At 38.5% G+C, this 57671-nt stretch carries 48 protein-coding genes (2 of these 48 only partly in view); 28 read left to right on the top strand and 20 right to left on the bottom strand.

The features are described 5' to 3' along the window. Positions 1-484: the 3' end of a DUF6600 domain-containing protein gene (locus tag H9L23_RS19860; protein WP_187591972.1), read on the top strand. The gene continues 1229 nt to the left of window position 1, outside the view; 484 of the gene's 1713 nt are visible here — the last part of the coding sequence; the start codon falls outside the window, past its left edge; its stop codon occupies positions 482-484. 239 nt (positions 485-723) lie between these two features. Here H9L23_RS19860 and H9L23_RS19855 read toward each other — a convergent pair whose 3' ends face one another. Beyond that, the gene (locus H9L23_RS19855; protein ID WP_187591971.1) at positions 724-1350 is read right to left on the bottom strand and encodes an HAD family hydrolase; all 627 of its coding nucleotides are present in this window, start codon (positions 1348-1350) and stop codon (positions 724-726) included. 79 nt (positions 1351-1429) lie between these two features. Between H9L23_RS19855 and H9L23_RS19850 the strand changes: the two genes are divergently transcribed. From H9L23_RS19850 to H9L23_RS19835, 4 genes are all read left to right on the top strand, one after another. Beyond that, positions 1430-1657 carry a YtxH domain-containing protein gene (locus H9L23_RS19850; protein ID WP_187591970.1) on the top strand — a complete coding sequence of 76 codons (228 nt, stop codon included), beginning with the start codon at positions 1430-1432 and terminating at the stop codon, positions 1655-1657. 63 nt (positions 1658-1720) lie between these two features. Beyond that, positions 1721-3121 (top strand): MBL fold metallo-hydrolase RNA specificity domain-containing protein, encoded by a 1401-nt coding sequence (locus tag H9L23_RS19845; protein ID WP_187591969.1) that lies wholly within the window; start codon positions 1721-1723, stop codon positions 3119-3121. Positions 3122-3488: 367 nt separating this feature from the next. Then, a complete protein-coding gene (locus H9L23_RS19840) occupies positions 3489-4172 on the top strand; it encodes a class I SAM-dependent methyltransferase (RefSeq protein WP_187591968.1) in 684 nt (227 codons plus the stop codon). Between the two features lie 73 nt (positions 4173-4245). Next, entirely contained in the window at positions 4246-5250 is a 1005-nt protein-coding gene (locus H9L23_RS19835) for an LLM class flavin-dependent oxidoreductase (protein ID WP_187591967.1), read from the top strand. 92 nt (positions 5251-5342) lie between these two features. Here H9L23_RS19835 and H9L23_RS19830 read toward each other — a convergent pair whose 3' ends face one another. The 9 genes from H9L23_RS19830 to H9L23_RS19790 all read right to left on the bottom strand — a co-directional run bounded on the left by H9L23_RS19830 (position 5343) and on the right by H9L23_RS19790 (position 20084). Next, a complete protein-coding gene (locus tag H9L23_RS19830; RefSeq protein WP_187591966.1) occupies positions 5343-8117 on the bottom strand; it encodes an outer membrane beta-barrel protein in 2775 nt (924 codons plus the stop codon). Positions 8118-8393: 276 nt separating this feature from the next. Beyond that, on the bottom strand, positions 8394-9473 hold the full coding sequence (locus tag H9L23_RS19825) for a DUF5694 domain-containing protein (RefSeq protein WP_187591965.1): 1080 nt from the start codon (positions 9471-9473) through the stop codon (positions 8394-8396). Between the two features lie 169 nt (positions 9474-9642). Further along, entirely contained in the window at positions 9643-10782 is a 1140-nt protein-coding gene (locus H9L23_RS19820) for a M28 family metallopeptidase (RefSeq protein WP_187591964.1), read from the bottom strand. A 430-nt stretch (positions 10783-11212) separates the two neighbouring features. Continuing rightward, positions 11213-12142, bottom strand: coding sequence for a DUF6607 family protein (locus tag H9L23_RS19815; protein WP_187591963.1), 930 nt, complete (start codon positions 12140-12142; stop codon positions 11213-11215). Between the two features lie 32 nt (positions 12143-12174). Further along, positions 12175-13377, bottom strand: a complete 1203-nt coding sequence (locus tag H9L23_RS19810) for a PepSY-associated TM helix domain-containing protein (RefSeq protein WP_187591962.1) — start codon at positions 13375-13377, stop codon at positions 12175-12177. Between the two features lie 73 nt (positions 13378-13450). Beyond that, positions 13451-14161, bottom strand: coding sequence for a DUF4198 domain-containing protein (locus H9L23_RS19805; protein ID WP_187591961.1), 711 nt, complete (start codon positions 14159-14161; stop codon positions 13451-13453). Between the two features lie 58 nt (positions 14162-14219). After that, entirely contained in the window at positions 14220-16649 is a 2430-nt protein-coding gene (locus H9L23_RS19800; RefSeq protein ID WP_187591960.1) for a TonB-dependent receptor, read from the bottom strand. A 23-nt stretch (positions 16650-16672) separates the two neighbouring features. Beyond that, a complete protein-coding gene (locus H9L23_RS19795) occupies positions 16673-19132 on the bottom strand; it encodes a TonB-dependent receptor (RefSeq protein ID WP_187591959.1) in 2460 nt (819 codons plus the stop codon). Between the two features lie 250 nt (positions 19133-19382). Beyond that, the gene (locus H9L23_RS19790; RefSeq protein WP_187591958.1) at positions 19383-20084 is read right to left on the bottom strand and encodes a DUF4397 domain-containing protein; all 702 of its coding nucleotides are present in this window, start codon (positions 20082-20084) and stop codon (positions 19383-19385) included. Positions 20085-20668: 584 nt separating this feature from the next. Between H9L23_RS19790 and H9L23_RS19785 the strand changes: the two genes are divergently transcribed. From H9L23_RS19785 to H9L23_RS19720, 15 genes are all read left to right on the top strand, one after another. Then, positions 20669-21367, top strand: coding sequence for a GNAT family N-acetyltransferase (locus H9L23_RS19785; RefSeq protein ID WP_124560644.1), 699 nt, complete (start codon positions 20669-20671; stop codon positions 21365-21367). Between the two features lies 1 nt (position 21368). Further along, on the top strand, positions 21369-22562 hold the full coding sequence (gene argG / locus H9L23_RS19780; protein ID WP_187591957.1) for an argininosuccinate synthase: 1194 nt from the start codon (positions 21369-21371) through the stop codon (positions 22560-22562). A 54-nt stretch (positions 22563-22616) separates the two neighbouring features. Beyond that, on the top strand, positions 22617-22967 hold the full coding sequence (locus H9L23_RS19775) for a cupin domain-containing protein (RefSeq protein ID WP_187591956.1): 351 nt from the start codon (positions 22617-22619) through the stop codon (positions 22965-22967). Continuing rightward, positions 22945-23430, top strand: coding sequence for a GNAT family N-acetyltransferase (locus tag H9L23_RS19770; protein ID WP_187591955.1), 486 nt, complete (start codon positions 22945-22947; stop codon positions 23428-23430). Before H9L23_RS19775 ends, H9L23_RS19770 begins: the two co-directional genes overlap by 23 nt. 2 nt (positions 23431-23432) lie before the next feature. After that, positions 23433-24416, top strand: a complete 984-nt coding sequence (argC, locus tag H9L23_RS19765; RefSeq protein ID WP_187591954.1) for an N-acetyl-gamma-glutamyl-phosphate reductase — start codon at positions 23433-23435, stop codon at positions 24414-24416. Between the two features lie 60 nt (positions 24417-24476). Continuing rightward, positions 24477-24836 carry a four helix bundle protein gene (locus H9L23_RS19760; protein WP_187591953.1) on the top strand — a complete coding sequence of 120 codons (360 nt, stop codon included), beginning with the start codon at positions 24477-24479 and terminating at the stop codon, positions 24834-24836. A 51-nt stretch (positions 24837-24887) separates the two neighbouring features. Further along, on the top strand, positions 24888-26036 hold the full coding sequence (locus tag H9L23_RS19755) for an aspartate aminotransferase family protein (RefSeq protein WP_187591952.1): 1149 nt from the start codon (positions 24888-24890) through the stop codon (positions 26034-26036). A 4-nt stretch (positions 26037-26040) separates the two neighbouring features. Next, on the top strand, positions 26041-26415 hold the full coding sequence (locus H9L23_RS19750; RefSeq protein WP_187591951.1) for a four helix bundle protein: 375 nt from the start codon (positions 26041-26043) through the stop codon (positions 26413-26415). 30 nt (positions 26416-26445) lie between these two features. Beyond that, positions 26446-27417, top strand: a complete 972-nt coding sequence (locus H9L23_RS19745; RefSeq protein ID WP_187591950.1) for a Rossmann-fold NAD(P)-binding domain-containing protein — start codon at positions 26446-26448, stop codon at positions 27415-27417. 15 nt (positions 27418-27432) lie between these two features. Continuing rightward, positions 27433-28215, top strand: a complete 783-nt coding sequence (locus tag H9L23_RS19740) for a PDDEXK nuclease domain-containing protein (RefSeq protein ID WP_246474747.1) — start codon at positions 27433-27435, stop codon at positions 28213-28215. Between the two features lies 1 nt (position 28216). Beyond that, on the top strand, positions 28217-28486 hold the full coding sequence (locus H9L23_RS26715; RefSeq protein WP_246474746.1) for a PDDEXK nuclease domain-containing protein: 270 nt from the start codon (positions 28217-28219) through the stop codon (positions 28484-28486). Then, positions 28476-29312 (top strand): acetylglutamate kinase, encoded by an 837-nt coding sequence (argB, locus tag H9L23_RS19735; RefSeq protein ID WP_187591949.1) that lies wholly within the window; start codon positions 28476-28478, stop codon positions 29310-29312. The genes H9L23_RS26715 and argB overlap by 11 nt, the downstream gene beginning before the upstream one ends. 345 nt (positions 29313-29657) lie before the next feature. Continuing rightward, a complete protein-coding gene (gene proC, locus H9L23_RS19730) occupies positions 29658-30470 on the top strand; it encodes a pyrroline-5-carboxylate reductase (protein ID WP_187591948.1) in 813 nt (270 codons plus the stop codon). A 126-nt stretch (positions 30471-30596) separates the two neighbouring features. After that, positions 30597-31667, top strand: coding sequence for a M20 family metallo-hydrolase (locus tag H9L23_RS19725; protein ID WP_187591947.1), 1071 nt, complete (start codon positions 30597-30599; stop codon positions 31665-31667). Positions 31668-31689: 22 nt separating this feature from the next. Continuing rightward, a complete protein-coding gene (locus H9L23_RS19720) occupies positions 31690-32253 on the top strand; it encodes a hypothetical protein (RefSeq protein WP_187591946.1) in 564 nt (187 codons plus the stop codon). A 56-nt stretch (positions 32254-32309) separates the two neighbouring features. On the opposite strand, the gene H9L23_RS19715 is transcribed toward H9L23_RS19720, so the two are convergent. After that, positions 32310-35153 carry an alpha/beta hydrolase family protein gene (locus tag H9L23_RS19715; RefSeq protein WP_187591945.1) on the bottom strand — a complete coding sequence of 948 codons (2844 nt, stop codon included), beginning with the start codon at positions 35151-35153 and terminating at the stop codon, positions 32310-32312. Positions 35154-35341: 188 nt separating this feature from the next. Here H9L23_RS19715 and argH point away from each other — a divergent pair, with 188 nt between their 5' ends. The 4 genes from argH to H9L23_RS19695 are packed head-to-tail and all read left to right on the top strand — an operon-like array spanning position 35342 to position 38498. Next, positions 35342-36673, top strand: coding sequence for an argininosuccinate lyase (argH, locus tag H9L23_RS19710; protein WP_187591944.1), 1332 nt, complete (start codon positions 35342-35344; stop codon positions 36671-36673). Positions 36674-36693: 20 nt separating this feature from the next. Continuing rightward, positions 36694-36882 carry a hypothetical protein gene (locus tag H9L23_RS19705; protein ID WP_057931806.1) on the top strand — a complete coding sequence of 63 codons (189 nt, stop codon included), beginning with the start codon at positions 36694-36696 and terminating at the stop codon, positions 36880-36882. Beyond that, entirely contained in the window at positions 36882-37214 is a 333-nt protein-coding gene (locus tag H9L23_RS19700; RefSeq protein ID WP_187591943.1) for a type II toxin-antitoxin system RelE/ParE family toxin, read from the top strand. Before H9L23_RS19705 ends, H9L23_RS19700 begins: the two co-directional genes overlap by 1 nt. Positions 37215-37244: 30 nt before the next feature. Beyond that, entirely contained in the window at positions 37245-38498 is a 1254-nt protein-coding gene (locus tag H9L23_RS19695) for a pyridoxal phosphate-dependent aminotransferase (RefSeq protein ID WP_187591942.1), read from the top strand. A 218-nt stretch (positions 38499-38716) separates the two neighbouring features. Here the strand turns inward: H9L23_RS19695 and H9L23_RS19690 are convergent, their stop codons facing one another. The 4 genes from H9L23_RS19690 to H9L23_RS19675 all read right to left on the bottom strand — a co-directional run bounded on the left by H9L23_RS19690 (position 38717) and on the right by H9L23_RS19675 (position 44301). After that, positions 38717-40141, bottom strand: a complete 1425-nt coding sequence (locus tag H9L23_RS19690; RefSeq protein WP_187591941.1) for an RtcB family protein — start codon at positions 40139-40141, stop codon at positions 38717-38719. 11 nt (positions 40142-40152) lie between these two features. Further along, positions 40153-41214, bottom strand: a complete 1062-nt coding sequence (locus tag H9L23_RS19685) for a DNA polymerase beta superfamily protein (protein ID WP_187591940.1) — start codon at positions 41212-41214, stop codon at positions 40153-40155. After that, positions 41204-41965 (bottom strand): nucleotidyltransferase domain-containing protein, encoded by a 762-nt coding sequence (locus tag H9L23_RS19680; protein ID WP_187591939.1) that lies wholly within the window; start codon positions 41963-41965, stop codon positions 41204-41206. Before H9L23_RS19680 ends, H9L23_RS19685 begins: the two co-directional genes overlap by 11 nt. An 818-nt stretch (positions 41966-42783) precedes the next feature. Then, entirely contained in the window at positions 42784-44301 is a 1518-nt protein-coding gene (locus H9L23_RS19675) for a TROVE domain-containing protein (RefSeq protein WP_187591938.1), read from the bottom strand. A gap of 288 nt (positions 44302-44589) precedes the next feature. Between H9L23_RS19675 and H9L23_RS19670 the strand changes: the two genes are divergently transcribed. Beyond that, on the top strand, positions 44590-45609 hold the full coding sequence (locus H9L23_RS19670) for a helix-turn-helix transcriptional regulator (protein ID WP_187591937.1): 1020 nt from the start codon (positions 44590-44592) through the stop codon (positions 45607-45609). 96 nt (positions 45610-45705) lie between these two features. Here H9L23_RS19670 and H9L23_RS19665 read toward each other — a convergent pair whose 3' ends face one another. Further along, positions 45706-47289, bottom strand: a complete 1584-nt coding sequence (locus H9L23_RS19665) for a peptide chain release factor 3 (RefSeq protein ID WP_187591936.1) — start codon at positions 47287-47289, stop codon at positions 45706-45708. Positions 47290-47635: 346 nt separating this feature from the next. Between H9L23_RS19665 and H9L23_RS19660 the strand changes: the two genes are divergently transcribed. From H9L23_RS19660 to H9L23_RS19650, 3 genes are all read left to right on the top strand, one after another. Then, on the top strand, positions 47636-49903 hold the full coding sequence (locus H9L23_RS19660; RefSeq protein WP_187591935.1) for a helix-turn-helix domain-containing protein: 2268 nt from the start codon (positions 47636-47638) through the stop codon (positions 49901-49903). A gap of 79 nt (positions 49904-49982) precedes the next feature. Continuing rightward, positions 49983-50360, top strand: a complete 378-nt coding sequence (locus H9L23_RS19655; RefSeq protein WP_187591934.1) for a GxxExxY protein — start codon at positions 49983-49985, stop codon at positions 50358-50360. 125 nt (positions 50361-50485) lie between these two features. After that, the gene (locus H9L23_RS19650) at positions 50486-51094 is read left to right on the top strand and encodes a SprT-like domain-containing protein (protein ID WP_187591933.1); all 609 of its coding nucleotides are present in this window, start codon (positions 50486-50488) and stop codon (positions 51092-51094) included. Positions 51095-51217: 123 nt separating this feature from the next. On the opposite strand, the gene ade is transcribed toward H9L23_RS19650, so the two are convergent. The 4 genes from ade to H9L23_RS19630 form a co-directional block, all read right to left on the bottom strand. Then, entirely contained in the window at positions 51218-52855 is a 1638-nt protein-coding gene (gene ade / locus H9L23_RS19645) for an adenine deaminase (RefSeq protein ID WP_187591932.1), read from the bottom strand. A 95-nt stretch (positions 52856-52950) separates the two neighbouring features. Then, complete coding sequence (locus H9L23_RS19640) at positions 52951-54927, bottom strand: alpha-ketoacid dehydrogenase subunit alpha/beta (RefSeq protein ID WP_187591931.1); 1977 nt, start codon at positions 54925-54927, stop codon at positions 52951-52953. A 31-nt stretch (positions 54928-54958) separates the two neighbouring features. Then, positions 54959-56344 carry a LutB/LldF family L-lactate oxidation iron-sulfur protein gene (locus tag H9L23_RS19635; RefSeq protein WP_394355222.1) on the bottom strand — a complete coding sequence of 462 codons (1386 nt, stop codon included), beginning with the start codon at positions 56342-56344 and terminating at the stop codon, positions 54959-54961. A 153-nt stretch (positions 56345-56497) separates the two neighbouring features. Continuing rightward, positions 56498-57671, bottom strand: partial view of a M28 family peptidase gene (locus H9L23_RS19630; protein ID WP_187591929.1) — the 3' portion only. The gene runs 461 nt beyond the window's last position; 1174 of the gene's 1635 nt are visible here — the last part of the coding sequence; its start codon lies off the right edge, out of view — the gene reads right to left on this strand; it ends in the stop codon at positions 56498-56500.

Below are 57671 nucleotides of genomic sequence, written 5' to 3'. Positions count from 1 at the left end.
GGCACAACGTAACGAACAAATGCAACAACAGCGTTCGCAACAAGCCCAGCAGCAACAGCAAGAAAGGACTCAGCGAGATGCTCAGGCTCAGCAACAACGTAATGAGCAAATGCAACAACAACGTTCACAACAGGTGCAACAGCAGCAGCAAGAAAGGACACAACGCGATGCACAAGCTCAGCAACAACGTAATGAGCAAATGCAACAGCAACGTTCGCAACAAGCGCAGCAACAACAGCAGGAAAGGGCACAACGCGATGCACAAGCTCAACAACAACGTAATGAGCAGATGCAGCAGCAACGTGCACAACAAGCCCAGCAACAACAGCAGGAGCGTGCACAGCGTGATGCTCAGGCTCAGCAACAGAGAGCCCAGCAACAACAACAGCAGCAACAGAGACAAGAACAAAGAAGATCGGAAGCTCCACCACAACAAAGAGGTGGTGGTGAAAGTGGAAGACCATCAAGAGGTGGCAGAGGATAAAATGGAAAGTCCGATGAAAATTGGGACTTTTTTATTGATGAGTATTTCTAAGGTGGTTATAACAAAAAGCCGTCTTAGTATTTTTTAACCATTTCATTTTATATTGACCACCTGAGTCACCTTATAACATTTAGGTACGATCTTCATCCTTAGAGTACAGCGCAATGGAGGGATTTATATAAGTTAGTTTCGATATCTAGATTTCTCGGCTACGTTGCACTCCGCTCGAAATGACGTAACTAAGCTTGCCCCGCTGCTGCATGCAAATTACTCAAATCATTCCCTCTAAAAGTGCTTTCGGCATTTGGATGTAGGTTATCGGGATCGAGTAAAAAAGTGCTGATCCCCAGTTCCAGTCCGAATTTAATTTCCGATTCGGCATCATCGCCAATAATTAAAATATCTGCTTTGTTAAGGTGATGCTGATCGATCAACATCTCAAAAGTTTTCTTCTTATTGGTAGTAGAAACGTCAACAACATGTACTTCCTCAAAATCATCGGCAATGCCCAGCATTTTTACTTTTGATTGCTGCTGTTTTGGAAAACCTGCAGTTACAATAAATTTCCGGCCGGTCAGGCTTTTTATATAGTGATAATCTTCGCTTGGTTTTAAAGGTTTGGTCACTTCCCTGTTATGGAGGTAGGAAATCACTTCGGGCATCACCTCTTCCTTAAAACCATATTTTTTCGCCACTTTTAGAAAAGGCGTTTTTAACATATCCTGTTTGGCAAGTTGAAAATCTTCTTTGCTAATCCCTAAATCCAGACTTTCTAAGAAACGGTATAATTCGCCCATCAACTGTTCTTCGTTCGGTTTGGTAAAATAAATGGTATTATCCAGATCTATAAAAAATATGCGTTTCATTGTGGATTGGTTTTTGTAAGATGAAAAAAATAAAAACACCTGTGGGTTAAATATGTTTAATAAGTAAATCACTAAGATCATGAAAAAAGAGACAAAAATTATAGTAGGCGTATTAGCCGGAGCAGCACTTGGTGCAACCATCGCATTGGCATTATCATCAGATTCTACCAGCGATCTGAAAAGCAAGGTATCAGATTTTTTTGCTGATCTTTTAGATGCTTCGAAAGATAAATTAGCAGGTTTGGCAGACAAAGCCACAAGCGTTGCAGAAAAGGTTAAAGATAAAGTAGCAGAAATAAACGCTTAAAGAATTGGAAGTGCCGGAAATATCCGGCATTTTTATTCTAAATATTTTCTAACCACCATCTTGATGAACATTGCTTTTCATGGTGCCGCCCGTACCGTTACCGGGAGTAAGCACCTTATTACCTTAAAAAACGGTACCCAGATATTATTAGATTGTGGCTTATTTCAAGGAATGGGCCATGTTACCGATAAATTAAACGATTACTTTGGTTTCGACGCCAAAAAAGTTACCTACCTGGTTTTATCACACGCCCATATTGATCATTGCGGTTTATTGCCCAAATTGGTTGCCGAAGGTTTTGCAGGCAAAATTTTCTGTACATCGGCAACTATGGATCTTGCCCGCATACTGATGATGGATTCTGCAAAGATTCAGATGCAGGATACTGAATATGCGAACCGCCACCTCCGCCATGGCGAAGAAATGGAAGAAGCACTTTACACAGAAGAAGATGTTACCAAAACACTTAGTCTGATGAAAATCGTGGAGTATGAAGAAGATTTTGAAATTGAACATGGAATACGCCTGAAATTTACCGATGCCGGTCATATTTTGGGTAGTGCTGCCGTCCACCTTACGATTACTGAAAATGGCAAACCGAGCCGGATTACTTTTTCGGGCGATGTTGGCCGTTATGGTGATCTGCTTTTAAAAAGTCCCCAGCAATTTGATCAGGCCGATTATATTTTAATGGAATCTACCTATGGTGATTCGTTGCATAAAGACCTCGATCCGATCGAAAACATGCTCTTGGAGATCATCAACAATACCTGTAAAGTAAAAAAAGGTAAAGTAATAATCCCTGCATTCGCCGTAGGTCGTACACAGGAACTGCTTTATGCTTTAAACGGATTGGAACTGAAAGGTAAATTACCTGATGTTCCTTATTATGTAGATAGCCCTTTATCATCAAAAGCGACCGAAATCCTTAAAAATCATCCTGAAGTATATAATAATGGGGTTAAAGAAACCTTAAAGATAGATCGTGATGTGTTCGGATTTAAGGGCCTGCGTTTTATTGAGAGTGTAGAAGAATCGAAAGCCTTAAATGAAGATCCAAGGCCATGTGTGATTATTTCGGCATCGGGCATGGCAGAGGCTGGTCGCGTAAAACATCATATCCGGAATAATATCAGTAACCAGAAAAATACCATTTTAATGGTGGGGTATTGTGAGCCAAATTCGCTTGGTGGCAGGTTAATCGCCGGACAAAAAGTAGTAGAAATTTTCCGTGATCAATACGAAGTGAAAGCTGAAGTACAATCGATTAAATCGATGAGTGCGCATGGCGATTACGAAGATTTGTTGCACTTTTTATCTTGCCAGGATCCGGCGAAAGTAAAACAATTGTTTCTGGTTCATGGGGAATATGAAGTACAACAACATTTTGCTAGTAGATTAAAAAATAACGGTTTTAAACATGTAGCCATACCAGAATACCACCAGGTATTTGAGCTGGAGTAGTTATAATGTTGGTACGGATTTGTAATCCGGGCCTGTGTTCTTCAGATTTCAATCTTATTTTAAAAGGATTACAAATCCTTAGCTTTTTAGACGGGATTACAAATCCCGATGAACAGGGATGGTATCGAAGTATCGGCATTTCGATCTCGAAGATTCGGGAAGAAATCTTTTAAATTTGATTTCAATAACATATTACAAAGATCTCTCCACTTCGCGTTGCTTCGGTCGAGATGACGACTATTCTATTGGAGTCTGCAGATGCTTCGTGCCTCAGCATGACAACTTAATTTTTGCCTCAGGATGACAATCATATCATCCCATTTCCCATCTTACCTCATCCATCTTCCATTTTCCCTATCTTTGCCCCATGGATGTTTTTGGTAAAGCGCTAACAGATATTTACAGAACGGGCGAGGCAGATGCCCTTTGGTTGCATAATTCTTATGGAGAAGCTGAAGAAATGCCTTTAGAATTTTTCTTCCGTGATGATGAAGATATGCCGGTGTTAGAACTTCAGGCTTTGCATTTATGCAGTGGAAAAGTGTTAGACATTGGTGCAGGGGTGGGTAGTCATGCCTTACTTTTACAGGCTTTTAATATTGATGTTACCGCCATTGATATTTCGGAAGCTGCGGTAAACATTATGAAAGACCGTGGCGTAAAAAAAGCATTTGTACAGGATGTTTTTACCTATCAGGAAAAATTCGATACCATTATCATGCTGATGAATGGTATTGGCTTAACCGGGACTTTGCCCGGCTTTAAAAATTTCCTGATCAAATTAAAAGACCTCATCAATCCCAACGGACAGGTAATTTTCGATTCTTCGGATATCGCTTATTTATACGAAGATATGCCAAAACCTGAAAATCATTATTACGGTGAAGTATCTTACCAGTACGAATATAAAGGCGAAAAAGGCAACTGGTTCAACTGGATTTATATAGATGAAGAAACCATCAAACGTACTGCAAAGGAAACAGGATGGGATGCTGAACTGATTTTTGATGATGGAGAAGATCAGTATTTAGTCAAATTGACTTTAACGTAATAATATAAAAGTCATAAAACTTTTTGTAGCACCGATTTAAATCAACAGGCTCATACATTTGTTTTATACGAATATGAGCAATACGAAAATTAAACTCAGCGTTTTAGATCAGTCGCCGGTGCGCAAAGGTGTTACTGCCCGCCGCGCCATTGAAGAAACCACTATACTTGCACAAGAAGCTGAAAGATTAGGTTATCACCGTTTCTGGGTTTCCGAGCATCATAATACCACCAGTTTGGCTGGTTCTACTCCTGAAATTTTAATTGCTCATTTGGCAAATCACACTAAAACCTTGAGGATAGGTTCTGGAGGTATTATGCTTCCCAACCACAGCTCATTAAAAGTTGCGGAGAGTTTTCGTTTATTGGAGGTAATGCATCCCAACCGCATTGATCTGGGAATGGGGCGTGCACCCGGTACCGACCGTATTACGGCTTCGATGCTAAATCCATCAAATAACTGGAGCGAACAGGATTTTGTAGAGCAGTTGCGCGAATTACAACATTACCTGCATGATACTTCTGATGGTGGCATCCAGGCAAAAATAAAGGCTATTCCGATTTCAGAGACCGTTCCACAACAATGGTTGTTAAGCAGCAGCGGACAAAGTGCATTATTTTCGGCCCATTTTGGAATGGGATTTTCTTTTGCACATTTCATTAATCCCATTGGCGGTGCGCAGGCTGTTCAATATTACAGGGAGCATTTTAAGCCTTCGGCAGATCTGGCAATGCCTGTTGAAAATGTGGCACTTCATGTTTTCTGTTCAGAAGATGAAGAAAAAGTGAAACAACAGGAAGCTTTAATGAGTTACAGGTTTTTACAGTTGGCAAAAGGTAAAGGATTGCCTGCCGTTGGCTGGGATGATATTAAAGGGGTAAGTTATACCGAGGCGGAATTGGAGCAGATTAAAGCCAATAAACAACGGATGATTTACGGTACACCAACTGTAATTAAAGAACAGCTTACCAAACTAGCTGCTGATTATGATGTAGATGAATTAATGGCTGTTACCATTACCGAGCATTTTGAAGATCGAATAAGATCCTACGAGTTGCTCGCGGATATTTTTCAATAAGAAGTTCCTGGTCTGTCTCCCCATGGTTTGTGTCCTCACAAATTATTTATTAAACTCTAATTGCGGTCTGTGAGGACACAAACCGCAGTAAATTAAAAATTAAAAAACGTTTGTCTTCCGCCCACTTTCTGTCCAAAATTTTGGATATTATAAGTAAGGGTAAGCATGCCGTATCTGCCCAGGTTATTGCTTTGCGTATCGATAACGCTATTGCCCGTGATCTGGATGTTTCTGCGTACGTTGCTCTGTAAAATATCGTTTACCGAAAATTTTAATTGTGCCCTGTCATTTTTCATAAATAGGTAAGTAAGCGCGGCATTCCAGAATTTAATATTATTGTTATATCCTGCAATTTTTTGGTCATTAAGGGTTAAAGAATAGCTGGTTTCGAAAACCAGTTTTTTTGGATAACGGACAATCAGTTCAGATGTACTTTGATAGGTGTTGTAGCTAATATTGGTATAAAAACTATCGTCGTATTTACTGCGGTTTAAATTGATTGAATACGATTGATTGATTTCTACTTTATCGTTCAGGTTTAACCTTAGGCTGCCATTTGGTCCAACATAGAAAACATCGGCATTGCTACGTATACTGTTAACAATAACGGGTGTATGATCGAAATTGGCCCAAAAACCTAAACCCACTTTCAAACTGATTTTATCTTTTTTGAAGTCTTTCGAAATATTGGCGCCGCCATTAAAGTTATAAAGGCCGCTCATATTTATTGGATTGACCGTTTGAACGCCATTGTTTATTGTTATGGCATTTACGATACCATTTTTTGTAATATTGCCATATCCATATAAATTATAGTTGATCATACTTTTAGGGTCGTATTTATACATATTCATACTGAAGCCTTGCGTTCGGGCAGGCAACAAGTTTGGATTTCCGTTCCTGATGTAAAATGCATTGGTATTGTCTGCCACAGGCTGAAGATAACTCACATTAGGCTCTGTAAACCTTGCAGAATAGTTGAACGAGAAAATTTTGTATTTAAACTGGAATGTTGGCCAGATAAAGTTATACCGCTGATCGATATCTGCCGCATTTGTAAAACGGTTATTGAGCGAGATGTAATTGTGTACCATACCAGGTTGAATGTAGAGATCTTTGGTTATTTTATACCTCACACTTATATTGGTATTGGTTTTAAATCCTGCCTGTTTAACTGTTTGCGATAAATCAGGCACCACAATATCATACAGTTGATTGGCCGGATTGCGGTAAAAAGTATTTAATGCGTTTTCGTTGTTGATAATGTTTCCACTTACATCTACTTTAAAGTTAAGTTTTTTGCCAATGGGTTCAGTATAGTTGGTATAAATATAAGCCCTGAAATTATTGATTGTATTGTCCCTTAACTGGTCAATTTCTGATGTAGAAGGAGTAAGGTAAAAAATACTGTTGCTTCTATTGTAATTAACAGTCGGATTTGGGCTTGCAGAAATATCGGTGCCGAGATTAAATGATCTTCCTGTTTTCTTAAAATCTTTACTAAGATCGGCCCTTAACTGATATTTATTACCGGAACTGTTTCTATCATTCAAATTTTCGAGCGTATTAATCAACTGGTTATTTGCATTGTTGTTGTCCGAATAAACTTTACTTATCGAATTATTGGAGTTTAATACAATTGCAGGCTCGATGGTGAGCTGTGTTAAAGAGTCGATCTGCCAGTCTAATTTCCCACCAATATTGTGCTTTAGAATAAGAGAAGTGGTATTTTCATTAGCGTTGGTAATTAATCGGTCTGTGCCCAGGGTTTGGTTGGTGTTGGAAAGTTTTTCCAAAAGGTTGTTGGACTTTCCGAAGAAATACTGCGTATTAAATTTGATTCCTTTTTTGTTGATCGTATTAAAATTAAAACCACCGCCCGATGAAGTTTGAACGCCATTATAACTTCCGCCAAAACTAATTCCGTTGAACTCGAAATAACCTCCGGAGGTCATCATCATGGAGTTTACACCGCTTCGGTTAAATCCACCGATACGCTGTACATCATTGGGGTTAAAACCGGGCTGATTGATGTTGTTGCCATAAGCCAATACACTTACCTGCGTGGTATCCCTGAAAAAGTTCATCAATCCACCGGCCTGATAAAGTTCTTTTAAACCTCCACCAGCATATAATTTGCCAAAAGCACCTTTTTTAATGGCTTTTTTCAGTTTTAAATTGATAATCTGAGGGATTTCTGCTGCAGTAAGATCCGGATCTCGTCTTTTAGCCTGTTTATCATCTACTACCTGCACTTTATCGATAATATTGGCAGGCAGGTTTTTGGTTGCAATCTGTTGGTCGCCGCCAAAAAATTCTTTCCCATCCACCAGGATTTTACTTACCGATTTTCCATTAACTTGTATAGAACCATCGGCAGCGATAGAAACGCCGGGTAATTTTTTCAAAAGATCTTCTACCACTGCTGATGGCAGGGTTTTAAATGATTCTGCATTAAATTCAATGGTATCTTTACGTACAATTACGGGCGGGCGCTCTGCTGAAATTACCACTTCATTTAAATCGTTCGCTTTTGTAGAAAGGTAAAGTGTGCCGAGGTTTAAAGCCGGGTTGGCTGCGCTTAGCTCTACTTCTTTTCTAAAAGTTCCATATTGCCATGCCGTTACCACTATGCGGTATTTTACACCCGTGGCAAGGCCATTGATTTTAAAAACACCTTTATCGTCTGACAGCTTATAGGTTGTTAATACGCTGTCGCCAACTTTGTAAACTGAAACAGTCGAATAATTTAAAGTGGTTTTGTGGTTAGCGCTATCAGCTAATATCCCGGTAATGCTTCCATTTTTTTGGGCAAACAGGCTGAATATAATTAGGCTAAAGGCAAGTGAAAGTAGGAGTTTCTTCATGTAGGTATTAAATAAGGAACCTAAAATTATCGGCTATTTTTTTATGGAATCAATAAATGTGACGAACTGGACTAAAAATGTGATGGATTAGATGTTTGTTTAAAAGGCTGACGCAAAATTCCTATGTATGTTGCATGCAAAGCTAAATAACTAATATTTTAGTTTAAAAATAGACCGATTATCCTGCATTTGCAAATAACAACGTAAAAATTACAAGCTTAAAAAGAAAAAAGCCTCCATTGCATTGCAAGGAGGCCAGTTGAGCATATTGTTAATTTAGTGCAGATCGTTATAATTAATAATTTTTACCGCTGGGTTTTTAGCCAGAATTTCTTCCATCCACTTGCGGTGCGAGGCGCCAACTCCCACAATAACCCTTTTAGCTTTTTTCGCTTTTGCCTGTTCAATGATGTTTTTGCACATGCCTTCGTTTCTTAAGGTCCATTGGGCAATCATCGCTTTTACCGATTCGGTAGGAAAACCCGCATAACCATAAAAATGAGTACCTCCGTAAAAGTTCCAGGCTTCATCCAGCAACCCATATTTCACCGTGTTCATGCCGGCATACGGATCGGCATTAAAAACTTTCGATTCGTCTTCGCTATAACTCCAATAGGTTTCTATGGCTTTAACGGTTGCTGCTTCAGCCGAAGTGCTATCAGCCTTGGCTTTATTGATCATGATTTTGTATAAAGAATCGGTTTTAGCCCAGGCCTCACTCCATGGTTTATCATAAGTTTGGCAATCCATTTTATAAATCTGATTTTGACCCAATTGATAAATAAGCGGGAAATATATTTTGCTGTATTCGCTCCCTGTTCTATATAAACCTACTTTTTTTAAAGAATCTACGCTGCCGAACATTTTTGCATACTCAGCCTGTTCTTCTTTACCGAAACTATTTTTCATGTAATTTTGGAGGATAAAAATCTGATATTCTGCATTTGCCCTGTCCCAGTTTTTAGCATAGTTTACTACCAGGTTCATCCGGGTTTTATGATAGTAAGCAAAAGATGAAAGTGCTTTCTGGTCTTTTTTAATCTGAGAAGTAATATTTTTTGGCGTTTCCGGATTTAGTTTTTCGATGTAATCATGACCTTTTTTAAAAACTTTCATCGCCCAATTGCTTTCTTCAAGTTTAGCGTAATCTGCCTCTGGTAAATATTCGCCAAAAACCATATCAGGTTTAAAGTTTTTCAACTTATGGATGATGGTCTGAAAATTTTGTGTCGATTTAGAATTATCGTGGCCAGAGCCAACAATTACAATTTCGATTTGATTTTGAGCACTCGATTTAAACGCAATTGCGGTTAACAGTAAAAATGCAAGGCTAAGTTTTTGTATAGTTTTCATCATTGTTTCGTTTTTGTTGATTCAAAGATGAGCATACGCACCTGCCCGCTATATTTAATTATCCCAAAGGCGGATTATATTATCCCAATTTGGTAAAATGGAAATTAAGGTGTTGATGGCTTAATATCAAATGTTGGGATAGCGGTTTAAGCTTTTCGTCCTGTAAATGGGGTTATTCCATGAGTTTTTGGTTAAAACCAACAATCAGTTTAAAGAGATCTTTATACTCGGTAAGGGGCAAGGTTTCTGCTTTATCAAATACATCGTGGTAGGCTGAAGGACCGCCCTGGGTGTAGATAAAAAATGCGGGAACTCCTTTTTCGGTAAAGAAATAATGATCACTATTGGCCGCTTTACCCCTCGAATTGATTTTGGAAATGTAATGATGTTCATTATTAATGGCATTGAGCTGCGCAAAGGCCTTGGGGTAAACAGAGGCATTAACTACAGTCATTCCGGCTTCACCTGTTCCAACCAGATCGAGGTTAAGGAGGAATTTAATGTTGCTTAAGGGAACCAGCGGATTTTCTACAAAATACCTTGACCCCAAAAGGCCTGCTTCTTCAGCTGCAAAACAGATGAAACCAATGGAGTAGGGCTGGGGATGGGCAGCATAATATTTGGCTAAACTCAATAGAGTAGCCACGCCTGCGGCATTATCATTTGCCCCGGGGAAAAAGGTTTCAGCACCCATTCCACCCAAATGATCGTAATGTGCGGTAATGATTAAAAGTGAATCGGGATATTTAGTTCCTTTAACCAGTCCACAAATATTTGCTGCGTGGAAATCGGGGATAAATTTGTTTTCGATTTCAACGCTGATTTCTTTTGGAATAGCGGTAAAATATTTTTTATTAACCTGGATGTTTGTTACTTCGCCAACTTCAGTAGCTACCGACCAGGTAAGTTTGTCTTTTAATGAAATAGTTAATGATGGTATTGCCTGGTAATTCAGGCTATCAATTTGAGTTAAATTGGCTTTTTGTTTAATACCCGGACTTTCGTTATTGATGATAAAATCTTTACCGGGAACAAGTTTTTTCCCATTAATGCTTACCATCATTTTTCCAGGGAAGGTGTTTACAGGGAAAGCAAAATCTTGTTTGTAATGAGTACCCATTGGTGATAAGCCGATTTTCTGATAAGCATCAGCAATATAATCGGCAGCTTTTTTCATACCCTCTTTGGTGTAACCCCTGCCCCAAAATGTTTTTGATGTAAGTGTGTTTACTACATTACGGGTATAGGTAGAATCTTGTGCAAAACTGTTGACGGCACAAAACAGAAAGATGAAGAAACTGAATTTTTTCATGCCGGAATTTAGTAAAATAAAATAATTATTGGTGGGATTTGTAATACTTGCCTAGAGGTATCGTCATTTCGGCTGAAGCTCTCCGATTTTTCATCGGTAGCGGAATGGAGAAATCTTTAAACTTTTAGGTAACCATAATTCAAAGATCTCTCCTCCGAAGGAGTTCGTTTGGAACACTTCGCGTTGCTCCGGTCGAGATGACGATCTTTCTATTAATATCGGTCAATGTTACTAGTTAGAATTTTTCAAATACATCGGAGAGTTGATGACAGATTTGTAGCTTTATCAGTATTTTGTATCCACAAGATCGGACTTTTCTGGAAACTCAAATTGACAAATGCGGATAGAATTTATAACTAATAAAAAAATGGTTGATGTTTAACAGCTCTTGCCATTAATCCACCAACCATTATCTATAAATTAATCTTTTTTACTTTACCAGATAAGGCTGCAAAGCTGTTTTAATTTTTTCTTTGTTCTGCGCTGCCGTCCATTTTTCTTTGATAGACTGATCGCCTAAGCTAAAAAGCGTTTCGTAAAGTAATTTGCCGTTTGCCATGGTTTGTACTTTAAAGGTGTTTTGAGATCCGATAATATCGGCCCATACGCCACGAACATCTGCCCAGTAAGATTTTTGGCTTGCCCACCATTTTTGTGCATTGGCAAAGGTTTTAGGGTCTATTTTGGTAAATTCCTCATAACCTTTTTCAACTGCCAATAACTTATCGCCACTGGCCGAGCGTACAATTTTTTTATTGTCCTGCTCGAACATCCAGCCATCTTTGGTAATGGTAATCCTGCTGCCACGGTTTAGTACATTGTAATCTTTACGCACGGTCGATTCTCTTCTTGGTAAGGGAGAATCGGTTTCGCTCTGCCAGGCGTCATGACCGCCAACGTGGCTCCAGGTGCCATAACCCTGGTAACGTGGACTATCATCTACCTGATACACTTTTTGGGTCCATTTGCCTTTTACATCGGCTGATGTTAAATTTCCTTTTTTCCATGCATTACCTTCGGTATAAAGCATGATGTCGGTATCTTCATAAGTCCAATCCTGGCGCCAGTGTTTAATTACTGTAGTATCATTAATGGCCAGCATGTGCTGAATCACGATTCGTTTAGGCTCATCAACAATAATTTCGGCCCATTCGTTACCATGACTTTCGTAAGGTTTACTGAATTTGTAATTAGGATCAGGAGCGGTTACTTCGCCATAGTTGAAATTAACTTCATAAAAACCCGCTAAAGATTTAATGGCTTTTCTATCTTTTTCCAATTTTTCTTCCGGAGAATCTACTTTTGTTTGTGCGCTAGTATTAAGGGTGATTAAACCGGTTAACACTAAAATTAGGTTCAAAAACTTCATTTTTATGATTAATTAGGTTGTGATTAATTTTCCGCTGCTGCGGGATTTTTCTTCTTTTTCTTTTTGCCCCACCAGATGATAAAACCGGTAATGGGTAAACTTGCTGCAATAAGGCTTGCAAAAAATGCCATAATTTTTCCGGGAAGACCTAAAATGGCGCCAACATGGATATCGTAATTCATGCCGATAAGCGCTTCACCTGCATTTTTATCGTTTTGGTTTTTTCGCGCCAGCAATTTACCCGTATATTGATCGAAGAGCAAAACATCAAAATTCCAATAGGTTTCTTTGCCTTTGTAGCCGGTTGCATAAATGGTTGCTGTACCACCTTCGGCTGGCGACATCCCGATGCGATCTGCATTTTTAAACGTCTTTTGTGCGGTTTCGAAAGCTACATCAAAAGGAATGGCCTTAATGGTTTTGGTTGAGTCTGATTTGGCAACCATTTCTTTGGGAGGCGAAGTACTACCCGAAGCCACTACATACACCGTATTCTGGAACCATTGAAAGGCCCACACCAGGCCGGTTAGCGCCAGCATCAGGCAAATAATCATTACATAAAAGCCCAGTACATTGTGCATATCGTAATTGATGCGCTTAAATTTGGCTTTCCATTTGATTTTGAAACTTTTATCGAAGTTTGATTTTTTGAGGTTTTTAGGCCACCACATCACCATACCGGAGATTAACAGAAAAACAAAAATGATGGTGCTCCAGCCGATAATCTGCTGCCCGATGGGGTGGTTAATAAGAAAACTCCAGTGCAGCATTTTAATAATGCCGAAAAACTCGTATTTATAATCGGATACCAGGGTTACCTTGCCCGTATATGGGTTGATGAGTACGAGATCGTAATAATCTATCGAATCGAAATACCAGAATGCTTTAGGATTGCCAGGCTTATAAGTGCCAAACTCCCAGGCGCGATCGGCCTGGGCATAACTCGACATGAAAGTAACTTTTTTCTTTCCACCCAAAGCTTTTTCTGCATTTGCTTTTAATATGCTCAGAGGAATTGTTTTTTTATTCGCAGGTACTTCAACAAAAAACTCTTTTCGATGGATAAACTCGGTGATTTCTTTCTGAAAGGTAAAAATACAGCCGGTAATGCCCAAATGAAAAACCACAAGACCTGATGCTATGCCTAGCCACAGGTGCAGCCAATCGCTGATTCTTCTTATCCGCGATTTCTTTGTTTTTTTCTGTAAAGGTTTTGTTGGCGACATTAAGCTTTATTTAATAAAAGAACCAATTAACCGTTTTTGCGGCCAATTGGTTGAAAATTTTGAGTTAATCCGGTTATTTAACTTCGGTAGTGTAAGTTACCAGATGCCAGGTTTTTTCGTAATCCTGTCCGTTTAATTTGCCTGGTGTTTTATCTTCGGTAAAGGCTTCAAGAAAGTAATTTCCTTTTGTAGCTGGTTTGAAGGTAAATTTACCCTGTGCATCAGTTTCGGTGGGCTGGCCTTTTTTATCAGGACCAACAACTGTTAATTTTTGGTTTGCGAAAGGTGTTTTGTTATAAATAACCTCATGAATTGCCGTTTCGCCAACTTTTAAAGTGTGTTTATCTGGTCTGATGGTTAAAGCCGCACCGGCAGGAAAAGTCTTGTTTATTTTTAAGTTACCAACAGCAACATCGGCAAATGCATAATATTCGATTTTTGCTTTCTCGTAAACTGCAGCTACCTCATGTACCACAGAAATTTTATAAGTTCCGTCCTGATCTGGCGTAAAACTGGCTTTGTAAAAAAGTACATCCGGCGAAGTTGTTAAAACTTTGGTAGTGCCGTTAGGTGCCGTTAAAACCAATTTGAAATCTTTCAGGTTGCTGAACCATTTTGCTGCGGTATCCGGCTCGTTGCTTTCGTATTCTCCAAAAAATACCTTTACATCCTGTGGCTGTCCTTTTTTGCCTGTTGCCGATGTTTCTATCCATAAAGCATGTGCAAATACATTCGAGATGCTAAAGGCAAGGAATAATGCTAATAATGAGATTTTAGTTTTCATGTTTTCTGATTTTAATCAGGAGCAGCTGATCTGATCCAGTTGCTCCTGATGGGGTTAATTAAAATTTGTAAGCAATGCTTAATCTATAGTTTCTTGGTGCTTCTGCCTGGTAGTAGTAGGCGTTTAAATACTGGTAATAAGATCCGCTAAACAGGTACTTATCCAAAATGTTAAATGCGTTGGCTGTTATTTTAAACTTCGGCTGTTCGTAAAATATGCCCCCATCCAGTTTAAAATAATTAGGCAGTTTCTGTAAACCAACACTCCAGGTGTCCGTTGCACGTCCGGCCAGGTGGGTAAAACCTGCCGAAATACCAGAACCTTTAAGTGCACCGTTCTGCAGCGTATAGGTTAACCAGGCATTTGATACGTGTTTGGCAAAACCTGGAATAATATCGCCAACATTTATACCTGCTACACCAGGCGTTACTTTGGTTACTTTGGCGTCGGTATAGGCGTAATTGGCAATCAGGGTTAAACCTTCTACAATTTTACCCCTTAAATCGAATTCGATACCCTGTGCTCTTTTTTCGCCCAAAACAACGCTAAAGTTTTCTTTAATCTGTTTTGTAGGGTCGTTAGGGAAATTCGGATCCTGAATAAAAGCATTATTTGGATCTGTGGTCAGTTCGTTCTGTTTGGTTATCCTGTAAGCCGATAGGGTAGTGTTCCAACGGCCGCCAAACCAGTCTTTTTTAATGCCAATTTCCTTGTTGTTTCCGGTAATGGGTTTCGGTGTGGCACCGCTGCGCAATAAGCCCGATTGAGGGGTAAAAGCTTCATCGTAAACTGCGTAAACTGACATGCTTTTATCAACCGATACGCTTAAACCAACCCTTGGGGTAATGTGTTTAGCCTTATCTGGTGCGCCGCCCCATGCCGACTGACTTACGTAAGTATAACGGCCTGCCAATGTTAAACGCACAATGTTATTGAAAAAGCCCAGTTCATCCTGGATATAACCGCTCAGGTATTTAGAATCCATTAAACCTCCGGCTGCAACAGCCCTCTGCGCTAGTGGCGTGGCGCGGTCGAAGTCTGGAAATCCATTGGTTGGGAAGCTATAATCAGGATTATTAGGGTTAAAAGGAGAAGTTGGAAGATCCAAATCGTGCGATTGGCCCCAATCTGCCATATAGTTTTTCTTTCCTCCATCAAAACCGGCTAAAATGCGGTGGTTAATGCCGAAAGTTTTGGCCTGGCCATTGATGAATAACTGTGCCAGTTTCATGCTGCTCTCTGCATCCCAGATCCCTACATTTCTGATTAAAGTACCATTTGCATTTACAGCCGATGGCCACGAACTGTATCCATTTTGCAGGTATTTAAAATATGCCGCCTGTGCCGTTAATTTCCAGTTATCGCTAAAATTATGCTGTAAGTTTAAGAATAAGCTATGATCGTTCATTCTCGTTGGTGGAAGCCCGGGTTGGGTCATGGTTAACTCCCTTGGATAAGTGGCATAACCTGCAGGCGAAAAGATATAATAAGAACCCACCTCAGTCATTTTTGCATTCTGCAAGGTATATTCGGCTGTGAATTTGGTGCGGTCTGATATCTGGTAACTTAGTACTGGTGCAAAGGTATACCTGTCGTTTTTTTCATAAGGCCTAAAAGATCCTTTGCTTTGCATTGCGGCATTTAAACGGAACAATAATTTGCCATCGGCAGTAAGTTTACGATCGAAATCAACAGTTGTTCTGTAAAGATCATAACTTCCCAGGGTAAAAGAAACCTCGCCTTTGTTAAATCCCGTAGGCTTTTTGGTTACCACATTGTACATGCCGCTCGGATCGCCGTTGCCCAGCATAAAACCTGCAGGTCCTTTTACAAACTCGATATGGTCTACAATGCTCATGTCTTCAGTTAGTGGCCCCCAGTAAGAAGATACCACATTAAAACCGTTGCGCATGGCCTGAATCTGCGAACCGCGCATGGTAATGTTGGTGTACATATCGCCCCAGTGTTCCAAACGTACAGCACCACTTACATTTCTGATCAGGCCATCGCTCATGCTGATGATCTGCTGATCTTTGATTACCTGATCGCTAACGGTCTGTATATTTTGAGGCGCTTCCAGCAATGGCTCATTCAACCTTAACGAAGCCGAAGGAAGACTGATTTTATAACGGCTGTTTTTACCCGCCACAGTAACTTCTTCCAGTACCTGATCGTTTTCTTTCAATGTAAAATCTACCACAAGGTTTTGACCGGCAGTAATGGTGATGCTTTTTTCTGATGGATCAATCCCCACAGCCGATGCTTTTATGGTGTAGGTGCCAGCTTTAACCCTGTTGATGGTGTATAAACCATTTTCATCAGATGTTGTTCCTAAACCTTTTCCTTTTAATCCGATCGAGATAAAAGCTGCAGGTTTTCCATTAGAGGTAGATACTTTACCCTTTATCGTTCCAAATTGTTGAGCAAAAGAAAATAAACTAAAAAGAGAGAGTAAGAACGTTAAGCCAATGGTTTTAATTTGATTCATTTTAATATTGATAGGGATTTTTATTAGAATTTGTAGGTAACGCTTCCAGTGAAAGTTCTTAAATCTTGAGGATTCATGGTGCTGTAACCTGTCCAGTATTTTTGGTTGGTAAAGTTGTCTGCTTTTGCACCGATCCTGAATTTTGGATGATCATAAAATACTGATGCATTGAACACTTTGTAAGCTGGTAGGATAAATACATTTTCAGTGGTAGACGTTGGCGTGATGATTAAGTTATTTACAATTCTGTTATCGCTGGCGTAGTTACCACCGGCACCTAAACCAAAACCTCTTAACGAACCTGCAGCAAATTTGTAACTGATCCATAAGTTTGCAGAGTAAGGCGAAGCCGAATAAGCATCACGTCTTCCTTCAACATCTGCAGAAGCATTTTGCAAGTGGTTATCGTTATAAGCAAAACCAGCAATAATGTTTAATCCGTTAACAGGGTTAGCAACAATTTCTGCTTCTATACCTTTACTGATTTTGTTACCATCCTGGATCTGCGCATTTGGGTTTGATGGATCTCCGTTGTAACCCCTAACCATGTCTTTAACTTTGATATAATAGTAAGATACCGATCCGGTTAGTTTACCATTAAACAGGTTGCTTTTAACACCACCTTCAATCTGGTTAGCCTGCTCTGGCTTAAATGCATCACCTTTGTAATCTATACCGTTAACGTTGTTAAAACCGTTTTGGTAATTGGCAAATAACGACAACTGATCTTTGATCGGTTGAAATACCAGACCGAATTTTGGAGAGAAGGCCGTTTGTTTATAAGCGCCAACCGGTGCAGCACCTGCACGGTTTGAATTTCCCTTGTTATCAAAACGATCTACCCTTAAAGCCGCCAAAGCAATTAACCTGTCTGTTAAATTAATTACATCAGAAGCATAAGCGCTATAAGTGTTTGATTTAAAATTAACCGGGTATTTAGAATAGGCATTTGCTGCATAAAAGGCGGCTAAATTGGTTTCGGTAAAGTTGTTATAGTTGGCACCTGTTCCGTTTTTGTTGGTTAAATCGAAAGTATCGATCGAATAAAACAATTGGTCAGAGTTCTGGCGCAAATAATCCAAGCCCAAAACAATCCTGTTTTTAATCGATCCCAGGTGAAATGTCCCGTTAAAATTTTGTTGTATTTCGTAATTGTAAAGCTTGCTATTATCGGTTGACTGATCTGCTCTTGATATCATATCGGCTCCTGGTGCAGCTGTTGGGTTACCCAATGGTGGATAGTTATTTGGAACTAAGAACAAATAAGTACCACGACCGTTAGAAAAACTATAGCTAGATGAAAAGCTGGTATGTGATGACCAGTTTTCGTTAAATTTATAATTTGCCTGACCAAAGAAATTTGTACTGTTGTATTTTTGTTTCATCGCATCACCAGTGAACGATTTATCGTAAGGTATACCAGATTGATCTGCCCTGTCAAAACCCAGATCTTTTACCGGGAAATAGAAAAAAACGAAAGGTTTTAATGTGTTTTTACCATTGGCAATTTCCGCATCAAAAGTAAAATCCAACTTATCATTTACCTTATAAGCTAAACTTGGCGCAACAAAGAAACCCCTGTCGAATACATTTTGCTGGAAAGAGCCTTTGTAATTATAAGAAGCATTTATACGTGCATAAATGTGGTTGGCCTTATCAACCGGGAAATTGAAATCGGTACTTACCCTGTTTAAATCATAGCTGCCTGCCGAATAGGTTACCTCTCCGCCCAAGCCTTCGAAAGGTTTTTTAGTGATGCGGTTAATTAAACCTCCGTAAGAAGTTAAAGTGCTGCCGAATAGGGTAGCAGATGGGCCTTTTATTACTTCAACACTTTCAATGTTTGCAGCATCGTTCCGGCTGGTTACATTACCTGCAATTCCGTTTCTAAGTTTCGATTGAACAATAAAGCCCCTTGATGCATAATATGCGCCGCCATCGCCTCCACGGCCGGTTGATTCCCACATTTTTTGGATACCTACTGCATTACGCGTCGCATCGTCAACCGAGAATATCAACTGATCATTAAATGTTTCTTTAGTAATGGTGGTATAAACCTGTGGGTTTTCTAAATTGCTTATCGGCATTTTAGATACGTAATCACTCTTTTGAGCACCGTATTTATTGGCTTTGCCCTTGTTGATATTGACCTCACTAAGCTGGTTAGAATTTTGGCTGATTACGAAATCAACCGTTTTGTTTTCACCGGCAGTAATCACCACTGTTTTTTCTATTGATTGTACACCAACTGCCGAAACCCGTAAAATATAAGTTCCCGGTTTAACACGTTGAATTTCAAAAAAACCTTTATCGTTGGTTACATTTCCCAAACCTTTTCCCTTTAATCCTACAGAAATATAGGCCGCTGGTTTACCGTCTGATGTGGTTACGTTACCGCTGATGCTAGAAAATTGTTGGGCAAAGGAGCGTATGCTGAAAAAAGTTAAAAGAAATGTTAAACTGAGAAGTTTGATTTTAAACATGCTAAGATTTATTTGGATTAATTCTAAAGAGCTGCAAAATAACGGGAGAAAATGTTATTATCCAAATTATTTTGAATTATTCTAAATAATAAAATGTTAAATTGTCCTATAACAAAAAAAATCGCCTCCATTAAGGGGGCGATTTCTGAATTCAGTAGCTGAAATCTATATCGCTATTGAAATTGAATGGATTTGGACAATAAAAAAGGCCTTACTATAGGGTAAGACCTTTAAAAGATTTTTAATGCGCTTATTTAATCTGGATAGCCTGCAAGCTCAAAGCGCGTTCCGTATCATTTGCAGGTGTTACCAAACCACCCAAAATTACATCGTAATGATAACCGGCCGTAAAAGTGGTGCTGCCCGTTGTAGCCTTAACCGTACCCGATGAAGTTTCTTTTGCATCAAGTGAATAAGTTCCTGCATCTACCGTAACAAAACCGCTTGCATTTTTAAAAGTCTTATTCGTAAATAAAGCAGTGGTAGCGCTGGTTTTAATTAGGTCAAATGCAGCGGCATCAGGCGATAGATTGATAAAACGGATATAAGCTTTATCTGCGGAAGGAACAGAAAGGTCATCGCCAATGGTATAAATATCCAGTGCTGCAGGTTTATTGATTAAATAAGCAGAATAATAAGTGCTTGCACTTAAGGCAACCGTTTTGGTTAATAAACTCGCGGTACTGCTCGCGGTAGTAAACTTTAAGCTGTATGATCCTGCTGCGTAAGAAGTATAAGAAGCAGCACCGCCAAAAGGTAAAGCGGCTGTATTAACCTGGGTGCTGTTAAAGTAAGCATTATAAGTGGCCAAAGATGGTGAAGTATTAACCACTCTGATATAAGCTATAGTCGGATCTGCAGTTTCTGTCTTTTTGCAAGAAGTAAATGTTGTAAAAGCAATAAGAACAAATAAAATAAGGGATTTGAAATAAATCGGAGTAGAATTCTTCATAGTGTTTTAAAAGTTGATTTAATATTTAGGAAACATCAATAAAACGAAAGCCTGGTAGCATTCGCTACAGCGATACAAATATTGTGTTTAATCGGCATTTCAGTTTGTTAAATGTTGTTAAGCAGATGTTAAAGTTTGATGATTGTTTTTAACAATGTTAATATTGAAAGAGGCTTTAATGATGAAATTGATTATTAAAGAAAAAAATCTTAAAGGGAGTATATTCCCCTAAGCCCTGATTAAGTCAGATTAGTTTAAAAAAAACGAAACCTTAACATAAAAAAATCATGATAATATTGTGTAACTCGATTTTTATTTAAACCTTTGCACCTCAATAGAGTTAAAGCCGTTTTAATACGCAAGAAATGATTAAACAATTTTTACATAAACTTTCTGTTTCTACCGCACAAATGGTGCGTGGGAAAGGTCTGTTTATTAATCATTTTCAACCCGTATTTTTTTACCCCACAAGCCGGCAAAATTTCACTCCACGTATTTAGTACCTAAACTAAACGTAACGAGGAATTGATCCTCTCTAAAAACCCAATTAACAAGAATACTTATAATTTTTCGTTAGAAAACGAATGGATATTAACGAATTTATAGTGCAGGTTGCACTTCCTGAACATCGTGTATTTGCAGAAGAAATAGTAACAGAAATGGCTGAATCGGCAAAAGCTCGTGGAACGGGAATTGCCAAGCGTTCGCCAGAATATATTTCCAATAAAATGCAGGAGGGCAAATCGGTTATAGCCTTCCACAAAGATGGTTCATGGGCAGGATTTTGCTACATTGAAACCTGGAGTCACGGACAATTTGTGGCCAATAGTGGTTTGGTAGTAAGCCCTAAATACCGCAAAGCGGGATTAGCCAAAGCCATAAAAAATGAAATTTTCGGCTTATCGAGAAAGTTGTATCCAAAAGCAAAAATATTTGGTTTAACAACTGGTTTGGCGGTAATGAAAATCAATTCTGATTTAGGTTATGAACCCGTAACCTATAGCGAACTTACCCAGGATGAAGAATTTTGGAAAGGCTGCCAAAGCTGCGTAAACTTCGAAATTTTAAAAATGAAGGAACGTAAGAACTGTATGTGCACGGCCATGCTTTACGATCCGGCTGAAAAAAAACACGAAGTAGCCAAACAATTTGCCGAAGAACTGCAGAAAAAACCCAAACTATACGAGCGTTTTATGCGCATTAAACAGCGTTTAGTTGTTAAACCAAAGCCGAAAACTGGCTTAAAAGCCCTATTATTTTTATTTACCCTTTTATTTAAATAGCATGAAAAAAGTTGTTTTAGCATTTAGCGGAGGCTTAGATACCTCATTTTGTTGTATTCACCTTGCACAAGACCGCGGATTGGAAGTTCACTCGGTAATTGTAAATACCGGTGGTTTCTCTGAAGAAGAATTGCAGGAAATTGAGAAAAGAGCTTATGCTTTGGGTGTAAAATCGCATGCTGTTGTAGATGAAACGGAGAGTTATTACGAAGGTTGTATTAAATACCTGGTTTTTGGTAACGTATTAAAAAATGCCACTTATCCATTGTCGGTTAGTGCAGAACGTGTGAGTCAGGCAACTGCTATTGCCAATTATGTAAAAAAAATCGGTGCCGATTATGTAGCCCACGGTAGTACCGGAGCTGGTAACGATCAGGTTCGTTTTGATATGATTTTCAACATCCTGATTCCGGGAGTGGAAATTATTACCCCGATCAGGGATTTAAAATTATCCCGCGAAGCGGAAATAGAATATTTAGCAAAACATGGTGTGGAGTATAGTGCCGAAAAAGCAAGATATTCGATCAACAAAGGTTTATGGGGAACTTCGGTAGGAGGAAAAGAAACTTTAACTTCGAACGAAACTTTACCAGAAAGCGCCTGGCCAACCCAGGTTTCGGAAACGGAACCACGTAAAGTTGAATTGACTTTCGAAAAAGGGGAATTGGTTGCCATTGATGGTGAAAAATTAGCACCTGTTAAAGCAATCCAGAAATTACAGGCCATTGCACAACCTTTTGGTATTGGTAGAGATATCCACGTGGGCGACACTATTATTGGTATTAAAGGCCGTGTAGGTTTCGAAGCCGCCGGACCGATCATCATCATTAAAGCACACCATACTTTAGAAAAACATACGTTAACCAAATGGCAGTTAAGCTGGAAAGAGCAGTTATCATCTTTTTATGGTAACTGGCTGCACGAAGGTCAGTTCCACGATCCGATTATGCGGAATATTGAGGCATTTTTGGCCGATACGCAAAAATTTGTGAGTGGTAAAGTATTTGTTGAGCTGTTGCCATACCGTTTCCAGATTATCGGAATTGAATCGAACCATGATTTAATGAGTAATAAATTTGGTAGCTACGGCGAAATGAACAATGCCTGGAGCGGAGAAGATGTTAAAGGTTTCTCTAAAATATTTGGCAACCAGGTAATGATCTGGCACAAGGTGAATGGTGAGGTGGAAGGCTAAAAGCTTCAAGGCGTAAGGTCTTGATACTCTATACCAAATACTTGATACTTAAAAATGAGCGAAATCCTTTCAAAAGAAAATTGTTTAAGTCACTATAAATGGGGCGATAACTGTGATGGATGGAATTTTGTAATCAAGACTGAAGCAGTAATTAAACAAGAATTAATGCCTGCTCAAACTGCTGAGAAATTACATTTTCATACTTATGCAGAACAATTTTTCTTCATATTGAAAGGTCAGGCAACATTTTTAATTGAGGGTGGAACATTTACAGTTGATGCCAGCAAAGGTTTACAGATAAAAGCTGGCGATAAACATAAAATTATGAACAATGGTGTTGATGATTTAGAATTTATTCTTTTCTCCTATCCATCAACCCAAAATGACAGAACTGATTGTGAATAATATAACGATAAAACAAATAGGATTAACAGAAGCCCATCTTGTAGTTGGCCTGTTTAACCAGTATCGTATATTTTATAACCAGTTTTCGGATATCGGAATGGCTAAAGCTTTCATCGATGAACGGTTACAGCATAACGAATCAATCATTTTTGTAGCCATTGATGATGATAGTCAACAGCCCGTAGGTTTTACTCAGTTATATCCTAAATACTCATCGGTAAGATTGAGTAAAAACTGGATCCTAAACGATTTATATGTTGCTGAAGATTACCGCAAACAGGGCATCGGCGAAAAATTAATTAAAACCGCCATGGATTTTGCCAAAAACAACGGATCTACATTCGTACAATTGGAAACCGCTGTTGACAATTTTAACGCGCAGCACCTGTACGAAAGTATGGGCTTTATAAAACAAGATAATGACGAAGAATTTTTTCTTTATAAAATAGCACTAAACTCATAGAGATGAATAAAATTAAAGCAGGCATAATCGGTGGTGCAGGTTACACTGGGGGCGAAATGTTACGCATTCTGGTTAACCACCCAAATGTTGAAATTGCTTTTGTAAATAGTACCAGTAACGCCGGAAACCTGATCTCAGATGTACATACAGATTTAATCGGTGATACAGATTTAAAGTTTGTAAGCGATATTCCACAGGATATTGATGTACTTTTTCTTTGTGTTGGTCATGGTGATGCCAGGAAATTTTTGGCTGCTAATCCGATCAACGAAAATATTAAAATCATCGATTTATCGCAGGATTTCAGGTTGCATGAAAAATCGACATTCGAAAACCGCGAATTTGTTTATGGACTGCCGGAATTAAACCGCGATAAAATTAAATCAGCCAAAAATATTGCCAATCCAGGCTGTTTTGCAACTTGTATTCAATTGGGCTTATTGCCATTGGCTGCAAAAGGCTTGATCAATAAAGAAGTTCACATCAATGCCACTACTGGTTCAACAGGTGCTGGACAGAGTTTATCAACCACTTCGCATTTCAGCTGGAGAAATAATAACCTTTCAATCTATAAGGCATTTGAACATCAGCACCTAAATGAAATCAGTGAAAGTTTATTGCAGTTGCAGCCTTCACTATCGGAGGTTTTAAACTTTATCCCACAGCGAGGTGCTTTTACCCGCGGAATTTTAGCGGCGATGTACCTTGAAACTGATTTAACTTTAGAAGAAGCACAAAATATTTATGAAGAATATTATAGTGCCCATCCTTTTACACACGTTAGTCAGAAAAATATAGATTTAAAACAGGTGGTGAATACCAATAAAGCCTTGGTTCATATAGAAAAACATGGCGGCAAATTATTTATCATCAGCATTATCGATAACCTGTTAAAAGGTGCCAGCGGACAAGCGGTTCAGAATATGAATTTAATGTTTGGCTTGGAAGAAACAGCGGGACTTAAGTTAAAGGCAGCCAACTTTTAGGCAGAAGGCTGGAAGGTGGAAGGCAAAAAGGTCTGGATTCAGATCTAAAATTTTAAATGTATGAGAGATTATCAAAAACTAGATGTTTGGAAAAAGGCTCACTTATTTACTTTACAGGTTTATAAGGAAATCCTACCTATTGAAGAAAAATTTGCTTTAACCCAACAAATTCGGCGGGCCACCTATTCTATCCCTTTAAATATTGTAGAAGGAAGCGGTAAAAACACAGATAAGGATTTTGTTCATTATCTTGATAATGCACTTGGCTCTACAAAAGAAATAGAATATGCTTTTATTCTCATCCGTGATTTAGCTTACATCAGTTTAGCAGTTTACGAGTCTGTGAATAAAAGTGTTAATGAAATTAAAGCGATGTTAATCGCATTTATTAAATTTTTGAGAGGCGGTGGAAAAGCTTAGGTTACATAAACCTTCAACCTTCCAGCCCTCAACCTTCAAACCCTAAAAAAAATGCAACTATTCGACGTTTACCCACTTAACGATATAGAAATAACAAAAGCATCAGGCAGCAATGTTTGGGATGCCAATGAGCAAAAATATTTAGATTTATATGGCGGTCATGCCGTAATTTCTATTGGTCATACTAATCCACATTACGTAAACCGCTTAACCGATCAATTAAATAAGGTTGGTTTTTACTCTAACTCGGTAAAAATCCCTTTACAGGTTCAGCTTGCAGAGAAATTGGGTGAAGTTTCCGGTAAAAAAGATTTTCAGCTGTTTTTATGTAATTCTGGAGCCGAAGCAAATGAAAATGCTTTAAAACTGGCTTCATTTTACAACGGCAGAAAAAAAGTAATTGCATTTACAGGCGCTTTCCACGGACGTACCTCTTTAGCGGTTGCGGTAACCGACAATCCCAAAATTGTAGCACCCGTTAATCAAACCGAAAATGTAATCTTTTTGCCATTCAACAATGAGGTGGCTTTAGAAGAAACTTTCAAAGCGCAGGGAAATGATATTTCTGCGGTAATTATCGAAGGCATTCAAGGTGTTGGGGGTATTAAAGAAGCTTCAAAAAGTTTTCTGCAAAAAATACGTTCACTTTGTGATGAATATAATTCGGTATATATTGCCGATAGCGTGCAATGTGGTTATGGACGTACAGGTTCGTTTTACTCGCACGATTATTCGGGTGTTGAAGCGGATGTATATACCATGGCAAAAGGAATGGGTAATGGATTTCCTGTAGCCGGGATTTCTATCGCGCCTAAATTTAAACCTTGGCATGGAGAGCTGGGTACAACTTTTGGCGGTAACCATCTGGCTTGTGCTGCGGCTTTAGCTGTTTTAGAAGTGATGCAACAAGAAAACCTGATGAAAAATGCCGAAGAAGTAGGGGACTACTTAATTACCGAATTGAAGAAATTTGAGCAGGTGGTAGAAGTACGTGGCCGTGGATTAATGATCGGTATTGAGCTACCTGCAGAATTGGCGCATGTTAAAAAAGAATTATTGTTTACACACCATATTTTTACCGGCGAAGCAAAACCGAACGTAATCCGTTTGTTGCCTGCCTTAAATTTAACAAAGGCACATGCTGATGAGTTTTTGGCGGCTTTCGAAAAAGCGGTAAAAGGTGTAGGGCATAAGGTTTAGGGTGATGAGAGACTATAAAAAACTTGATGTTTGGAAAAAGGCACATGAATTAAATATGCTTATCAAGAAGGATATTGCTGTTAAATTTCCAAAAGAAGAAAGGTTTGAATTAACGTCTCAACTCACTAGAGCAGCATTATCTATTCCTTTAAATATTGTTGAAGGATGTGGGAGATTTACTGATAAGGACTTCGCCCACTTTTTAGATACTGCGTTAGGCTCAACCAATGAAATAGATTATTGTTGCTTATGTGCCTCAGAATTGAAATACATAAGCGAAAAAGAATATTTAGAAGTTAACCAAGCAATTAATGAAGTTAGGGCAATGCTAATTTCTTTTTTGAAATTTTTAAGAGCAGGTGGAGGGAAAAAACCTTAAACCCTACACCTCAAACCTTATACCTTAAGTATGAAACTTTTCACTTCCGTACACGATGTTCCAAGCATCAAACAATTTGTAAATGATGCACTTGCGTTAAAAGCAGATCCTTATGCACACCAGGATTTAGGTAAAAACAAAACACTGGGGTTGGTTTTCATGAATCCAAGTTTACGTACCCGCTTAAGTACGCAGAAAGCGGCCTTAAATTTAGGAATGAATGTAATGGTGATGAACATGGATAAAGAAGGCTGGGCTTTGGAAACACAGGATGGTGTGGTAATGAATGGTTCAACCGTTGAGCATATCCGTGAAGCGGCAGCTGTAATGGGACAGTACTGCGATATCCTGGGTTTACGTTCCTTTCCAAAGTTGAACAACCGAGAAGAGGATTACAGCGAAGATTTCTTCAATAAATTCGTAAAATACTGTGCCGTGCCCGTAGTGAGTTTAGAGAGTGCAACGCGCCACCCTTTGCAAAGTTTTGCCGATATTATTACCATACACGAAACCTGGACGAAAAAACCTGATGGACGCAAACCAAAAGTAGTTTTAGCTTGGGCACCGCATGTTAAGGCTTTGCCACAAGCAGTACCAAATTCGTTTGCAGAATGGATGTGTAAAGCTCAGGCTGAAGGTATGATCGATTTTACCATTGCCCAACCAGAAGGATATGAACTTTCTGAAGATTTTACTCCAAAGGCCGATATTCAATATAATTTAGAGGAAGCTTTGGCCGGAGCGGATTATGTGTATGTGAAAAACTGGAGCAGTTATAAAGAATACGGTAAAGTATTAACTTACCCGGACGGTTGGATGATGAATAACGAAAAGTTGAAATTTACCAACGATGCAAAAGTAATGCACTGTTTACCAGTTCGCCGTGATTTGGAATTATCATCTGAAATTTTGGATGGACCAAACTCATTGGTTATCCATGAGGCAGGAAATCGATTGTGGGCTGCACAGGCTGTTATAAAAGCGATACTGGAAGAATTGTAATTATGACTAACTAGAATGAATAAGTCAATAAAAAGTATAACATCAGATTTTGAGCAGATTACTTTGCTTATTACTGAAGCTCGGAATAGGGTTTACAGTAAAGCAAATGCAGAATTAGTAATGTTATATTTTAATATTGGCCAAATTGTTTCCGAAAAGGTTGCCAATGGCAGATGGGGCGATGGAACTGTTAATGATTTAGCAAACTATATCGTAGAAAAACAACCTCTGTTAAAGGGATTTAACCGTCGTGGACTTTATAGAATGAAACAATTTTATGAAGTTTATAGTGATAAGGAAATTGTGACAACATTGCTGACACAATTTCAAGATGCTGATAATGAGTTTGATAAATTTGTGACAACAGTGTTGACACAAATACCGTGGTCTTCTCATTTACATATTTTAAAAAAGACCAAAACTATAGAGGAAAAGCTATTTTATATCCATACTTCTATTAAAGAGAAATTATCGGTAAGAGAACTTGAGCGTCAGTTAAATTCAGCCACTTTTGAACGGACCCTGCTTAGTGATAAATTTGGACACGCAATAGCTAAACAATTGCCCCAGGGAATTTTTAAGGATCTTTATATTTTTGAATTTTTGGCTTTACCCGAGATCCATTCAGAAGATGATCTGCAGAACGCACTAATTAAAAACCTACAAAGTTTCATATTAGAGATGGGAAAGGGTTTTACTTATATGGGGAGTGAATACAGGTTGCAGGTAGGAAATAAAGACTATTATACAGATTTATTGTTTTATCACCGCGATTTGCAGTGTATGGTTTTTGTTTGAATTGAAGATAGAAGAATTTCAACCGGAATTTTTGGGAAAATTAAATTTCTATCTCGAAGCCTTGGACAGGGATGTTAAACGGCCGCATGAAAATCCAAGTATTGGTGTTTTATTGTGCAAAGGCAAAGATGTTGAAGTTGTGGAATACGCGCTAGCTAGAAATTTGTCACCGGCTTTAATTGCAGATTATGAAACTAAACTCATTGATAAAAAGTTGCTTGTAGAAAAACTACACCAGCTTTCAGAAATTTTCTATAAAAATGAAGAATAAACAACTCACTATCATAAAAATCGGCGGAAACGTAATCGATAATTCAGAAAACCTGCATCAGTTTTTATTGGATTTTACGGCTTTGCCCGGAGATAAAATTCTGGTGCATGGTGGAGGTAAAATTGCAACTGAATTGGGTGAATCGTTAGGTATTGAAGCCAAAATGGTTGAGGGGAGAAGAATCACCGATATCGAAACATTGCGGATTGTGACCATGGTTTATGCAGGTTTGATCAATAAAAATATGGTTGCCCAACTACAGGCCAAAGGTAGCAATGCCATTGGGTTAAGTGGTGCTGATGGGAATGTGATCAAAGCAAAAAAACGACCGGTTAGCACTAAAACTTATGGGCCGGAAGCTGGTCCTATGGCTGGAGCTGTAATTGATTATGGCTTTGTTGGTGACTTGGATGAAAATTCTGTTTCTTCTTCAACTTTAGATAGCCTGTTAAAGGCTGGGTTGGTTCCTGTTTTATGTGCAATTACACATGATGGTAATACACAACTTTTAAATACCAATGCTGATACCATTGCTTCTTCTGTTGCAGTGGCAATGTCGGGTTTATATGAAACGCATTTGGTATATTGCTTCGAGAAAAAAGGTGTACTTAAAGATGTAAATGATAATACTTCTGTAGTTCGAGAAATCAAAGCAGATGAGTTTGAAGGTTTAAAAGCTGACGGAACGGTGCAAGGCGGAATGATACCTAAATTACACAACGCTTTCGAAGCCATTAAAAAGGGAGTTTCGGCTGTATATATTGGTAAAGCAGATGAACTTGCTGAGCTTGCTAATGGTACCTTTGGGACCAAAATGCTGAAATAAAGGTAGAGGGAAAAGAGGTAGAAGGCAGGAAGGTTGAAGGTGTAAGGTTTTGGCGAGGCGCACAAACTCATTGCTTAAAAATTTTAACCACCAAGACACTAAGTGGCTTTATAATTCTTTGTGGTTTTCGATTTCTGGTGGTAGATTATTTAGACATTTAGAGGGGAAAAGAAACCGATTAACCACTGCTTTTGCAAACTAAACCTGATAGTAATGGAAAGCTCCCGATTTTTCATCGGGACTTGTAATGAATAGCAGGACTGAAACATCAATAGCATTACTGAAATTGCTTTTCAAATAAAAATATAAATCTGTGTAATCAACCCGCAGAAAAAATTAGTAATCATGTCAAAAAAAATAGCCATCATTGGTACCGGAAATATCGGATTATCTTTAGCAAAAGGTTTGGTGAAGGCCGACTTTGCCCAAGCAGCCGACATTACGCTTACCCGAAGAAATATCGACCACTTAAAATCTTTTGCAGAAGCTGGTTTTAATATAAGCAATAACAATAAACAAACCGTTGTAGATGCCGATGTTGTGATTTTAGCTGTTCTACCGCAGCAATTAAATACGGTTCTTGATGAAATTAACGCTTCGATAGATGCTACAAAACATTTGGTCATTTCGGTAATTTCGGGTGTAAGCTGCGCTGCGGTGAGAGAAAAATTAGGCGAAAATGTTGAAGTGATCCGGGTAATGCCAAATACGGCAATTGCCATCGGCCAATCCATGACCTGTATGGCCAGCGATAATGCCTCAGCAGAAAATATTGCAAGTGTGACTAAAATGTTCGAAACCGTAGGTTCAGTTGTGAAAATTAATGAAGATTTAATGACTTCTGCAACAGCGCTTTGTGCCTGTGGTATTGCATTCTTTTTAAGGGCAATTAGGGCTGCATCGCAAGGTGGTGTAGAAATTGGCTTTCATGCTGATGAAGCTTTAAAAATGGCAGTTCAAACGGCTAAGGGAGCGGCAGATTTACTTTTATTGCACGGAACACACCCAGAATCAGAAATAGATAAGGTAACTTCGCCGAAAGGTTGTACCATTGCCGGCTTAAACGAAATGGAACACAATGGTTTTAGTTCTTCATTAATAAAGGGTATTAAACTTTCAGCTTTAAAAGCGGGGAATTTGTATACCAAAGAGAGCTAAGGCTTAATTTAAAATGGTTAAGGTAATATGGAAGATTTACCTAGCCAATATTTAAAGGGATTGAAAGTTAAAAGACAGTATGTTTAGACTCAATGTCTTGATACTTGATCCCAACTACTTGATACTATGTTACTAGAAAATATACAAAAAGAAAGTCTGGATTTATTGCTGCAGCTAATTCGCATCCAGTCTTTTAGTAAAGAAGAAGACCGGACGGCAAATTTAATTGCGCAGTTTCTGGAAGAGAGAGGAGTTAAGATCCAGCGTAAAATGAATAACGTTTGGGCTTACAACAAATATTTTGATTCGGCTAAACCAACATTGCTTCTAAATTCACATCATGATACGGTAAAGCCTAATTCTGGTTATACCCGTGATCCTTATGACGCTGCAATTGAAGGTGACAAATTATTCGGTTTAGGCAGTAATGATGCAGGGGGATGTCTGGTTTCGCTAATTGGTACGTTTTTATATTACTACGAACAGGAAAATTTAAAATATAACATCTGCCTGGCCGCAACTGCTGAGGAAGAAATTTCGGGCAATAACGGTTTGGAACTGGTTCTTCCAGATTTAGGCGAATTGGAATTCGGGATTGTAGGAGAGCCGACAGAAATGAATTTAGCCATTGCCGAACGTGGTTTGTTGGTGTTAGATTGCGTATCACACGGTAAAGCTGGTCATGCCGCCCGCGAAGAAGGAGAGAATGCCATTTATAAAGCTTTAAAAGACATTGAGTGGTTTAGGAATTATCAGTTCCCTAAAGTATCGGATGTTTTCGGCCCGTTGAAAATGACCGTTACGATTATCAATGCAGGTTCGCAACACAATGTTGTGCCGGCAAATTGTACTTTCACAGTTGATGTACGTGTAACCGATGCTTATACCAATGAAGAAGTTTTAGAAATCATCAGGGCAAATGTTGACTGTGATGTTACCCCACGTTCTATTCGTTTAAAACCATCATCAATTGATAAAAACCATCCGGTTGTTCAGGCTGGGGTTGCATTGGGAAGGACCACTTATGGCTCGCCAACTACATCCGATCAGGCTTTGTTGGATATTCCTTCAGTAAAATGTGGCCCTGGTTTTTCTGGTCGCTCACACATGGCTGACGAATTTTTATACGTGCATGAGGTTGCAGAAGGTGTAGCAGGATACGTAAACATGCTGAAACCCGTAATCAACGGTAAATAATTTTATAATACATCAAATATTCATGAAAAAAACGCTCATCATTTTATCTCTGTTTTTATTCTTTAAAACTTCAAAAGCCCAGGATTCAAGTGTTGAAAAATCAGTTTTTGGAGCTCAGGTTGGGTTTTTGGGTGTATGGGTACATAATGAGTCAAGATTATCGAACCAGATTGCCTTAAGAGCTGAACTTGGTTTTGATAGCGGAATATGGGGCGGTTCTTTTTATGATAAAACAGGTTATGTTTTTACACCGGTAATTACTGCCGAACCGAGATGGTATTATAACTTGAACAAAAGAAAATCAAAATCGAAAAGAATTGATGGCAATAGCGGCAATTTCCTTTCGTTAAAAACAAGTTATCATCCTGATTGGTTTGTGATCTCAAATTACAAAAATATCAGTATCGTAAGTGATTTATCGATTGTGCCCACCTGGGGAATGAGGCGGAACATTGGTAAACATATTAATTATGAAACCGGTATTGGTTTAGGTTACAGAAGGATTTTTGCAAAAAGTGCTGGTTACCTAAAAGATGAAAATGATTTGGCATTAAACCTACATTTGCGGATAGGTTATCGCTTTTAAAATAACAAAAATGGCGTTTCAGATGTGAAACGCCATTTTTGTTAATATGTTTTTAATTAATTCTCTTCGCCGCCATCAAAAGCCCTTGCTTCTAAGTGTTTTTCCATATCTAACCGGTTTACACCTTTACTCCACCATTCAGGAGCAGATTTCCCTTTAAGCATATAATCGAAATACTCCATCATCCGTACGGCATAATCTTTACGGTTTGGTAATTTTGCAATCCCGTGGTTTTCGCCACGATAGGTAATCATCACTACGGGTTTGTTTAGTCTTCTTAAACCGTTATAATATTCAATACCCTGAGTAAAATCTACAGCCCCATCTTTATCATTGTGTAAAAGCAATAAAGGCGTTTGTACTTTTTTGATATGATATACCGGCGAATTGCGTGCGAAAGCATCCCAGTTATCCCAATAACCAGGCGTTAACCTACCTTGGCTGGCTTCGAAAATGGCTTGGTTTGTACCACCGCTATTCCAGTAAATTAAGCTGTACATGCTTATCATATTGGTTAATGGCGCACCAGCTGCTGCAGCTTTAAAGATGTTGGTCTGCGTAATTAAAAACGAAGTTTGATAACCGCCCCAGGAGTGACCATGGATGGCGACATTTTTTTCATCTACAATTCCGGTAGCAATGGCTGCCTTTACTGCAGGCACCACACAGGCCACTGCCGACATACCCGGATCATTCAGTTTATATTTAATATCTGGCATTAAAACCGCATATCCATTGCTGGTGTACATTGCTTTGTTAAAACCTCCACCAGGAAATGTAGGCATGGTATAGGTATTCAGATCATCGGTTAATCTTTCATAAATATAAGTGATGGTAGGATAAGCTTTTCCGGGAACATAATTGGCAGGTAAATAAATGGCCGCTTGTAAACTGTCGCCATTTGCACTCACATAGTCAATCAACTTTACACCTGAAGACCATGCATATTTAGCCTGATCTGGAGTGTTCGTAGTTATTTTTTTTGCAGCACTTAAATCACCCGTTGTACTTACATAATAATCTGGCGATTGCTGAAAATTACTTTTGGTATAAGTAAAAATTTTAGCTTGTTCGGCTTTTGCAAAACTTTGATAAGCATTGTCATCCAGGAACAAAATGTTGATTTTAGATTTACCCGCAGGTAAAATCCCAATGCCATTTTTCTTGGTTTTAGTATTGAATATCGCAAAATACTGGTCTTTGCTTAAATTAACACCTTTCTCGTCTGCATCTACACGGAAACGGCTTGCCACCTCGGTTTTCTTGCTTTTCCAATTATCAGATAATGGAGTAACACTATTTCCGTCAGCAGAAATTTTCCATAAATCATAATTGTCTTTAATCAATGCATATTTAGAATCGGCCGACCAGCCTAAATTTTCAGTAGCTGGTTTTATTACATTATGGTCATCTAATTCATCAACAAATGAAGACTTGATTTTGCCTGTAAGATTGGAAATTTTTCCAGTTTCCAGATTGATACCATAAAATACACCGTCTACATAATAGCTGGCTAAAGTTCCGTTTGGTGCAATTACCAGTCTTCCACCATTAGAAGCGTACATTTTTTCAAATAGTAATTTCTTCCCAAAGGTTTTAAGATTGATCACATAAACATCCACATAACTTTGTCCATCTAAATTCCCCATTAATTCATATTTCGAATTATCGTATGCAATGGCGTATAAACTTTTCGGGTTTACATTAACCGAGCGCATATTACTATCCGCAAGCTGAATGAATTTTTTATCCGCTATACGGTAAGCACTTAAATAACTAAAGTTTTTATCACGCGTTTCCTGTGTTTGTTGGGCCGATTGCAATCTCTTATCCTGCCAGTTCCAGATAATCATATCAGGCTTTTCGATATCATCCTTTTTAACCTCTGTTTTCGACTTGCTTAGGGTATCGGTTTTCTTATCGTCTTTTTTCTCCTCTTTTTTTTCTTCTTTTTTGGTAAGCGTATTAACGCCAAGAAACAAAACGGTTTGATCATCAGACCAAAATGGTACAGCATTAGCGTTTATGCCCATATTTGCAGGGAATATTTTATCGTCGATACCATTATAGATTACTTTGTTAGTTAAATCTCCGTTGATTTTGTTGAAACCAAGCATGCTGTAAACGTCATCTTTATATTTGTCGTTTTTATTGGCTTTAAGTAAGGCAAATGCGGTTCCTTGTTCATTCCACCCAAGTTTCTGATAAACCGCTTTATCATTATCGAGTGCGGTGGTAATACCTGTTTTCATGTCGCGTAAAAAAATACCGTTCCCATTTTGACCGGCAGCATCGATAACATAAGCAAACTGGCTTCCTGTTTTGTTAAATGCAAATTCTGAAACGTTACCAAGGTTGTAGCTTTTTTTGGTGATAAGGTTATAAAGCAATACATCGGTACCTTTTGGGGCATCTTTCTCTTTAGAAGCATTTTCTGCCGGTGCAAATTGTATGGCAATCCACTCAGGTGATTTTTCAGAAAAACTAAAACTTTTTACCTTTTCGAAAGTCGTCTGTTTATTATCACTCAATGAAACAAGCAAAAGCTTGTCATAAACAGGTTTATTTGTTTTTTTTGCCACTTTGGCTTCGCTATCCTTAAGCGCAACCTTAAAAGCAGCAAATTTTGAATCGTTTGAAAATGAGATGCTGTTGGCCATTGCTCCAATTGGGTAGCTCCGACTTAAAGTATCGTTGGTTTTTCTGATTGTCATTTTTAAATCTCCTTCAACCGGTCCGCTAGCTAGTGCGATCCATTCGCCATTAGGTGATAAAGTAGCAGGTCTGTTAAAGGTCCATTTAGAAACATCTTTCCAGCCTAATGCTGGTTTTTCCTGTGCCTGTAGGTGGTGTATAACAAGCAATAAAAAAACGGTGGAGAACAGTTTTAGGGATTTCATAATAAGTTTAAGTTTATACGAAAATAAGCTTTTAAACCAAGAATTAGGAGAAGCCACATAAATTTGAGTTTATTGACCTTTAAATGTGAGTTACAAACCAATCTCATTCCTAATTCTAATCTATTTATTGTACTTTTGCGGGTATTTCGACTGCTTTCATGCAGGTATAAAATAGAGCAATCATAAGAATGAAAATCTGGCAAAAAAATATAGATGTAAATCAGTTTGTAGAAAGTTTTACGGTAGGTAAAGACCGCGAATTGGATCTGCAAATGGCAAAATTCGATGTATTGGGTTCATTAGCACATACCCAAATGTTAGAAACCATCAATCTTCTAACTACTGATGAATTGAAAACGGTTCAGCAAGAACTGAAAAACATTTACAATGAAATTGAAGCTGGAAATTTCACCATCGAAGATACGGTAGAAGATGTACACTCGCAGGTAGAATGGTTGCTTACCCAACGCATTGGTGAGGCGGGCAAAAAAATCCATAGTGGCAGGTCGCGCAATGACCAGGTTTTAGTCGATTTAAAATTATTCTTCAGGGCTTGCATTGAAGATATGGTTAACCAAACTTCAACTTTGTTTAACCAGTTAATTGAACTGAGCAATGCACATAAAGACAAATTAATGCCAGGTTACACACATCTGCAGATTGCCATGCCATCGTCATTTGGTTTATGGTTTGGCGCTTATGCCGAAAGTCTTGCCGATGATATGGAGCTGATGCTTGCTGCATGGAAAATTACCAATAAAAATCCATTGGGTTCTGCTGCGGGTTATGGCTCGTCATTTCCTTTAAACAGAACTTTAACAACCGAATTATTGGGTTTTGAAAGTTTAAACTACAATGTGGTTTATGCACAGATGGGCCGTGGCAAAACCGAAAGAATTTTGGCTCAGGCCATGAGCGCAGTTGCGGCAACTTTGGCTAAAATGGCAATGGATGTATGTTTGTTCATCAACCAGAATTTTGGTTTTATCAGTTTTCCGCCAGAACTCACTACAGGTTCGAGCATTATGCCGCACAAAAAAAATCCGGATGTTTTCGAACTGATCCGTTCCCGTTGTAATAAAATCCAGGCTTTACCAAATGAAATAGCGATGATGATTACCAATTTACCGTCAGGTTATCACCGCGATTTACAGTTGCTTAAAGAAAATCTTTTCCCGGCGATTAATTCTTTAAACGAATGTTTGGAAATAGCTACTTTCATGTTTCAGAACATCACCATTAAAGATGATATTTTGAAAGATAAAAAATACGACTACCTGTTTAGCGTTGAAGTAGTAAACGATTTGGCGTTGCAAGGTGTTCCATTTAGAGAGGCTTATAAAATTGTTGGCGAACAGATAGAAAATGGTACTTTTACTCCATCTGGCCAGATACATCATACACACGAAGGAAGCATTGGCAACCTTTGTAATGAGCAGATTAGTGAAGCAATGCAAAATGTGCTGTCGCAGTTTGGCTTTGGGAAAGTGAATAAAGCAATTGAAAATCTGGTTAAATAAATTTTGCTAAATTTGTAATTATGACAACTTTAACAATAGAAATTAAGGATAAAGACGCAGGTTTTGTAAAAGAATTCCTTAGCAAAATTGGTGCAAAAGTTAAATCTGAGCCAACAAGTCAGATAACCTCTGAAATTGCTCAAGCCTTAAAAGAAATTAAGGAAATGCAGCAAGGGAAACGGAAGCCTTTAAGTTTAAAAGATATTTAATGGCCAATGAAGTTATTTATTCAGATGTTTTTATTAGAAAAGCCAAAGTCTACAAAAAGAAATATCTTTCTTTAGTTGAAGATCTCTATGAACTTGAAGAGAAACTTCTCGAGAATCCGCAACAGGGTAATGATCTAGGTGCAGGCCTCTATAAAATTAGACTAGCAATAAAGAGCAAGGGTAAAGGCAAAAGTGGTGGATTTAGAATAATAACTTATCTGGTTTCAAATATGCAAGATGGTGTAGTTATCAATATGCTAACCTTATATGATAAATCGGAAGAGAGTAGTATCGATAAAAAAGAACTTCAAAAAATAATTAAAGCATTATAAATCTGCTAAAAGCAGTTTCAATATATATATATGAAAGTTTCAGTATTGGCCAGTTCATTAATTGGCTCAGAAATTATAAAAATTGGTAACGAGGTTAACGAAATGAAACGCAAAGGCGCTTCAATCGCCAACTTAACCATCGGCGATTTTGATGCAAATATTTACCCGATTCCAACCGAATTAAAAGCGGGAATTGTTGATGCATACAATGCCAATCAAACTAACTACCCACCAGCTGATGGTGTTTTGCCATTACGCGAAACGGTTTCAGAATTATTGAAAGACAGATTCGGATTAGAATATAATACCAACAGTATTTTAGTCTCTGGGGGGTCGCGTCCATTGATTTATGCTACTTACCTGGCTTTGATTGATCCGGGAGATACTGTAGTTTTTCCTGCTCCATCATGGAATAATAACCACTATTCACATTTAACTTCGGCTAAAACCATTGCCGTAGAAACCGATGCTGAGCATAATTTTATGCCAACAGCTGCGCAACTGAAACCGCATTTAAAAGGTGCAACTTTATTGGCTTTATGTTCGCCGTTAAATCCAACCGGAACCATGTTCGATGCAGATTCGCTTGCTGAAATCTGTGATGCAGTTTTAGAAGAAAATGCTTCCCGTGGTGCAGATGAAAAACCATTGTACATGATGTATGATCAGATTTATTCGCTTTTAACTTTTGGTAAAGAGCACGTAAATCCGGTTTCTTTACGTCCGGAAATGAGGCCATTTACCGTTTTTGTAGATGGTAGTTCGAAATGTTTAGCGGCAACGGGTGTGCGTGTAGGATGGGGTTTCGGTCCTGAAGATATCATCAACAGGATGAAGGCATTGGTTGGCCACATGGGGGCCTGGGCACCAAAAGCCGAGCAGGTTGCCATGTCAAACTATTTTAACGATAAAACACAGGTTGATACTTTCTTAACCAGCTTTAAAGGTCAGATTCAGGATAGTTTAAATGCGCTTTATAATGGTTTTAACGAGCTAAAAGCAGAAGGATTTAATGTTGATGCGGTGGAGCCAATGGGCGCCATTTATTTAACCATTAAAATCAATTATATTGGAAAAACAACTGAAGATGGTCAAATTTTAAAGGATAGTGCAGATGTAAATTTCTACCTGATTAAAGAAGCAGGTGCAGCATTAGTGCCATTCTCAGCTTTTGGAAATGAAGATAGCATGCCTTGGTTCAGGGCGTCAGTAGGTGCTTGTACTTTACAGGATATTAAAGACATGTTGCCGAGAATTAAAACGGCATTGAGTAAGTTAAAATAAAATTATAAATAGATAGGAAAACCTCTTCAATTAGTTTTGAAGAGGTTTTTTTAGTTAGATCGTCATTTCGAGCGGACCCGATAGCTATCGGGTGCAACGCAGTCGAGAAATCTGGTGTAGATCTCTCCATTTCGCTATGTTTCAGTCGAGATGACGACTTTTCTATAGACTGAAGACTAAGGACTTTGGACTAAAGACTCTACACTCCCAACTCCCAATTAGTCCTCCCTGCTTCCATCATCCGCCATTCTCACCATTTTTGGCTCAAATTTAGCCACCACATCAACCAGTTCAGTTTGTGCTGCCATCACTTTATTAATGTCTTTATAGGCCATTGGCGCTTCATCTAAACCTGCACCGATCAGGGTAACATTATGGTCTTTTAAAATGGCTTTCATATCCGATTTCGTAATTGATTGAATCGCTTTTGTCCGGCTCATTTGTCTACCGGCACCATGCGATGCAGAGTTAATCGCATTCATTTCTCCTTTCCCCCTGACCAAAAATCCTGGTGCGGTCATACTTCCCGGAATAATCCCCATCACGCCTTTACCAGCAGGCGTTGCACCTTTTCGGTGTACAATTACTTCTTCCCCATCAAGCATTTCTTTCCAGGCAAAATTATGGTGATTTTCTACCTTGGCTAAAACTTTTGCGCCAATGGCTTTGGTCAATCTTTTATGGATTACCTCATGACAAGCTGAGGCATAATCTCCAGCCAGATTCATGGCAATCCAATACTCTTGTCCTTCGGCAGTGTTTAAATCCAGGTAAGCCAGGTTTGCAGCTTCTTTAGGTAATTTACAGATGTCTTTAGCCAGTTTGGTATAATGGCCTGCGATAGTAGCGCCAAAGCCTCGTGAACCGGAGTGGGTTAGCAAAGCTACATAACGACCCTTATCGATATTCAAGATCTCATCGCGTTCCGCGAAATCAATAATTCCCCATTCTACAAAGTGGTTACCGCCGCCCGAAGTACCCAATTGCGCCCAGGCCTTCCCGTGTAAGTTTTTAAGAAAAGGAGTTGAATTGAAAGTTTCGTTTTCTAAAACATCATGGTCTGCTTTTTCATTCCCCTTAAAATTTTGACCTGCGCCAAATTTCGTAAAAGCAATCAGTTCACGTTTGTACATCGCATCTTTACCTAAATAATGTTTTTCAGGGATATCGAAAATACTCAGGGCCATTCGGCAACCGATATCTACACCAACGCCGTATGGAATAATTGTATTTCTGGTGGCCAATACTCCACCTATCGGCAAGCCATAACCTTGGTGTGCATCGGGCATTAGTGCACCCGCAACTGAAACTGGTAATTTCATGGCGACATCCATTTGGTTTCTGGCACCTTCTTCAATATAATCTGCACCAAAAATCGAATAATCTTTAGCGTTGTTAATCAGTTCAATGGTTCCGTCTGATTTTGGATTGGATTCCTCAATCACGGCTGTTGCCAGTGTATTTAATACCTCGTCATCCAAAAAACTTTCAGGATAATCCTTTACTTTTTTAAATAAGGCCAGTAATTCTTTTTCCTCTATATCCGTGAAATTTTCTTTCAGGATATCTAAGGCTAGGCCTACTATTTTTCCTTCGGTATAACCTATTTCAATCAGGTTGTTACCTGTTATGTTGTTGTTCATTTTTTTATTTTTTAATTGGCATAAAGTATAGCTCGCATTTCTACAAGTAAACATTCGATCTGCCGTTCATCTGGTTTATCCTGAAGATTGCTTGTTAGCGTTTCTTGCTCAATTTTTAGCATCAGTTGTTCTGCCATTTTTAATACTTCATCATAATCAAACTCGCCTCTTTTTATCGAAAGAAGTTCATCTCTGTTTTGCCTTTTTACGGTAAGTTTTCCATCACTTACAATTTCAAGTGCCACTTGCAAAAGCCTTATGGTATGCATCATGTTTTTAGCATCGTAATCTTTACCATGAGTCTTATTTAGCTTATAGCGCTCTTCATTTCTTTTTTCTACCCATTCCCAATATTCGTTATGCTCCTTGCAATAGGAGGAATAACTGTCCTGATTAAAAAGCAAATACCCAATTTCTATTTCTCCGTGAGGTATAGCGGATACTGAGACATCATTAGCGGTTTCCTTATTTGCAATCCCCTTGTAACCAAATTTCTTTTCTGCATCATAAAACAGCGCATAGAGGTTTTTAGCATTTGGAATTTTTGATAAGCCGCAATCAGCTTTAGAAATTTTGTGCTTTTTAAGCCATGTATTAGCTTTAACAGATGAATAACTTTCTGTAATGAAACAAAAATCCAATACCGTTTTTCTCTTTTTTGGTATTGGGTTTAATATTTTCTTGTTCAAACCCTTCGCTTTTCTGATCTGTGTCAAAGCATATCCACCAAAAGTATCTTTGCAGAGCTTGGATAAAATGATATCGATATTTAGCTTATCCATAATCGGGTGTTTGTATAAAATATATTCTTCTGGAGTAGCCAAAATTTCTACGATGTTCGGGTTGTTCTTGATCAATAATTCAACAAACCGGCCGATCTCATAATATACTTCATCATTGCTTTCATTGCTGATTTGCGGAATGTACTTTAGACCAAAAAACATTTCTTTTGGCATATAATATATCCCTTTAATATCAGTATCTGATTGTGGCGTATCCAATCCGTAAGCTTTGCTGCCACTTAAACATTCAAATAACAGCAGATTTTTTTTCTTTAAATCTTTAATTGTCATAACGGTTTAGCATATTTCTAAAAAAGGTATCAAGCATTTCGGCATCAAAACTTTCTTTTGGTAAATCTTTAGCGCCTCCAGTGCAGTTATTAAACTCCTCGTCAATGTATTTGCCCAATTCAGGGTCTATCTTGATGATAAAACCTTCTGCAGAAGCCGATTTTAATGTGATTAAATCCTTTACCAATGTTTGAAGCTGCGCTGGCATTAGGGTTAAAAGCGGACCGATGGTCATTGGTGCAATTGTATTTCTCTCTAAACACCATTTTGCCGAAAGTAAAGGGCGGAGTACATAAAAAAGTTTTTTGATCTTGATTTCGTCACCATTTGTTACGGTTTCCAACGCGCCATGTGCTATTCCTAAATAATGATTGACATTCGTTTTCCTATAAAAATAAGATTGGCACAATGTCCATAATTCATCCCTGAAATGAGTTTGTTCTCCGTAAACAATGGGCGATTGTAACCATTCGAATGGAGTAGTGTTCGATTTACGAATCAATTTAAGTACTTTTTTTATATCCCAACCATATATATCTAACTCGTCATTGATTGGAAAACCCAAATGATCGTCTTTATCCGAAACGGAAAGATAATAATTAAGCGGGCGTACATAAATAAAACGCACGTCAAAATCGCTATCTGGTGATGGAAATTCCCATCCACGGCTTCCTGATTCGCAGGCAAATAATATTTTAATATCGTTTGCCTTTTCTATTTCTGCAAGTCTGTTTATGATGGTGGTTTTCATTTTATTTTCTAATTAATCCCCGGCAGGTAAAACTCACCTAACCGAGGGGTTTCTAAATTTAATTTTAATTAATGAGGCTACAAATGCAAAATGTATTGTTTCTAATTTGGACGAAGTAACATTTTTCAACGGCACCCATTTTTTGAGCGCGTAATTTTTAAGAGCAATACTGGCAAGTGTGTATTTACTAGCAGGATTCGAACCTGCACTATATTCAACCAATCGAAGTAACACTTGCACAACGGCATCTTAATTTTTTAATTAACAGAAGCAAAAAGCAACAAAAGTTTACGGGGCAAGTCGTTGCCGGAGTCGAACCGGATAATCTTGCTGGTTTACAACTTCATTATTCCTCCCCTCAATTGTGACGAAGTAACACTTGTTTACGGCATTCTGTGTGATTTTAATTAAGCAAGGTAAAAGGCAAAAAGAGACTATTTTCCTGCTCTAACCAGTTGAGCTATTCTATTTTATAAGAAGTAGGATTCGAACCTACAACCCGGGTATCCCTAAATACGAAGTAACTCTTTTTTACGACACTTGCTAATCTTTCAATTTCTTTTAAATTCCCTCAATCAAAATATTGTGTTTGGGTATTGTATAATTCATATTTTAATACTTTAATATTCTTGTTCATTAGAGCAAGGTAAAGGGCAAAAAGAGACTGTTTCCTGCTCTACCACTGAGCTACCCATTTTCATGGGGCAGGATTCGAACCTGCGACACGGGCATTAAGAGTGCGAAGTAACTCTTCTTTACGACACTTGCTTTTTTAAATTTTCTTTTAAACTCCCGCAACCAAATATTGCGGGAGGGATTTACAATGTAATCTGATTTATTTTTTCTAAAGCAGATTTGGTATCTTCCATTGCTGAAAGGATATCGAAAATTTTATCCGACCATCCTGCCAAAAGGTAAACATCGTTCTTTTGTATATCTATGGGCAGTTTAACATAACCTGAAAGATCGAATAAGTACAACTTTGCATCCGGAGCAATTTTTTTATAATTAGTCCATGATTTGGCAAAAGAATGACTGGTATGATTACTGTTCCACATTTGTGTATCAGTAAATAACATTACTTTATCAACTACTTCTTTCTTTTTGATCAGGTTTTCAATAACCAGATGCCCGTTTGTGGAGTAACCCACTTCACCTTCCCGTCTATAATACTCCTGAACGTTTGTCAAAACATTTCTTTTTGGCATGTTGATTATTTTCCAGGTATCGCCAAACATGCCCGATACTACATTTTTGCATTGCGATTGTAATAACATCGCCAACATTAATCCGATATCATATAAAAATATCGAGCTTTTTGGCGAAATGGCATGTTGCATCGAACCTGATACATCGCAGGCTATCACTACCGAAGTATTAATGCCAAAACCTTTAATGTTTTTTGCACTGCACATTACCGCATCTTCCAGGGCATCTAAAATGGCCGAAGCATATTTTGATTTCATCATCTTGATCTCACGGTAAGCTGATAAAAACCTGAACGGCAATTGCTTCGAGCTTAAAACTGCTTTCTCGTTTGACAAATAGCTACAAATCATTTCAATATGGTTACCTGATACATTGGCTTCCAAAATGTTGCGCAGGTTTCTTAACAAGGCCATATAACCAATTTTTTTGCTTTCGATCATTTCTTCCCATTTTTTGGTAAAGGCCAATGCTCTGGCAGATTCGTTTTCAAATCTGTTTTTTCCCAAAGCCGAAAGTTCAGTTTCCCAGGTGTAGGGTGTAGCTAAGCTATCTGATGCTATTTTATTAAATATCAACTGTTGATCGGCATCTTTAGCTTTAGGATGTACCAAAAACAAAGCGTCTTTTAATTTCACTTCAGCATTTCTGTTATATTTAGCGAATTGATATTCATCAAAATTGTTAAAAGATGCTACTAAACCTTTTTGTATCTGTTTTGAAAGTTTATTCAGTTTTTTGGTTTGAGTCCGCTCATTTGCAATCTGATAGTAAGCCAACATTTCGGTGATCTCATCAGCACGTAAAACAACCCTGTTTACTGTTTTGCTCACGATTGAGTTACCTGAAGTTTTTCTGGCCAACTCTACCGATAAAACCATTGGTATTGATCTCAAATTCATCTGCGTCCTGGCATAAACAGCCAATCTTGCAACGAATTCCGGATTGCATTTTTCAATCAAAGCCTTAATTCTTTCTAACCTGCTGTTGCCAGCTTCATAAAACGAATCGTTCAATCCTGTAGTAACAACTGCAGTATACAGTTCCATTTCAGGACTCATGATATATGCTTTTGCACCCTCATGATTTGTTGTTACCTGTGTGTTTTTGTTAAAGAAATTGAATTTCATAATCGTTGAATTAAGTGTTTAATTTTTCTTTTTATCAGCGCAAATATCTTTGCCGTTCTGACATTACAAAGATGCCACCACCACTACGCGACTGATTTGCGTAGTGAAAATTATTTTGCTAATTATTATTTAAATATTTGATAATCAGTTAAATAATTTTAATTTTCCCGTTCAAATATTTCTTTTATTATAATCTACGCAAATGTATTGCGTAGATGTGAAACACTTTCCTATATTTAGATCAACGAAATCAACTGATTTCTGGCAGAAACCTAAATCCACTCCAAAATGGCCGTAAATAAATTGGCGCTCATCCGGTATAAAACCATCGACGATTGTTTGAAAAACCGATTTAGAAAATGGACATTGGAGGATCTTATTGAAAAAGTATCAGAAACGCTTTACGAACTTGAAGGTATTACTACAGGCGTAAGCAAACGGACTATCCAGGCAGATATTCAGCTGATGCGAAGTGATAAATTAGGATACAATGCACCAATCGTAGTGAAGGATAAACGTTTTTATGCTTACGAGGATTCAAATTTCAGCATAACCAAAGCGCCGATCAATAATGCTGATGTAGATAAAATGAAGGAAATTGTTGGCGTACTGAAACAGTTTAATGCCTTTAACTATTTCGACGAAATGAGCGATATGATCGCCCGTTTAGAAAATAACCTCTACAAATCAACCAAACAAAGTGGCAACAATATCCAATTGGAAAGCAATAAGCTGGTTAAGGGTTTAGAATGCATTCCGCCACTGTACCAGGCGGTTTTGAATAAACGATCGCTATTGATTGAATATAAATCTTTTAAAGCGCAGCAATCGCAACAAGGCATTTATTTTCCATATCTCTTAAAAGAATATAGGAACCGTTGGTTTTTGATCTGTAAAGCAAAGAAAAGACCAGGAATCTTGAATCTGGCTTTAGATCGAATCATTGAATTTCAGGAATTGCCCAATGAAGAATTTTTTGCTTACCAAGGGGTAGATTTCGACCGGTATTACGAAGATCTGATCGGTGTAACCAAAAATGAGAAAGATCGTGCCCAAAAAGTGATTCTTGAATTTACCAACGATCATGCGCCCTATGTGGTGACCAAACCTTTGCACTCATCGCAGGTAATATTAGCAAAAAACGATAAAACAACCACATTTAGGATCGATGTAGTATTAAATTACGAACTGGAACGTGAGATTTTAGGTTTTGGAGAATGTGTTAAAGTGCTTTCGCCAAGGATATTGATTTCTAAGATTAAAAAACGACTAGAATGGACTTTTAAGAAATATGAGAGTGATATTTAATGATTGAATTTTGAATGATTTAATGAGAGAATAATAGCAAAGTTGCAATATTCTCTCATTCAATCACTCTTTCATTTAAAATTCACTCATTCAATTTTAACTCTTAAACTCGCTCGTTTTATGGAATTCAATATCAGGATAATCCTGTTTGGTTAAATTAATCATGTATTCACTATCCGCCAAATAAACCGGATTGGCTTCTTTATCGAAACCGATGTGTTGTTGCTTACGCTTCACAAACTCGTCCAATTTCTTTCTGTCGGTAGAAGTTACCCAGCTCGAACGTGTATAGCTCAATGTACGGAAACGGCATTTTGCGCCGTATTCGTGCTCTAGCCTGAAATTGATTACCTCGAACTGAAGCTCACCTACGGCGCCAATCACTTTTCTATTTCCGGGCTGCATTACAAATAACTGTGCAACACCTTCATCCGTTAACTGCTCAATACCTTTTTCCAACTGTTTAGTACGCATCGGATCCATGTTTTCTACTTCTTTAAAGATAGATGGAGAGAAACTTGGAATTCCTTTAAACTGTAATTTTTCACCTTCGGTTAACGTATCGCCGATTTTAAAGTTGCCACTATCGTATAAACCTACCACATCGCCCGGCCAGGCCTCTTCAACAATACTTTTCTCATTGGCCATAAAATCCATTGGGTTGGAAAACTTTAGTTTCTTATCCTGACGGGTGTGATAATAGAATTTATTGCGTTCGAATTTACCTGAACAGATTCTTAAAAAGGCAATTCTGTCACGGTGTTTCGGGTCTAAGTTGGCGTGGATCTTAAATACAAAACCACTAAAATTTTTCTCTTCAACCAGTACATCACGTTCTTCTGCTTCCCTATGGCGAGGGCTTGGGGCTATATCAATAAAGGTATCTAAGAGTTCTTTAATCCCGAAGTTGTTAATCGCACTGCCAAAAAAGACAGGGGCAACCAAACCATCGGTGTATAAATCTTTATCAATTTTGCCGTAAATGCCATCAACCAGTTCCACATCGTCTTTCAACGTATTAATCTCGTTTTCTTTCAGATAGTTCAATAAAGATGGATCATTTAAATCATTCGCTGCTACAACTGAATCAGTTACCTTGGTTTTATCCGAATTAAATAAGTTTAAATGTTTGTTATAAATGCTGTAAACACCTTTAAAGGTATGTCCCTGACCAATTGGCCATGAAAGCGGACAAAGGCTGATGTTTAGTTTTTCTTCAATTTCATCCAATAAATCGTAAGCTTCTTTACCCTCACGGTCCATTTTATTTACAAAAATAATCACCGGGGTATTACGCATGCGGCAAACCGACATCAGTTTTTCGGTTTGTTCTTCCACACCTTTTACACAGTCTACCACTAAAATCACACTATCCACCGCCGATAAAGTTCTGTAAGTGTCTTCTGCGAAATCTTTGTGACCAGGCGTATCCAGAATATTAATGCGTTTGCCACTGTACTCGAAACCCATTACCGAAGTCGCAACCGAGATACCACGTTGCTTTTCAATCTCCATAAAATCGGAAGTATTGCTTTGGTTCGCTTTGTTCCTTTTAACCGCGCCTGCAGTGTTAATGGCACCACCAAAAAGCAGAAACTTTTCTGTCAGCGTGGTTTTGCCCGCATCGGGGTGACTAATAATGGCAAAGGTTTTACGTTTTTCTATTTCAGGGTTAAGCATAATAAAATTTTGGGTGTAAAAAGAGATGAAACCTTGTTAAAGGAATTTAACAGCGATAAGATTTGAATATTGTTGTTTCATCAGGCCGCAAAGATAAGGAATTTGATTAAAGTTTGAACTGGTTAATTGAAAATAGCTTGATTGCTAAAGGTTTGAAAAGCAGGTGATAAGAGAGAATTAAAGAAGTCAAATTTTTAAAACTTGACTTCTTTGGCTATATAAGTGGCATTTATCGAAAATTATCTGCTTAAAATTAAAATTTCTCATCAATGATTCTTTAGTTTTGTGCTAAAATGTTTAGCTTTATTCGTCCCTTCGTTTATTGCTAACTAAAATTTTACTGCCGATGCCCACTCTAGAAGAAACTTCTATGCCCGCAGAAATTGCGGCTAAATTTGTTAATTACACCTCAAAACATGTTTTCTTAACCGGAAAAGCCGGAACAGGTAAAACAACTTTTTTACGGAAACTCATTCAGCTTACACATAAAAAGGCTTTAATTGTAGCGCCTACTGGTATTGCTGCCATTAATGCAGCTGGGGTAACCATACATTCGCTGTTCCAGATGCCTTTTGGCGCTTTTTTTCCTGATGCTGCGGGAGCGTTGATCAACGAAAACATCAATTTCAATTTTAATACGCCTAAAACTTTGGTAAAACACCTAAACATGCAGGGCAATAAACGCCGCATGTTACAGGAATTGGAGTTGTTGGTTATTGATGAGGTGAGTATGCTACGGGCAGATATGCTCGATGCCATCGATTTTGCCTTGCGTTATGTTCGAAGGAACAGAAATCTTCCTTTCGGTGGGGTACAATTATTATTTATCGGCGATCTGCACCAGTTGCCGCCTGTGGTAAAAAATGACGAATGGCGCATTATGGCCAAATTTTACAAAAGCATTTACTTTTTTGATGCGCTGGCGTTGCATGACAACCCACCTGTTTATATCGAACTGGATAAAATTTACCGTCAGGATGATTCGGTTTTTATCGATCTGCTGAACAACCTGCGGAACAACAAAATTACGGCTGAGGATACTGCATTGCTTAGACAACATTTTAAGCAGGATTTTAAACCTTCGGCAGAAGAGAATTATATCACTTTAACCACGCATAACAATAAAGCAGATAACATTAACCGTGAGCGGTTAACTCAGCTGAAAAATAAGTCTTATTTTTTTGAGGCAAAGGTTCAGGGTGAGTTTAATGAATATGCTTATCCTAATGATAGAAGCCTTGAATTAAAAGTTGGCGCACAGGTAATGTTCATTAAAAATGATATGACCGCCGAAAAGCGCTATTATAATGGTAAAATCGGTGTAGTGCATCATATTGAAAAGGATGTAGTTGAAATTGAGCTGCCGGAAGATAAAGTGGTGATCCAGATTTCGCCCTATACCTGGGAGAACGTAAAATATAAATTAGACGAAGCAACCAACGAGATCAAAGAAAATGTGGCCGGTTCTTTTATTCAATATCCCATTAAACTGGCCTGGGCCATTACCGTACATAAAAGTCAGGGTTTAACTTTTGATAAGGCCATTATTGACGTGGGTGAAGCTTTTGCGCCAGGTCAGGCTTACGTGGCGCTATCACGTTTACGTTCCTTAAAAGGGTTGGTTTTAACCTCTCATCTGCGTGAGAGTGGTTTACAGCAAGATCAAAATGTACATTATTTTTCAAAAACCAAGCAACCTTCAGAAGTACTTAACGAGCAGATCAGTACAGAGAGTTATACTTTTATCCGCAGTTACCTGCTGGCTGCATTCGATCTGAACCTGATCCGTTATTATTTAAAAGAGCACCGCCAAACTTTTGATAAAAGCGAAAAATCGGCCAAACAAAGACATGAAGAGTGGACGGATACAGTTTATACCGATTTTCAAAAAATAACGGCAACAGCTGATATCTTTGTGAATCAGTTGAAAAATCTGTTTTCACAACAAACTGAGCATACTTTATTTAATGTATCGAAAAGGGTAGTGGCCGCATTAAAATATTTTAATCCGCTGGTTAAGGAAATTTCAGACCGTTTTCTGGCTCAAATCGAAGTGATAAAAGAAGAAAAACAGATAAAAACTTATGTTACGGAGCTGCTCGAACTCGAAATTTTGGTGTATGAGCAACTGAAAAAAATGCATAAAAGCAAAGCCCTTTTGCAAGCGTTGATTGATGGTAAAGAGTTTAGCAAAGCAGATACCGATGCACTATTAAACACGGTTGAAAGAAATAAGCAACTCCAAAAAGCCATCCAGTTAAAAGGAGAAACGCTCAAGGTAAAATCAGCAGCCGAGAAAAAGAAAAAGGAACCAAAAATAGATACGAAGCTGGTAAGCTTCGAACTTTATGAGCAAGGCAAAACCATTGATGAAATAGCAAAGGAACGTGGTTTTTCTGTTGGTACCATTGAAGGACATTTAGCTTATTACGTTTCAACCCAGCAATTGGATGTAACCAAACTGGTAAAAGCCAATAAAATCAGAAACATCAGCGATGCGATAGAGAGCCAGAAAACAAAATCGATGGCTACGATCAGGGAGTTTTTAGGTAAAGATTATTCGTTTGGTGAGATTAAGTTGGTGCTGGCATCGTTATTTCCATCAGAGGAATAATCTCTTTTTAACCGCAGAGGGTGCTAATTCATTTTACCACAGAGAAAACAGAGTTAAGGCACAGAGAGCACAAAATTTTATGGAAGAAGATTTATTAACAAGAACCATCATTGGGTTAGCAATAGATGTTCACACAGCTCTTGGACCAGGGTTGCTGGAGAGTGCTTATAAGGAATGTCTATTCTACAAGATCTACAAGGCAGGATTTCAAGTTGAAAAAGAAAAAATAATGCCTTTGCACTTTGAAGATGTAAGATTGGATTGTGGTTATCGAATCGATATTCTGGTAGAAGACAGGCTAGTTTTAGAATTGAAAAGTATTGAGCGATTAACTGACATTCATTTAGCACAAACCCTAACTTATATGAAATTGGGTGGTTATAGGTTTGGATTAGTGATGAATTTTAATGTTTTAAGATTGAAAGATGGAATCAAAAGAGTTGTTAATGGGTACTAAAAACACCTCTGTTTCTCTGTGTAAACTCAGTGTACTCTGTGGTTAAACTATTTATGGATTCTGTTTTCCACGTAAATATTTGTGTCCTTTGTGGTTAAAACTTAAAATTATTTATCTTAGCATTCGTGGAGAAAGTTAAAGTTTTAGCGCAGTACATGCCAGAACCAGCGGCACCGCTAATTGCGAAGTGGATTGATTATTTTCAATGTGAATTTAAGATCGCTAAAACCCGTTCTACAAAACTGGGCGATTACCGTCATCCTTACCAGGGCAGAGGCCACCGGATTTCGGTAAACTTCAACCTCAACCATTATGCTTTTTTAGTTACCACTGTACATGAATTTGCGCATTTACTCACCTGGAACGATTTTAAAAATAAAGTAAAACCGCATGGCTCTGAATGGAAGAAGAATTTTCAGCGGATGATGGTTCCTTTTTTTGAATTAAATATTTTTCCTGATGATATCCATAAAGCGATTGATAATTATATGTCAAATCCGGCTGCCTCAAGTTGTTCCGATTTGCATTTATCGCGTGCTTTAAAAAAGTATGATAGTAATACAACGGAGACTTTACATTTAGAGCAGCTACCTATCAATACCAATTTTAAGATTAAAGATGGCAGGCGTTTTACCAAAGGAGAAAGGATTAGAAAGCGGTACCGTTGTGTGTGTTTAGATGATAAACGTTTATATTTATTTAATCCTCTGGCTGAGGTTTTTGTGCTGGAATAACGAAAAGTCGTCATTTCGAGCGGACCCGATAGCTATCGGGTGTAACGAAGCCGAGAAATCTAACTGGATAGATCTCTCCATTTCGCTGAGCTTCAGTCGAGATGACGATTTTCAATAGTTTATCTATATAAACTTAAACTCATCCCCATCAAATAAACCTTTGTCGCTGAGCTTTAAATGTGGAATTACCAATAAAGCCATGAAAGAAAGCGTCATGAAAGGAGCGAGTAGGGTTGAACCTAAATCTTTCGCAAACTGATCTATGGAAGTATAACTTTCCGCAACTTTATAACCGTTCTGATTGCTCATTAAGCCGGCTACCGGCAAGGCTAGAACTTCTTCTTTCCCGTTGCCCAGGGCTACTACACCACCTGTTTCTTTGATGACCAGGTTCACAGCTTCACAAATGCTCTTATCATCGGCGCCAACAGCAATAATGTTATGGCTATCGTGGGCAACACTTGAGGCAATGGCTCCCTGTTTTAAACCAAAATTCTTCACAAATGAAACAGCAACAGGTGCATCATGGTAACGGTTTACCACCACTATTTTTAGAACATCGTTTTCCAGATCACTAATAATATTCTGATTTAAAAATTTTGGTTTGGCCACTAATCTGTTGGTGATCAATTGTCCATCTAAAGCTTCTATAACCGGAATTTCTTCTTGCCCGGTAAATGAATAAATAAAGTCTTCTTCTTTTTTTAAGCTGCAGTCGAAATGGTTTACCGATTCCTGATCTTCTACATGTTTTACCCAACCGCCCACTGTTTTGCCATTTTCAGCAAGCAATAATCCGTCAATGTAGGTTTGTTTTACCTTGAATTTTTTTAAATCTTCTAATATGATAAAATCTGCCGGATCGTTAAGTTGTAACGAACCAACATCTAGTTTATAATGAAGAATAGGATTGATACAGGCTGCCTGTAGGATATTGAAAATATCGATTCCCTTTTCTACCGCCCTTGCACAAAGCTGATTGATGTGGTTTTCGACCAAGCTATCGGGATGTTTATCGTCGCTGCAGAACATCATCATTTCCGGCCAATCGTTTAACAGATCGATCAATGCTTCGAAGTTTTTGGCTGCACTTCCTTCACGGATGAGGATTTTCATTCCACGCTGTAATTTGTCCAGTGCTTCTTCCGCGGTAAAACATTCGTGATCGGTGGAAATTCCCGCGTCGATATATTGCTGAACAGCATCACCGCGTAAACCGGGAGCATGCCCATCAACAGGTTTGCCCAACTGATGAGCGGCAGCAATCTTTTTTAAAACCTCGTCATCTTTATAAAGTACACCCGGAAAATTCATCATTTCGCTGAGGTATTTTATCTCAGGACGTTCTAAAAGCGCTTTTACATCATCGTGATTTAATTCTGCACCTGCAGTTTCAAAAATAGTAGCCGGAACACAGCTCGGTGCGCCAAAATTAAATTTGAAAGGCACGGTATTGCCGTTTTCGATCATAAATTCTACACCCTCCATGCCACAAACATTGGCAATTTCGTGGGGATCGCTTATGGTAGAAACCGTTCCGTGAACAACAGCCAGCCGCGCAAATTCACTTGGAATTAACATGCTGCTTTCTATATGCACATGACTATCAATAAAGCCGGGAGAAATAAAAGGAACACCTTCCCGCTGATCGGAAACTTTGGTGATTGATTTTATTTTGCCTCCTTCAACTTCCAATTCGCCAAAGAAAATATTTCGTTTTGTGATGTCAATGATATTTCCTTCGACTTTAAAATTGCTCATTTATTTTGTGTTTAACTGGTTAATTGTATAATCGGTTAACTGTAGATTTACCTTAACAATTAACCGATTTGAACAGTTTATACGATTAACCTATCTTAGTATTTTAATAATTTATCTATGGTTTCTGCTAATCTTGCCTTAGCCAGGAAATCGTCTTCTAATACCTTGTTCATCGGGATTGCCGTATCTAAACTTGCACAACGCATTACAGGAGCATCCAGATAAGGGAAACAATGTTCTCCTATCCAGGCAGATATTTCTGCACCAAAACCGTTGGTTAAGGTATCTTCGTGCAAAATTAAAACTCTCCCCGTATTTTTTACTGTTTCACGAACGATTTCTTTATCCCAGGGCTGAAGTGTGCGCAGGTCAATTATCGTGGCATCGCATGCTGGATGCTGATTTACATAATCTAAAGCCCAATGTACCCCTAATCCGTAAGTAATGATCGCGAATGTATTCCCTTTGGCAAGTGTGACTGCTTTACCGATTTCTGTAGTATAATAACCCTCCGGAACGGGAGCCGTTAAACTTCGGTAGAGGTATTTATGCTCAAAATACAGAATTGGGTTAGGATCTTCGATAGCTGCCAATAACAGGCCTTTTGCATCTTCTGGGAAAGCCGGATAAACGATTTTCAAGCCGGGTGTTTTGGTAAACCAGGCTTCATTACTTTGTGAGTGAAATGGGCCTGCACCTGTTCCTGCACCTGTTGGCATGCGCACCACCACATCGGCCTTTTCACCCCAGCGGTAATGTGTTTTTGCAAGATTATTTACAATCTGATTAAAACCAACCGTTACGAAATCGGCAAACTGCATTTCTACCACGGCTTTATAACCATTAATGGATAGGCCTAATCCCGCACCTACAATGGCCGATTCGCAAATTGGTGTATTGCGGACTCTACCTTTGCCATATTTCGCTGTAAAGCCATCTGTAATTTTAAAAGCCCCACCATAATCTGCAATATCCTGCCCCATTAAAACCAGGTTGGGGTATTTTTGCATGGCCAAGTCTAATCCATCGGTTATGGCATCTAAATATCTTTTATCGGTGGAAGTTTGGTTAGGTTGAATAACTTCTTGCTGATAGGGGTAATACATGTCGGTCTCTTCCTGACTGGCATTTGCTTCTGGTTCAGCTTCGTTAAATGCTTCTTCAACTTCTAACTCAATATCTCTTTTAATTTGAATTTTGATGTCGATTACCGAATCGGAAGTTAAAATACCCTGCTCAATTAAATAGGTTTCGTAATTACTTAATGGATCTTTCTTTTCCCATTCATCAAATAGTTCCTGCGGAACATATTTTGTACCTGACGCTTCTTCATGGCCCCGCATCCTGAAAGTAAGGCATTCTACCAAAACCGGTCTTGGATCCTTCCGGATTTCATTAGCCAGCTGGTTGATGGTATCATAAACTTCTAAAATATTATTCCCATCTATCTGAATACCTTCTACGCCATAACCAATGGCTTTATCAACCAGGTTTTTGCACCTGAACTGCTCTGATTTCGGGGTAGAAAGCCCATACCCGTTATTCTCGATCAGAAAGATTACAGGGAGGTTCCAAACTGCGGCAACATTTAAGGCTTCATGAAAATCGCCTTCACTAGTCGCACCCTCGCCTGTGTAAACCAGGGTAGCGTGTTGCTTGTTTGCCAAAACATCGGCCAATGCAATGCCATCTGCTAATGCCATTTGTGGACCGAGATGGGAGATCATCCCAATAATTTTATAATCCTGTGTGCCGAAATGGAAGGAGCGGTCGCGGCCTTTTGTAAAACCGGTGATTTTGCCCTGCCATTGGGCCATTAATTTTTTTAAGGGAATATCGCGAGAGGTAAAAACACCCAAATTACGATGCATGGGCAAAATATATTCATCGCTTTGCATGGCCAGGGTAGTGCCAACTGCTATGGCTTCCTGACCAATACCCGAAAACCATTTGCCAATCCTGCCCTGGCGTAAAAGTTTGAGCATTTTGTCTTCAACCATCCGGGGGTAAAGCAATCTTCTGTATAAGTTCAGTAAGAACTTGTCGTCTTTATCACCTCTGTTAAATTGCATATCTGGTTATTTTGACTAATAAGTCCCTAACTCAGGACTCTTTACTTTTCTTCAACTCTTCCCACTGTTTAGCAAAAGATTTATTGGCTACTTTTGGCATTTCACGGTACTTACCCCAGCTCTTTTTGAAGAAACTTTTGAGCATGAAGTTTTTAAACTTGCCGCCGAAGAAATCCATCCATTTACGGTTTTGCATCATTTTATTAAACATGCTCCAGCCAATTTCCTCTTTTTTGCCATTATCATGAGCCGCTGCAGCATCTCTACGATTAAGGAGTAACATTTTATGGATATCGATTTTAACAGGACATACTTCCGAGCATTTGCCACAAAGGCTCGAAGCGTAGCTTAAGTGTTTAAACTCTTCCATGCCTTTAAAATGGGGGGTAATTACCGATCCAATCGGACCACTATAGGTCGTATTATAAGTATGGCCACCAATATTTTTATAAACCGGGCAGGCATTTAAACAGGCACCACAACGGATGCAGTATAAAGCTTGTCTCTGATCTTTTTGAGCCAATAAATTGGTACGGCCGTTATCCAGCAAAATTACATACATCTCCTCAGGTCCATCGGTTTCGTTAGGTTGGCGTGGACCACTTAAAATGGTGTTGTAAACGGTTAGGTTCTGCCCGGTTCCATGTGAGGCCAGTAAAGGCCAGAACAAATCCAGATCGGCCATTGAAGGAATTACCTTTTCAATGCCGACGATAGCAATATGGATTTTAGGGAAAGTGGTACTTAAACGTGCATTACCTTCATTTTCGGTCAGGGCAATACTTCCGGTGTCAGCTATTAGAAAATTGCCACCACTGATGCCAATATCGGCTGTTAAATATTTATCACGAAGCAATTCCCTCGCTTTTTGTACCAGCTGAGGGGGAGTAGCATCGATAGGGGTACCGAATTTATCGTGAAACAACTGCGCAATATCAGTTGCACTTAGGTGCATGGCCGGCGTAACAATATGATATGGCGCCTGACCAAGCAATTGAACAATGTATTCACCCAGATCGCTCTCTAAAGATTCGATGTTATTCTTTTCCAGGAAATCGTTGAGGTGGATTTCCTCAGTGGTCATCGATTTTGATTTGATAACCGTTTTTCCGTTGTTTCTTTTGATGATGTTAAGGATTTCCTGCTGCGCTTCTTCAGCATCATTTGCCCAGATGACCTTGCCACCACGGCGCTGGAAATTCGACTCGAATTCTGGTAAGAACTTATCGAGATTTTCCATTACCCGCCATTTGATAACGTGTGCCTTTTTTTTGGACGCCTCTAAATTTTCGAATTTTGACAGGCCGCGTTCAACAGCTACATTGTATTTGCCAATATTATAATTTATGGTTTTACGATGCGGTAAATCGAAAGCTTTCTCGTCAGATTTCTCTAAAAATTCCTCGGCAATATTCATCAATAGTTATTTTGTAATAGGGTAACGAATATTAACTGATTTTAGTTTTTAGCTATTCCGTTATAAATTCAAAGATAGGAATTTATGCAGGTGCGAAAAGTATTAAGCATAAAAAAGTCCCGATGTAAAACCGGGACTTTATATTTTGAACAATTATTTCTTTGGATTTCCTTTTCCGTCCATGTCTACTGTCGGGCGTTTAGGTCTGTTAGCCAGTTCCCATGCGGTAAAATAGGTAAGTTTTGCTCTTTTAGCCAAAAGTGGAAAGTTGATTTTACTTACCTCATCACCTGGTTTATGATAGTCTTGTTGTAGCATTCCATCATAATAGAAGATGATTGGAATACCCAATTTAGCGAAGTTATAATGATCTGAGCGGTAATAAATCTGCTCCGGATCTTTTGGATCGTCGTATTTATAATCCAGCTTCATTTTGGTGTAAGTAGCATTAACCTGCTCACTTAATTTACCCAAATCGCTGCTTAACATGTTCGAACCTACTGAGTAGATGTAGTTCGCAGAATCTGGTTTGCCCAAATATTCTTCACCTGTACGGCCAATCATGTCGGTATTTAAATCAGCAATGGTATTTTCAACCGGGAAAACCGGATGCTCTGAATACCATTCAGAACCCCAAAGTCCTTTTTCCTCACCAACAACAGTCATAAAAAGGATACTGCGTTTAGAACCTTTTCCAGCTTTTTTAGCATCTGTAAATGCTTTAGCCATCAATAAAACACCAGTAGTTCCCGATCCGTCATCATCGGCGCCATTGTTTACTTTGTCTTTTGCATTTGGATCAGTTTCTAAACCGATGTGATCATAATGACCTGTAAGGATCAATACTTCTTTTTTAAGTACCGGATCAGAACCTTCTAAATAACCAAGCACGTTTTCGCATCTTACAGGTGTTTCTGTTTTAGAAGCACTTGCCGAAAACGGTACGTTTAATACTTGCGAAGCAGGAGCCTGGCTTTCCGTTATTTTTTTCTGAAGATCTGCAACAGTAGTATTAGATGCTTTAAACAATTCATTTGCCAAAGCTACCGATATCGAAACACGTGGTGTTTCATTTTGCTTTTGAGCTTCCATGGCCGCATTGGTTTTAACCATTACTCTGCCATTTTTAAGCGTTTTTTTGGTGTTTTCTGTTATTCTGTCAACTGCTGGGTCGATCAGAATAATGGCTTTTACATTGTTTTCTGCAAAGTATTTTGCTCTGGCTTCTAATGTTGCACGGTAAGCGGCTCTATCAATCCTTGTACCTGGTTTTAAGGTTGGATCGCCACCATTGAACATCATTACGACTTTTCCTTTGATATCGGTG

The organism is Pedobacter roseus (genome assembly GCF_014395225.1).
GTDB classification, from domain to species: domain Bacteria; phylum Bacteroidota; class Bacteroidia; order Sphingobacteriales; family Sphingobacteriaceae; genus Pedobacter; species Pedobacter roseus.
This window is presented reverse-complemented; position numbering and strand designations above follow the sequence as displayed.

Coding starts and splice junctions, on each gene's coding strand:
- H9L23_RS19855 (WP_187591971.1), bottom strand. CDS start 1,350: ATGAAACGCATATTTTTTATAGATCTGGATAATACCATTTATTTTACC.
- H9L23_RS19850 (WP_187591970.1), top strand. CDS start 1,430: ATGAAAAAAGAGACAAAAATTATAGTAGGCGTATTAGCCGGAGCAGCA.
- H9L23_RS19845 (WP_187591969.1), top strand. CDS start 1,721: ATGAACATTGCTTTTCATGGTGCCGCCCGTACCGTTACCGGGAGTAAG.
- H9L23_RS19840 (WP_187591968.1), top strand. CDS start 3,489: ATGGATGTTTTTGGTAAAGCGCTAACAGATATTTACAGAACGGGCGAG.
- H9L23_RS19835 (WP_187591967.1), top strand. CDS start 4,246: ATGAGCAATACGAAAATTAAACTCAGCGTTTTAGATCAGTCGCCGGTG.
- H9L23_RS19830 (WP_187591966.1), bottom strand. CDS start 8,117: ATGAAGAAACTCCTACTTTCACTTGCCTTTAGCCTAATTATATTCAGC.
- H9L23_RS19825 (WP_187591965.1), bottom strand. CDS start 9,473: ATGATGAAAACTATACAAAAACTTAGCCTTGCATTTTTACTGTTAACC.
- H9L23_RS19820 (WP_187591964.1), bottom strand. CDS start 10,782: ATGAAAAAATTCAGTTTCTTCATCTTTCTGTTTTGTGCCGTCAACAGT.
- H9L23_RS19810 (WP_187591962.1), bottom strand. CDS start 13,377: ATGTCGCCAACAAAACCTTTACAGAAAAAAACAAAGAAATCGCGGATA.
- H9L23_RS19805 (WP_187591961.1), bottom strand. CDS start 14,161: ATGAAAACTAAAATCTCATTATTAGCATTATTCCTTGCCTTTAGCATC.
- H9L23_RS19800 (WP_187591960.1), bottom strand. CDS start 16,649: ATGAATCAAATTAAAACCATTGGCTTAACGTTCTTACTCTCTCTTTTT.
- H9L23_RS19795 (WP_187591959.1), bottom strand. CDS start 19,132: ATGTTTAAAATCAAACTTCTCAGTTTAACATTTCTTTTAACTTTTTTC.
- H9L23_RS19790 (WP_187591958.1), bottom strand. CDS start 20,084: ATGAAGAATTCTACTCCGATTTATTTCAAATCCCTTATTTTATTTGTT.
- H9L23_RS19785 (WP_124560644.1), top strand. CDS start 20,669: ATGGATATTAACGAATTTATAGTGCAGGTTGCACTTCCTGAACATCGT.
- argG (WP_187591957.1), top strand. CDS start 21,369: ATGAAAAAAGTTGTTTTAGCATTTAGCGGAGGCTTAGATACCTCATTT.
- H9L23_RS19775 (WP_187591956.1), top strand. CDS start 22,617: ATGAGCGAAATCCTTTCAAAAGAAAATTGTTTAAGTCACTATAAATGG.
- H9L23_RS19770 (WP_187591955.1), top strand. CDS start 22,945: ATGACAGAACTGATTGTGAATAATATAACGATAAAACAAATAGGATTA.
- argC (WP_187591954.1), top strand. CDS start 23,433: ATGAATAAAATTAAAGCAGGCATAATCGGTGGTGCAGGTTACACTGGG.
- H9L23_RS19760 (WP_187591953.1), top strand. CDS start 24,477: ATGAGAGATTATCAAAAACTAGATGTTTGGAAAAAGGCTCACTTATTT.
- H9L23_RS19755 (WP_187591952.1), top strand. CDS start 24,888: ATGCAACTATTCGACGTTTACCCACTTAACGATATAGAAATAACAAAA.
- H9L23_RS19750 (WP_187591951.1), top strand. CDS start 26,041: ATGAGAGACTATAAAAAACTTGATGTTTGGAAAAAGGCACATGAATTA.
- H9L23_RS19745 (WP_187591950.1), top strand. CDS start 26,446: ATGAAACTTTTCACTTCCGTACACGATGTTCCAAGCATCAAACAATTT.
- H9L23_RS19740 (WP_246474747.1), top strand. CDS start 27,433: ATGAATAAGTCAATAAAAAGTATAACATCAGATTTTGAGCAGATTACT.
- argB (WP_187591949.1), top strand. CDS start 28,476: ATGAAGAATAAACAACTCACTATCATAAAAATCGGCGGAAACGTAATC.
- proC (WP_187591948.1), top strand. CDS start 29,658: ATGTCAAAAAAAATAGCCATCATTGGTACCGGAAATATCGGATTATCT.
- H9L23_RS19725 (WP_187591947.1), top strand. CDS start 30,597: ATGTTACTAGAAAATATACAAAAAGAAAGTCTGGATTTATTGCTGCAG.
- H9L23_RS19720 (WP_187591946.1), top strand. CDS start 31,690: ATGAAAAAAACGCTCATCATTTTATCTCTGTTTTTATTCTTTAAAACT.
- H9L23_RS19715 (WP_187591945.1), bottom strand. CDS start 35,153: ATGAAATCCCTAAAACTGTTCTCCACCGTTTTTTTATTGCTTGTTATA.
- argH (WP_187591944.1), top strand. CDS start 35,342: ATGAAAATCTGGCAAAAAAATATAGATGTAAATCAGTTTGTAGAAAGT.
- H9L23_RS19705 (WP_057931806.1), top strand. CDS start 36,694: ATGACAACTTTAACAATAGAAATTAAGGATAAAGACGCAGGTTTTGTA.
- H9L23_RS19700 (WP_187591943.1), top strand. CDS start 36,882: ATGGCCAATGAAGTTATTTATTCAGATGTTTTTATTAGAAAAGCCAAA.
- H9L23_RS19695 (WP_187591942.1), top strand. CDS start 37,245: ATGAAAGTTTCAGTATTGGCCAGTTCATTAATTGGCTCAGAAATTATA.
- H9L23_RS19690 (WP_187591941.1), bottom strand. CDS start 40,141: ATGAACAACAACATAACAGGTAACAACCTGATTGAAATAGGTTATACC.
- H9L23_RS19685 (WP_187591940.1), bottom strand. CDS start 41,214: ATGACAATTAAAGATTTAAAGAAAAAAAATCTGCTGTTATTTGAATGT.
- H9L23_RS19680 (WP_187591939.1), bottom strand. CDS start 41,965: ATGAAAACCACCATCATAAACAGACTTGCAGAAATAGAAAAGGCAAAC.
- H9L23_RS19675 (WP_187591938.1), bottom strand. CDS start 44,301: ATGAAATTCAATTTCTTTAACAAAAACACACAGGTAACAACAAATCAT.
- H9L23_RS19670 (WP_187591937.1), top strand. CDS start 44,590: ATGGCCGTAAATAAATTGGCGCTCATCCGGTATAAAACCATCGACGAT.
- H9L23_RS19665 (WP_187591936.1), bottom strand. CDS start 47,289: ATGCTTAACCCTGAAATAGAAAAACGTAAAACCTTTGCCATTATTAGT.
- H9L23_RS19660 (WP_187591935.1), top strand. CDS start 47,636: ATGCCCACTCTAGAAGAAACTTCTATGCCCGCAGAAATTGCGGCTAAA.
- H9L23_RS19655 (WP_187591934.1), top strand. CDS start 49,983: ATGGAAGAAGATTTATTAACAAGAACCATCATTGGGTTAGCAATAGAT.
- ade (WP_187591932.1), bottom strand. CDS start 52,855: ATGAGCAATTTTAAAGTCGAAGGAAATATCATTGACATCACAAAACGA.
- H9L23_RS19640 (WP_187591931.1), bottom strand. CDS start 54,927: ATGCAATTTAACAGAGGTGATAAAGACGACAAGTTCTTACTGAACTTA.
- H9L23_RS19635 (WP_394355222.1), bottom strand. CDS start 56,344: ATGAATATTGCCGAGGAATTTTTAGAGAAATCTGACGAGAAAGCTTTC.